The organism is Sphingomonas sanxanigenens DSM 19645 = NX02 (assembly GCF_000512205.2).
Classification (GTDB): Bacteria; Pseudomonadota; Alphaproteobacteria; order Sphingomonadales; family Sphingomonadaceae; genus Sphingomonas_D; species Sphingomonas_D sanxanigenens.
Genome location: NZ_CP006644.1, coordinates 5,647,724 through 5,704,458 on the forward strand (window position 1 = coordinate 5,647,724; position 56,735 = coordinate 5,704,458).

Annotated in this window: 54 protein-coding genes and 1 other RNA gene (2 of these 55 running past the window's edge); 26 read left to right on the forward strand and 29 right to left on the reverse strand. The window is 67.5% G+C overall.

Translation table 11 applies throughout. The features are described from left to right. Positions 1–1,520: the 5' portion of a galactose oxidase early set domain-containing protein gene (locus NX02_RS33390; RefSeq protein WP_025295072.1), read on the reverse strand. The gene continues 2,698 nt to the left of window position 1, outside the view; 1,520 of the gene's 4,218 nt are visible here — the first part of the coding sequence; it begins with the start codon at positions 1,518–1,520; its stop codon lies beyond the left edge, outside the window. Between the two features lie 207 nt (positions 1,521–1,727). On the opposite strand from NX02_RS33390, the gene NX02_RS25930 reads away from it, so the two are divergent. The 16 genes from NX02_RS25930 (at position 1,728) to NX02_RS26005 (ending at position 16,437) form a co-directional block, all read left to right on the forward strand. Then, the gene (locus NX02_RS25930; RefSeq protein ID WP_025295073.1) at positions 1,728–2,882 is read left to right on the forward strand and encodes a PepSY-associated TM helix domain-containing protein; all 1,155 of its coding nucleotides are present in this window, start codon (positions 1,728–1,730) and stop codon (positions 2,880–2,882) included. Further along, the gene (locus NX02_RS25935) at positions 2,879–3,073 is read left to right on the forward strand and encodes a hypothetical protein (RefSeq protein ID WP_025295074.1); all 195 of its coding nucleotides are present in this window, start codon (positions 2,879–2,881) and stop codon (positions 3,071–3,073) included. The genes NX02_RS25930 and NX02_RS25935 overlap by 4 nt, the downstream gene beginning before the upstream one ends. Positions 3,074–3,266: 193 nt before the next feature. After that, positions 3,267–3,791 (forward strand): ribosome maturation protein RimP, encoded by a 525-nt coding sequence (gene rimP, locus NX02_RS25940; protein ID WP_025295075.1) that lies wholly within the window; start codon positions 3,267–3,269, stop codon positions 3,789–3,791. Between the two features lie 9 nt (positions 3,792–3,800). Then, positions 3,801–5,420 carry a transcription termination factor NusA gene (gene nusA, locus NX02_RS25945; RefSeq protein ID WP_025295076.1) on the forward strand — a complete coding sequence of 540 codons (1,620 nt, stop codon included), beginning with the start codon at positions 3,801–3,803 and terminating at the stop codon, positions 5,418–5,420. Beyond that, complete coding sequence (locus tag NX02_RS25950; RefSeq protein WP_025295077.1) at positions 5,407–6,222, forward strand: DUF448 domain-containing protein; 816 nt, start codon at positions 5,407–5,409, stop codon at positions 6,220–6,222. The genes nusA and NX02_RS25950 overlap by 14 nt, the downstream gene beginning before the upstream one ends. After that, positions 6,223–8,835, forward strand: a complete 2,613-nt coding sequence (infB, locus tag NX02_RS25955; RefSeq protein ID WP_025295078.1) for a translation initiation factor IF-2 — start codon at positions 6,223–6,225, stop codon at positions 8,833–8,835. Between the two features lie 133 nt (positions 8,836–8,968). Next, the gene (rbfA, locus tag NX02_RS25960; protein ID WP_025295079.1) at positions 8,969–9,361 is read left to right on the forward strand and encodes a 30S ribosome-binding factor RbfA; all 393 of its coding nucleotides are present in this window, start codon (positions 8,969–8,971) and stop codon (positions 9,359–9,361) included. 31 nt (positions 9,362–9,392) lie between these two features. Then, complete coding sequence (locus tag NX02_RS25965) at positions 9,393–9,653, forward strand: AbrB/MazE/SpoVT family DNA-binding domain-containing protein (RefSeq protein ID WP_025295080.1); 261 nt, start codon at positions 9,393–9,395, stop codon at positions 9,651–9,653. A gap of 5 nt (positions 9,654–9,658) precedes the next feature. Beyond that, entirely contained in the window at positions 9,659–10,048 is a 390-nt protein-coding gene (locus NX02_RS25970; protein WP_025295081.1) for a type II toxin-antitoxin system VapC family toxin, read from the forward strand. After that, positions 10,048–10,623, forward strand: coding sequence for a thymidine kinase (locus NX02_RS25975; protein ID WP_025295082.1), 576 nt, complete (start codon positions 10,048–10,050; stop codon positions 10,621–10,623). The genes NX02_RS25970 and NX02_RS25975 overlap by 1 nt, the downstream gene beginning before the upstream one ends. Next, positions 10,620–11,216 carry a GNAT family N-acetyltransferase gene (locus tag NX02_RS25980; protein WP_025295083.1) on the forward strand — a complete coding sequence of 199 codons (597 nt, stop codon included), beginning with the start codon at positions 10,620–10,622 and terminating at the stop codon, positions 11,214–11,216. The genes NX02_RS25975 and NX02_RS25980 overlap by 4 nt, the downstream gene beginning before the upstream one ends. Continuing rightward, a complete protein-coding gene (locus NX02_RS25985) occupies positions 11,213–11,569 on the forward strand; it encodes a hypothetical protein (protein ID WP_025295084.1) in 357 nt (118 codons plus the stop codon). The genes NX02_RS25980 and NX02_RS25985 overlap by 4 nt, the downstream gene beginning before the upstream one ends. A gap of 31 nt (positions 11,570–11,600) precedes the next feature. Next, entirely contained in the window at positions 11,601–12,485 is an 885-nt protein-coding gene (gene truB / locus NX02_RS25990) for a tRNA pseudouridine(55) synthase TruB (protein ID WP_025295085.1), read from the forward strand. A 24-nt stretch (positions 12,486–12,509) separates the two neighbouring features. After that, positions 12,510–12,779 (forward strand): 30S ribosomal protein S15, encoded by a 270-nt coding sequence (rpsO, locus tag NX02_RS25995; protein WP_025295086.1) that lies wholly within the window; start codon positions 12,510–12,512, stop codon positions 12,777–12,779. Between the two features lie 205 nt (positions 12,780–12,984). Next, positions 12,985–15,324, forward strand: coding sequence for a polyribonucleotide nucleotidyltransferase (gene pnp, locus NX02_RS26000; protein WP_025295087.1), 2,340 nt, complete (start codon positions 12,985–12,987; stop codon positions 15,322–15,324). A 171-nt stretch (positions 15,325–15,495) separates the two neighbouring features. Beyond that, complete coding sequence (locus tag NX02_RS26005; RefSeq protein WP_342671283.1) at positions 15,496–16,437, forward strand: sensor histidine kinase; 942 nt, start codon at positions 15,496–15,498, stop codon at positions 16,435–16,437. Between the two features lie 327 nt (positions 16,438–16,764). On the opposite strand, the gene ssrA is transcribed toward NX02_RS26005, so the two are convergent. Together ssrA and NX02_RS26010 are read right to left on the reverse strand one after the other, a co-directional pair. Further along, positions 16,765–17,105: a transfer-messenger RNA gene (gene ssrA / locus NX02_RS31835) on the reverse strand. Further along, on the reverse strand, positions 17,073–17,870 hold the full coding sequence (locus tag NX02_RS26010) for an N-formylglutamate amidohydrolase (protein ID WP_245648707.1): 798 nt from the start codon (positions 17,868–17,870) through the stop codon (positions 17,073–17,075). The genes ssrA and NX02_RS26010 overlap by 33 nt, the downstream gene beginning before the upstream one ends. A gap of 7 nt (positions 17,871–17,877) precedes the next feature. On the opposite strand from NX02_RS26010, the gene NX02_RS26015 reads away from it, so the two are divergent. The 4 genes from NX02_RS26015 to NX02_RS26030 are packed head-to-tail and all read left to right on the forward strand — an operon-like array spanning position 17,878 to position 20,553. Continuing rightward, positions 17,878–18,798, forward strand: a complete 921-nt coding sequence (locus NX02_RS26015; RefSeq protein WP_025295090.1) for a transglutaminase family protein — start codon at positions 17,878–17,880, stop codon at positions 18,796–18,798. A gap of 3 nt (positions 18,799–18,801) precedes the next feature. Beyond that, a complete protein-coding gene (locus NX02_RS26020) occupies positions 18,802–19,611 on the forward strand; it encodes a transglutaminase-like domain-containing protein (protein ID WP_025295091.1) in 810 nt (269 codons plus the stop codon). A 23-nt stretch (positions 19,612–19,634) separates the two neighbouring features. Then, positions 19,635–20,066, forward strand: coding sequence for an RrF2 family transcriptional regulator (locus tag NX02_RS26025; RefSeq protein ID WP_025295092.1), 432 nt, complete (start codon positions 19,635–19,637; stop codon positions 20,064–20,066). After that, complete coding sequence (locus NX02_RS26030) at positions 20,035–20,553, forward strand: response regulator (protein ID WP_084718099.1); 519 nt, start codon at positions 20,035–20,037, stop codon at positions 20,551–20,553. The genes NX02_RS26025 and NX02_RS26030 overlap by 32 nt, the downstream gene beginning before the upstream one ends. 31 nt (positions 20,554–20,584) lie before the next feature. Here the strand turns inward: NX02_RS26030 and NX02_RS26035 are convergent, their stop codons facing one another. The 11 genes from NX02_RS26035 to NX02_RS26085 all read right to left on the reverse strand — a co-directional run bounded on the left by NX02_RS26035 (position 20,585) and on the right by NX02_RS26085 (position 32,642). After that, entirely contained in the window at positions 20,585–22,099 is a 1,515-nt protein-coding gene (locus NX02_RS26035; RefSeq protein WP_025295094.1) for a PAS domain-containing protein, read from the reverse strand. 98 nt (positions 22,100–22,197) lie between these two features. Continuing rightward, positions 22,198–22,881 carry a Fe2+-dependent dioxygenase gene (locus tag NX02_RS26040; protein WP_025295095.1) on the reverse strand — a complete coding sequence of 228 codons (684 nt, stop codon included), beginning with the start codon at positions 22,879–22,881 and terminating at the stop codon, positions 22,198–22,200. Between the two features lie 75 nt (positions 22,882–22,956). Continuing rightward, entirely contained in the window at positions 22,957–25,074 is a 2,118-nt protein-coding gene (ligA, locus tag NX02_RS26045) for an NAD-dependent DNA ligase LigA (protein WP_025295096.1), read from the reverse strand. Between the two features lie 48 nt (positions 25,075–25,122). Continuing rightward, positions 25,123–25,749, reverse strand: coding sequence for a maleylacetoacetate isomerase (gene maiA, locus NX02_RS26050; protein ID WP_025295097.1), 627 nt, complete (start codon positions 25,747–25,749; stop codon positions 25,123–25,125). Positions 25,750–25,874: 125 nt separating this feature from the next. After that, on the reverse strand, positions 25,875–26,561 hold the full coding sequence (gene lexA / locus NX02_RS26055) for a transcriptional repressor LexA (protein WP_025295098.1): 687 nt from the start codon (positions 26,559–26,561) through the stop codon (positions 25,875–25,877). A 57-nt stretch (positions 26,562–26,618) separates the two neighbouring features. After that, on the reverse strand, positions 26,619–27,800 hold the full coding sequence (locus NX02_RS26060; protein WP_025295099.1) for a molybdopterin molybdotransferase MoeA: 1,182 nt from the start codon (positions 27,798–27,800) through the stop codon (positions 26,619–26,621). After that, the gene (gene moaC / locus NX02_RS26065; protein ID WP_025295100.1) at positions 27,797–28,270 is read right to left on the reverse strand and encodes a cyclic pyranopterin monophosphate synthase MoaC; all 474 of its coding nucleotides are present in this window, start codon (positions 28,268–28,270) and stop codon (positions 27,797–27,799) included. The genes NX02_RS26060 and moaC overlap by 4 nt, the downstream gene beginning before the upstream one ends. Beyond that, entirely contained in the window at positions 28,267–29,055 is a 789-nt protein-coding gene (gene trpC, locus NX02_RS26070) for an indole-3-glycerol phosphate synthase TrpC (RefSeq protein ID WP_025295101.1), read from the reverse strand. Before trpC ends, moaC begins: the two co-directional genes overlap by 4 nt. Further along, complete coding sequence (gene trpD / locus NX02_RS26075; protein WP_025295102.1) at positions 29,055–30,047, reverse strand: anthranilate phosphoribosyltransferase; 993 nt, start codon at positions 30,045–30,047, stop codon at positions 29,055–29,057. The genes trpC and trpD overlap by 1 nt, the downstream gene beginning before the upstream one ends. Continuing rightward, complete coding sequence (locus tag NX02_RS26080; RefSeq protein WP_025295103.1) at positions 30,044–30,631, reverse strand: anthranilate synthase component II; 588 nt, start codon at positions 30,629–30,631, stop codon at positions 30,044–30,046. Before NX02_RS26080 ends, trpD begins: the two co-directional genes overlap by 4 nt. A gap of 70 nt (positions 30,632–30,701) precedes the next feature. Continuing rightward, entirely contained in the window at positions 30,702–32,642 is a 1,941-nt protein-coding gene (locus tag NX02_RS26085) for an alpha/beta hydrolase family protein (RefSeq protein ID WP_025295104.1), read from the reverse strand. A 135-nt stretch (positions 32,643–32,777) separates the two neighbouring features. Here NX02_RS26085 and NX02_RS26090 point away from each other — a divergent pair, with 135 nt between their 5' ends. Continuing rightward, a complete protein-coding gene (locus tag NX02_RS26090; RefSeq protein WP_025295105.1) occupies positions 32,778–33,899 on the forward strand; it encodes a PQQ-dependent sugar dehydrogenase in 1,122 nt (373 codons plus the stop codon). Between the two features lie 4 nt (positions 33,900–33,903). Here NX02_RS26090 and NX02_RS26095 read toward each other — a convergent pair whose 3' ends face one another. Genes NX02_RS26095 through pdxH form a run of 3 tightly spaced genes read right to left on the reverse strand, consistent with a single transcriptional unit; the run spans position 33,904 to position 36,184 of the window. Beyond that, entirely contained in the window at positions 33,904–34,701 is a 798-nt protein-coding gene (locus NX02_RS26095; RefSeq protein WP_025295106.1) for a PhzF family phenazine biosynthesis protein, read from the reverse strand. Next, positions 34,698–35,633, reverse strand: a complete 936-nt coding sequence (locus tag NX02_RS26100; RefSeq protein ID WP_025295107.1) for a cation diffusion facilitator family transporter — start codon at positions 35,631–35,633, stop codon at positions 34,698–34,700. Before NX02_RS26100 ends, NX02_RS26095 begins: the two co-directional genes overlap by 4 nt. Next, the gene (gene pdxH / locus NX02_RS26105; protein ID WP_025295108.1) at positions 35,606–36,184 is read right to left on the reverse strand and encodes a pyridoxamine 5'-phosphate oxidase; all 579 of its coding nucleotides are present in this window, start codon (positions 36,182–36,184) and stop codon (positions 35,606–35,608) included. Before pdxH ends, NX02_RS26100 begins: the two co-directional genes overlap by 28 nt. A gap of 91 nt (positions 36,185–36,275) precedes the next feature. Here pdxH and ku point away from each other — a divergent pair, with 91 nt between their 5' ends. Further along, the gene (gene ku, locus NX02_RS26110) at positions 36,276–37,193 is read left to right on the forward strand and encodes a non-homologous end joining protein Ku (protein ID WP_025295109.1); all 918 of its coding nucleotides are present in this window, start codon (positions 36,276–36,278) and stop codon (positions 37,191–37,193) included. A gap of 4 nt (positions 37,194–37,197) precedes the next feature. Continuing rightward, on the forward strand, positions 37,198–39,693 hold the full coding sequence (gene ligD, locus NX02_RS26115) for a DNA ligase D (RefSeq protein ID WP_025295110.1): 2,496 nt from the start codon (positions 37,198–37,200) through the stop codon (positions 39,691–39,693). Between the two features lie 37 nt (positions 39,694–39,730). Here ligD and NX02_RS31015 read toward each other — a convergent pair whose 3' ends face one another. The 3 genes from NX02_RS31015 to NX02_RS26130 all read right to left on the reverse strand — a co-directional run bounded on the left by NX02_RS31015 (position 39,731) and on the right by NX02_RS26130 (position 43,427). Further along, positions 39,731–41,725 carry a serine/threonine-protein kinase gene (locus tag NX02_RS31015; RefSeq protein WP_025295111.1) on the reverse strand — a complete coding sequence of 665 codons (1,995 nt, stop codon included), beginning with the start codon at positions 41,723–41,725 and terminating at the stop codon, positions 39,731–39,733. Beyond that, on the reverse strand, positions 41,722–42,486 hold the full coding sequence (locus NX02_RS26125) for a PP2C family protein-serine/threonine phosphatase (protein ID WP_025295112.1): 765 nt from the start codon (positions 42,484–42,486) through the stop codon (positions 41,722–41,724). The genes NX02_RS31015 and NX02_RS26125 overlap by 4 nt, the downstream gene beginning before the upstream one ends. Positions 42,487–42,557: 71 nt before the next feature. Then, a complete protein-coding gene (locus NX02_RS26130; RefSeq protein WP_025295113.1) occupies positions 42,558–43,427 on the reverse strand; it encodes a CPBP family intramembrane glutamic endopeptidase in 870 nt (289 codons plus the stop codon). Positions 43,428–43,583: 156 nt separating this feature from the next. Here NX02_RS26130 and NX02_RS26135 point away from each other — a divergent pair, with 156 nt between their 5' ends. After that, a complete protein-coding gene (locus tag NX02_RS26135) occupies positions 43,584–43,859 on the forward strand; it encodes an acylphosphatase (protein ID WP_025295114.1) in 276 nt (91 codons plus the stop codon). A gap of 16 nt (positions 43,860–43,875) precedes the next feature. Here the strand turns inward: NX02_RS26135 and NX02_RS26140 are convergent, their stop codons facing one another. Next, complete coding sequence (locus NX02_RS26140; protein ID WP_025295115.1) at positions 43,876–45,006, reverse strand: CaiB/BaiF CoA transferase family protein; 1,131 nt, start codon at positions 45,004–45,006, stop codon at positions 43,876–43,878. Positions 45,007–45,165: 159 nt separating this feature from the next. On the opposite strand from NX02_RS26140, the gene NX02_RS26145 reads away from it, so the two are divergent. Continuing rightward, entirely contained in the window at positions 45,166–47,328 is a 2,163-nt protein-coding gene (locus NX02_RS26145) for a TonB-dependent receptor (protein ID WP_025295116.1), read from the forward strand. Between the two features lie 147 nt (positions 47,329–47,475). Here the strand turns inward: NX02_RS26145 and NX02_RS26155 are convergent, their stop codons facing one another. The 5 genes from NX02_RS26155 to NX02_RS26175 form a co-directional block, all read right to left on the reverse strand. Continuing rightward, on the reverse strand, positions 47,476–48,039 hold the full coding sequence (locus tag NX02_RS26155; RefSeq protein WP_025295117.1) for a DNA-3-methyladenine glycosylase I: 564 nt from the start codon (positions 48,037–48,039) through the stop codon (positions 47,476–47,478). A 45-nt stretch (positions 48,040–48,084) separates the two neighbouring features. Next, positions 48,085–49,524 carry an efflux transporter outer membrane subunit gene (locus tag NX02_RS26160; protein WP_025295118.1) on the reverse strand — a complete coding sequence of 480 codons (1,440 nt, stop codon included), beginning with the start codon at positions 49,522–49,524 and terminating at the stop codon, positions 48,085–48,087. 60 nt (positions 49,525–49,584) lie between these two features. Next, on the reverse strand, positions 49,585–52,749 hold the full coding sequence (locus tag NX02_RS26165; protein WP_025295119.1) for an efflux RND transporter permease subunit: 3,165 nt from the start codon (positions 52,747–52,749) through the stop codon (positions 49,585–49,587). 130 nt (positions 52,750–52,879) lie between these two features. Continuing rightward, positions 52,880–54,175: an efflux RND transporter periplasmic adaptor subunit gene (locus NX02_RS26170; RefSeq protein WP_025295120.1), complete on the reverse strand. Its 1,296-nt coding sequence runs from the start codon at positions 54,173–54,175 to the stop codon at positions 52,880–52,882. Positions 54,176–54,187: 12 nt separating this feature from the next. Next, positions 54,188–54,559 (reverse strand): hypothetical protein, encoded by a 372-nt coding sequence (locus NX02_RS26175; protein WP_025295121.1) that lies wholly within the window; start codon positions 54,557–54,559, stop codon positions 54,188–54,190. Between the two features lie 320 nt (positions 54,560–54,879). On the opposite strand from NX02_RS26175, the gene NX02_RS26180 reads away from it, so the two are divergent. Continuing rightward, a complete protein-coding gene (locus NX02_RS26180) occupies positions 54,880–55,503 on the forward strand; it encodes a TetR/AcrR family transcriptional regulator (RefSeq protein ID WP_025295122.1) in 624 nt (207 codons plus the stop codon). 25 nt (positions 55,504–55,528) lie between these two features. On the opposite strand, the gene NX02_RS26185 is transcribed toward NX02_RS26180, so the two are convergent. The 3 genes in view from NX02_RS26185 to NX02_RS26195 are tightly spaced (each overlapping or abutting the next) and all read right to left on the reverse strand, a layout consistent with a single transcriptional unit that may run on beyond the window. Beyond that, on the reverse strand, positions 55,529–56,047 hold the full coding sequence (locus tag NX02_RS26185; protein WP_025295123.1) for an SRPBCC family protein: 519 nt from the start codon (positions 56,045–56,047) through the stop codon (positions 55,529–55,531). Continuing rightward, positions 56,044–56,442: a VOC family protein gene (locus NX02_RS26190; RefSeq protein ID WP_025295124.1), complete on the reverse strand. Its 399-nt coding sequence runs from the start codon at positions 56,440–56,442 to the stop codon at positions 56,044–56,046. The genes NX02_RS26185 and NX02_RS26190 overlap by 4 nt, the downstream gene beginning before the upstream one ends. After that, positions 56,439–56,735, reverse strand: the 3' portion of a protein-coding gene (locus tag NX02_RS26195; RefSeq protein ID WP_025295125.1) for an ArsR/SmtB family transcription factor. The gene runs 39 nt beyond the window's last position; the window shows 297 of its 336 coding nt (coding positions 40–336); its start codon lies beyond the right edge, outside the window — the gene reads right to left on this strand; the stop codon is at positions 56,439–56,441. Before NX02_RS26195 ends, NX02_RS26190 begins: the two co-directional genes overlap by 4 nt.

Sequence of the window (56,735 nt, forward strand, 5' to 3'; positions counted from 1 at the left end):
AGCATATAATAGCCCGGCGGGGCGATTTCGGCCGAGGGTGGCGCGTAGATCTCCAACGCGCCGGCATTGAGCGCGTTGAACTGCAGCCCGACATAGCGCTGGTCCGAATTGAACCCGTGGGTGATCGATCCGCAGCGCATCAGCGCGACCCTGGCGATCTGCTGCGCATCGGGGGTCGTGACGTAGAACGGCGCGAGATAGCCGATATTGCCGGGGCATTCGGTGATCGTTGGCCGTCCCGCGGCGCCGATATAGGCGGGCGCGAACAGCTCGAAATCGCGGTTGGCACCGTCTGCGGACGTGGTCGAACCGCCGTGCCACACCCGCCCGTCGGGCAGCAGCAGTGCGCCCGAATGATAGCCGCGCCGGGTGGGGGCGGGTTCATCGATCGTTTCCCAGCGTTCTTCGTCGCTGTTGGAGAAATTGCCCGCGCCCCAGTCGATGCCGGGTGTGTAGAGTTCGGGCTCGCGCGTGGCCTCGGTCGGATCGTCTGCGCCCGCGGCGCCTTGCCAGCCGCCGGTTACGAGCACCTGGCCCGTCGGAAGCAATGTGGCGCAGCCATGTTCGCGATTGCGCGCCGCCGCGGCCCCCTGCCGCGGCACCGTCGCGACCCAGGTAGGCGATGCGTCGACGTCAATCCGGAACGCGGTGGCATCGGGGCTGTTGGTGGCGAGCACGCGCGCGGGATAATTGGGTGGCAGCAGCGGCAGCAGCACCGACGAGGCCGCGCTGCCGCGGTCATAATAGCTGGGCAGCGTAGCGAGCCCGCCGATATCGGCCCCGGTCCACACACCGGCATAGGGGTCGAAGATGCGCTTGGGTCCCTCGTCGCCCGCCGTATCCGAGAACAGCAGGCCATCGGGCAGCGCATGGAAGCGCGGATAGCCATCGGTGGAATAGGCGAAACCATTGGGCGCGGTCAGTGCCGAGGTCATCAAGGTCCACGCGTTGGTGCCCGGCGAATAGCGTTCCGGCGTGTTGTTGTTGTGCCGCTGCTCGCCATCGGCGGGATAGAAATCGTCGCCGGCGGGATGGCCTCCCGCCGCGAACACCTCGCCATTGGCCAGGGTGACCAGCGTGGGATACCAGCGCCCGCCACCCTGTGAGACGCTGCCGGGCTGGAAGTTGAGATCGTCAGCGCGGACCCAGCGTCTGGCGCGAGGCAGATAGATCCAGCACGCCCGCTCGCCGTCATAATGGGGAAGGTGGATGCCTTCATGCGTCTCCGCCCAGCCGAAGGTCCCGCCGGCCGAGAGGAGCCGTCCGTCGGCAAGAAGGGATTGGCCGCCGCAGAAACAGTCGGTGTCGGGCAGGGCATCGTCGGAGAAAGTCTCGATCGGGTTGGCGAGACCGGGCGCCAGCCGGTAGAGGCGGCTGAACGTCAGGTTCTGGACCTGCGCGCCGCCGCCGCTCGCGGCCCAATCGCCGTAATAGAAGATGACACCGTCCGGTTCGGTCGGGAGCAGCGCGGCGTGGATCGCGGTGAGCTGCGAATCGTTGCTGATGGTCGTCCAGGGCATGGCGACTGGCCTCGCGCACTTGCAACTGCACATCGACGGCGCCAGTCGCCCGATCGGCGCCAGCGTCCGGAACAGTCATCGCGACCCTTGGATATCGTCAATTCTGCGACTCCGCCCGTGGATGGTACAACCGAACGCCGCTGCAAACCAGATGCGAATGCGAACGACTCTCTGGTCAGCCGCGATCCAATTGGGCAAGGACGGACGATGAGCAATCGCGCCATCAAGGCCTGGTATCTTGTCCACAAATGGACGAGCCTCGTCTGCACCCTCTTCCTGCTGATGCTGTGCCTCACCGGCCTGCCGCTGATCTTCCATGACGAGATCGACGCGCTGACCGAAGATCGGGCGCCGTTGCGCGCGATGCCTGCCGGCGCGCGGGCGTTGCCGCTCGACGATATCGTCGCTGCCGCCGTACGCCTCTACCCGGGCGAGCGGCCCTTGTTCATGAGCTTCGACGACGACCGCCCGGTCGCCAACGTCACCACCGGCCCCACCGCGGACGCCGGGCGTGACGAGATGCACATCACCGCTTTCGACATGCGCACCGCCGAACCGGTCGGCCCGCTGCTGGAGGAAGGCGTGATGGCGGTGATATTGCGGCTGCATGTCGACATGTTCGCCGGGCTCCCAGGGGAGCTGTTCCTCGGCTTCATGGGCTTCCTGTTCTTCGTCGCCACCGTCTCCGGCGTCGTGCTCTACGCGCCGTTCATGCGGAAACTGGACTTCGGTGCGCTGCGCTGGTCCCGCAGCCGGCGGGTCCGCTGGCTGGACATGCATAACATGCTGGGCATCGTCACGCTCGCATGGGTCAGCGTGGTGGGGCTGACGGGCGTGATCAACACGCTCTCCGATCCGCTGGTCGATTTCTGGCGCGTGGACCAGCTCGGCAAGCTGGTCGCCCCCTATGAGGGGCTGCCGCCGGTGCCGGTGGCCGAATTCGGGTCGCTGGAAGCCGCGGTGGCTCGCGCCAGGGCTGAAGCACCGGGGACACGGCCGCAATTCGTCGCCTTTCCCGGCGTGCGCTTCAGCAGCAATCATCATTATGCGGTCTGGTTGAAGGGCGCGACACCGGCGACCGACCGGTTGCTGACCCCGGCGCTGATCGACGCGCGCTCCGGCGATCTCACCGCGATGCGCACCATGCCCTGGTACATGCTGGCCCTGCGCCTCTCGCAGCCGCTGCATTTCGGCGACTATGCCGGCATGCCGATGAAGATCCTGTGGGCGCTGCTCGACATCGCAGCGATCGCCATCCTCGGCAGCGGCCTCTATCTGTGGCTCGGCCGGCGCGCCGGATCGATCGAAACGCGTGTGCGCGAGCTGCGGACCGGCGCCGCGATGCCGGTGCCCGCCGAATGAGCACGCCGCGCGCGAAACGCCGCGATGGGCGGCTGGGCAAGGTCTTCGCGATGCCGCTGCTGCTCTGCCTGACCAGCCTTGCCGCGCTGGTGGTGGGGTTGCTCGACGACGGGCCGTTCGACGTGCTGTGCTGGCTGGGGCTGGCCGCGCCGGTAGCGGCGGCGCTGTGGGCATGGCGCGCGCGAAGCTGATGCGATGGCGCCCTTTCCGGCGCCGATATCGGCGCGCCAGCGGCACCGCCGGCGTCCGGCGCGCAGACTCCGCTTGCCGCCCGCCGCGACCCGGACTATATAGGCGCTGCTTTTCTCGACATCGTTAAACATGCCGAGGCCGGCCCCGAAAGGGCCCGGTGCCCAAAGCGCTTGTTCTGATTCCCGGAGGCCCATGGCGGATATCGCCGAACTGACATCGCTGATCGAGCCCGAAGCCAAGGCGCTCGGGCTGTCGCTGGTGCGCGTCGCTATGTTCGGCGGCAAGAGCGATCCGACATTGCAGGTGATGGCGGAACGGCCCGACACGCGGCAGCTCAACCTCGACGATTGCGCCGAGCTGTCGCGCCGCCTGTCGGACGTGCTCGATGCTGCCGATCCGATCGAATATGCCTATCGGCTCGAGGTCAGCTCGCCGGGGATCGACCGCCCGCTCACCCGCCTTCAGGACTATGCCGACTGGGCTGGGTTCGAGGGGCGCGTGCGCATGGCCGAGGCTATCGGCGGGCGCAAGGTCTTCGAAGGCAAGCTCGGCGGCATCGCGGGCGACTGCATCAAGATCGACGTGCCGAAGCTGGGCGAGACCGAATTGCCCTTCGCCGGCATTCTCAACGCGAAGCTGTTGCTGACCGACGCGCTGATCGACGCAACAATGCCGCTCTCTTCCGAGGGCGCCGACAAGTTCAAGGTAGAAGGATAGGACTGGGCCATGGCTACCGCCATTTCCGCCAACAAGGCTGAACTGCTCGCGATCGCCGATTCGGTCGCCAAGGAAAAGCTGATCGATCGCGAGATCGTGATCGAGGCGATGGAAGACGCGATCCAGCGCGCCGCCCGCGCGCGCTACGGCGCCGAGAACGACATTCGCGCCAAGATCGATCCGCGCAGCGGCGACATGCGCCTGTGGCGCGTCGTCGAGGTGGTCGAGGCGGTAGACGACTATTTCAAGCAGGTCAGCCTGGCCGATGCGCAGAAGCTGCAGAAGGGCGCAGCCGTCGGCGATTTCATCGTCGATCCGCTGCCGCCGATCGAGTTCGGCCGCATCGCGGCGCAGGCCGCCAAGCAGGTGATCTTCCAGAAGGTCCGCGATGCCGAGCGCGAGCGCCAGTATGACGAGTTCAAGGATCGCGCGAGCGAGATCATCACCGGCGTCGTCAAGCGCGTCGAGTTCGGCCATGTCGTCGTCGATCTGGGCCGCGCCGAAGGCGTCATCCGCCGCGACGCGCAGATCCCGCGCGAAGTCGTCCGCGTCGGCGATCGCGTCCGCAGCCTGATCCTCAAGGTGGTGCGCGAGACGCGCGGACCGCAGATCTTCCTCAGCCGCGCGCACCCTGACTTCATGAAGAAGCTGTTCGCGCAGGAAGTGCCCGAGATCTACGACGGCATCATCGAGATCAAGGCGGCCGCCCGCGATCCGGGCAGCCGCGCCAAGATCGGCGTGATCAGCCACGACAGCTCGATCGATCCGGTCGGCGCCTGCGTCGGCATGAAGGGCAGCCGCGTTCAGGCGGTCGTCCAGGAGATGCAGGGCGAGAAGATCGACATCATCCCCTGGTCGCCCGACACCGCGACCTTCGTCGTCAACGCGTTGCAGCCGGCGAATGTCAGCCGCGTCGTGATCGACGAGGAAGAGGATCGCATCGAGGTGGTCGTCCCCGACGATCAGCTCAGCCTCGCGATCGGCCGCCGCGGCCAGAATGTCCGCCTCGCCAGCCAGCTGACCGGCAAGGCGATCGACATCCTGACCGAGGCCGATGCCAGCGAGAAGCGTCAGCGCGAGTTCGTCGAGCGTTCGGAGATGTTCCAGAACGAGCTCGATGTCGACGAGACGCTCGCGCAGCTGCTGGTCGCCGAGGGCTTCGGCGCGCTCGAAGAGGTCGCCTATGTCGAGGTCGACGAGTTGGCGGCGATCGAGGGCTTCGACGAGGAACTGGCGCAGGAACTGCAGAGCCGTGCGCAGGAAGCGCTCGACCGCCGCGAGCAGGCCGCCCGCGACGAGCGCCGTGCGCTTGGTGTCGAGGATGCGCTGGCCGAGCTGCCGTATTTGACCGAAGCGATGCTGGTCACGCTTGGCAAGGCCGGGATCAGGACGCTCGACGATCTGGCGGATCTCGCCACCGACGAGCTGATCCAGAAGAAGCGCGCCGAACCTCGCCGCCGTGGCGAGAACAGCCAGCGTGAGAGCCGGCCCGAGGACAAGGGCGGCGTGCTGGCGCAGTATGGCCTGAGCGAAGAACAGGGCAACGAGATTATCATGGCAGCGCGGGCCCACTGGTTCGACGACGAGCCCGAATCCGAGGAGGTCGCTCCTGCGGATGGCGAACGATGAGCAGCCTGACGGCCTGAAGGCGGCGTCTGCCCTCCCCGGGCGCGGGGGGGGATCGAGGGGAGGGCGTGTCCGCCAGCCCCGCGATGGCGAAGACGCGCCCGCTTCCCCGGCGGAAAGGGATGGCCCCGAGCGCCGGTGCATCATCACCGGCGAGCGGGCGCAGCGTGATTCGCTGATTCGACTTGCATTGGCGCCCGATGGCACCGTCGCGCCCGATGTGCGCGCCAAGGCGCCGGGGCGGGGTGCGTGGATCGCCGTGGACCAGGCGGCGCTGACGACGGCGATCGCGAAGGGCAAGCTCAAGGGCGCGCTGCTGCGTGCTTTCAAGGGCGCGCAGATCCTGATTCCCGATGATCTGCCCCAGCAGATCGAACGCGCGCTCGAACGCGCCGCGCTCGATCGCATGGGGCTGGAAGCCAAGGCGGGCACGCTCGTCACGGGGGCCGAGAAAATCGCCGAAGCCGCGCGCCGCGGCACCGTGACGTTGCTGATCCATGCCCGCGATGCCGCCGAAGACGGCAAGCGCAAGCTCGACCAGGCCCTTCGTGTCGGACTCGATATGGAGGGCAGCGATGCGCGCGGGGTGGTAATCCCCGCAAGTCGGGCCATATTGTCGGTGGCGCTTGGCCGCGAAAATGTTGTACACGCCGCGCTGATCGCGCCGGCGGCAGCTGCGCGCGTCGCCCAAGCACTTGGCCGGTGGCGCGGCTTTATTGGACGGAAAGAAGGCGTCGAGCCTTGCGATGGCGAATCGCAGGGGCAATCGGCGCAGCATGATGCGAGTGAAGGATCCGGGTTCTAGATGAGCGACGACAACAAGCCGAAACTGGGAATGCGCGCGCCGCTGGGCCTCAAGCGCACCGTTGAAACGGGCAAGGTGAAGCAGAGCTTCAGCCATGGCCGTTCGAACACGGTGGTCGTCGAGGTGAAGCGCCGCCGTGTGCTCGGCAAGCCCGGCGAGGGCGAGACGCCCGAAACGACGTCTGCGTCGGCGCCCGCTCCGGCCCCGGCGCCCGCTCCCCGCGCGCCCGTCGCGCCGCCGCGCGCCACGACTCCGCCGCCGCCGCCGCGTCCTCCCGGCAGCGATCTGCTGTCGCGGCAGGAGCTTCAGGCGAAGCTGCTGCGCGAGGCCGAGGAAGCGCGGATGAACTCGCTCGAGGAAGCGCGCCGCCGCGAAGAGCAGCAGCGCCTTGCCGCCTCGGAAGAGGAAAAGCGTCGCGTCGAGGAAAAGCGCCGCGCCGAGGAAGAGGCGCAGCGCGCCGCCGAGGAAGAGGCCGTCCGCACGGTCACCGAGGAGGCTGCGCCCGCGGCTGAACCCGCCGCGCAGGCGGCGTCCGCTGCCGCACCGAGCGCGGCTGAACCTGCGCCCGCCGCGGCTCAGGCCCCGGCGGCTGTCGCTGCTGCGCGCCCTGCCACGTCGGGCGATGCGGACCGCGTCCGCCGCCCCGGCCCGGCGGCGCCGGCGCCCGTCCGTCGTCCCGAACCGCCCCGGCCTGGGGCGAACCGTGGACGCGACGATCGTCGCCAGTCGGGCAAGCTCACCGTCACGCGTGCGCTGGATGATGATGGCGGCGCGCGTGCGCGCAGCCTTGCGGCGCTCAAGCGTGCCCGCGAGAAGGAACGGCGTGGCCATGGCGGTTTCGCCGGTCCGTCGGCGAAGCAGGTGCGCGACGTCGTCGTGCCCGACAACATCACGGTCGGCGAACTCGCAAACCGCATGGCGGAGCGCGGCGCCGATCTCGTGAAGGCGTTGTTCAAGATGGGCATGCCCGTCACGGTCAATCAGCCGATCGACCAGGACACCGCGGAATTGCTCGTCACCGAGTTCGGCCACAACATCAAGCGCGTGTCCGACAGCGATGTCGATATCGACGCCAGCGAGGATGTGGACGCGACCGAAACGCTGCTGCCGCGTCCGCCGGTGGTCACGATCATGGGCCATGTCGATCACGGCAAGACCTCGCTGCTCGACGCGCTGCGCGGGACCGACGTGGTTGCGGGCGAAGCCGGCGGCATCACCCAGCACATCGGCGCCTATCAGGTGACGGTGAAGTCGGGCGAGAAGATCACCTTCCTCGACACGCCTGGCCACGAAGCCTTCACCGAGATGCGCCAGCGCGGCGCCAACGTGACGGATATCGTGGTGCTGGTGGTTGCCGCCGACGATGGCCTGCGTCCGCAGACGATCGAGGCGATCAACCATACCAAGGCGGCCGGCGTGCCGATGATCGTCGCCATCAACAAGATGGACAAGCCCGAGGCCAATCCGAAGAAGGTTCGCGAGGACCTGCTTCAGTATGAGGTCATCGTCGAAGAGATGTCGGGTGACGTGCAGGACGTCGAAGTCTCCGCGATGAAGCGGACCGGTCTCGACGATCTGATCGAGAAGATCCTGCTGCAGGCCGAACTGCTCGACCTCAAGGCGAACCCCGATCGCGCCGCAGAAGGCAATGTGATCGAGGCGAAGCTCGACAAGGGCCGCGGCCCGGTGGCGACCGTGCTGGTTCGCCGCGGCACGCTGCGCGTCGGCGACATCTTCGTCATCGGCGCCGAAAGTGGCAAGGTTCGCGCGCTGATCGACGACAAGGGCCGCAGCGTGAAGGAGGCACAGCCCTCCACGCCGGTCGAGGTGCTCGGCATGTCGGGTACGCCGGGCGCGGGCGATCAGCTCTCGGTCGTCGAGAACGAGTCGCGTGCCCGTGAGGTCGCTGCCTATCGCGCCGGCGTCATCCAGCAGAAGCGGACCACCGCAACCCCGGCAAACCTCGAATCGATGTTCTCCGCGCTGCGCGAGAGGCAGGCGATGGAGTATCCGGTGGTGGTCAAGGCCGACACGCAAGGGTCGGTCGAGGCGATCGTCGGCGCGCTCAACAAGATCTCGACCGACGACATCAAGGTCCGGATCCTGCATTCGGGCGTGGGTGGCATTACCGAGAGCGACGTCGTCCTGGCCTCGGCCAGCCGCGCGCCGATCATCGGCTTCAACGTGCGCCCCAACGCCAAGGCCCGCGAGATCGCCCATCAGGATAAGGTCGCGCTCAAATATTATGACGTGATCTATCACCTGACGGACGAGATCCGTGCCGGCATGGCCGGCCAGCTCGGCCCGGAAGCGATCGAGACGATCGTCGGCCGCGCCGAGGTCCGCGAGGTCTTCTCCGCGGGCAAGCATGGCAAGGCCGCCGGTCTGCTTGTGCTCGAGGGCTATATCCGCAAGGCGCTGCGTGCGCGCATCACCCGCGACGACGTGATCGTCTACAACGGGTCGATCGCCTCGCTGCGGCGCTTCAAGGATGACGTCGCCGAAGTGCGTGCCGGCCTTGAATGTGGTGTGACCTTCGAAAGCCACACCGACATCAAGCCGGGCGACTATCTCGAGACCTACGAAGTGGAGATGCGCGAGCGTACGCTTTGAGCTCGAGCCGAGGCAATCGTGACCGTTGGTACCACAGGGTGGGAGACGGTCTTGGTTGCCTCGGCGAGGCAGGCGAAGCTGGCTGCGGCTGCCTGTCGCTGGCTTCCTGCATAATCTTCGCGATCTGGTTGTTCTGATGCGTAACGAAACTCCCGAAACCCGCTCCGTGCGTCTGCTTCGCGTTGGCGAACAGGTTCGCCATGTGCTGAGCGAGATCCTGATGCGCGGCGACGTGCACGACGACACGCTGGCCAAGCACAGCGTCAGCGTGACCGAAGTGCGCATGTCGCCCGATCTGCGTCATGCCACCGTCTTCGTGAAGCCGCTGTTGGGCGGTGATGAGGAGGCGGTGCTGAAGGCGCTGCGCACCAACACCGCCTACCTCCAACGCGAAGTCGCGCACCGCGTGAACACCAAATATGCGGCCAAGCTGAAATTCCTCGCTGATGAGAGCTTCGACGAGGCGAGCCACATCGACCAGCTTCTGCGCGCGCCCAATGTGAAGCGAGATCTGGACGAAGATTGACCGGCCTTCCGGTAAGACGTATCTTACCTGTATGAATGCCTTCACCAAGCTGTCGTCCAAGGGGCAGGTCGTCATTCCCAAGGAAATCCGCGACGCGCTGCGCCTGTCGCCGGGAGAGACCCTGTCCGTTTCGCGGCAGGGGCGCCGCATTGTCCTCGAAGTAGCGGACGAGCAGGCGCCGCGCATCAGCTATGACGAATTCAAGCGGCTTGTACCGGCCTATGCCGGCGTGCCAGTGAGCATCGAGGCGATGCGTGATCTTGGCGCCGCGTTCGACGATTGGAAGAACTGAGCATTTTGCGCAGCATCGATACCAACATCGTCGTGCGATTGCTGCTGCGCGATGACCCGGCACAGGTCGCGCTCGTCGATGCGCTCGTGGCGGAGGGCGGTCTCATCGTTTCACCTACGGTGCTGATCGAGACCGAATGGGTGCTGCGCGCGGTCTATCGTCTCGATCGGCCGACGGTATCCCGCTTGTTGACGCTGCTGGTGGATATCGAGGGCGTCGATGTTCCCGATCCGCCGGGGGTGCGCTGGGCGCTTGGCCGCCACGCAGCCGGCGCCGATCTGGCCGACATGATCCATCTGATCGTTACCGAAAGCGATGCTTTCGTCACCCTCGACCAGCGGCTCGCCAGCGATGCCGGTTCATCCCCCCGCCAACCCGTGACGGTCCTGCGCTGATGGCCAAGATATATTTCTACTATGCTTCGATGAACGCGGGCAAATCGACCACGTTGCTGCAGGCCGATTTCAACTATCGCGAACGCGGCATGCAGACGATGCTGTTCACCGCCGCGATCGACGACCGCTTCCACCGCGGCCACATCGCGTCGCGCATTGGGCTGGAGGCGTCGGCGCACGCGTTCGACCCGACCACCGACCTGCGCGCCGCCGTCGCGCACGAGTTGGCGAACCGGCCGCTGCACTGCGTCCTGGTGGACGAGGCCCAGTTTCTCACCCGCACGCAGGTGCTGCAGCTCGCCTCGGTGTGCGACCAGCTCGACATACCGGTGCTCGCCTATGGGTTGCGCACCGATTTCCGCGGCGAATTGTTCGAGGGCAGCGCGGCGCTGCTCGGGCTCGCGGATTCGCTGGTCGAGCTCAAGGCGATTTGCGAATGCGGGCGCAAGGCGACGATGAACCTGCGGGTCGATGCCGCCGGCCAGTCCGTCACCCAGGGCGCGCAGACCGAGATCGGCGGCAATGACCGCTATGTCGCGCTATGCCGCCGCCACTTCATGGAACGCACGCAATGACCGCCCTGCATCGACCGCTGACCGATGGTGATCTGACGCTCGAACCGCTCAGCCCCGCGCACCGCGAGGGGCTGCGCGCTGCCTGCGCTGCCGACAGCGCGATCTGGGAAATCTATCCCAAATCCTGGGCGCCCGAGCATTTCGACACCCAGTTCGATGCGCTGCTCGCCAGCAACCGTCTGCCATTCGCAATCGTGCATGGCGGCGAGGTGGTGGGGATGACCGCTTATATCGGCGTCGATGCCGAGCGCGCCGTACTCGAAATCGGCAACAGCTTCATCCGCCCCGACCGGCGCGGCACCGGGCTCAACGGCCGCATCAAGCGGCTGATGCTCGACCATGCGTTTGCCCAGGGCGTGCGCCGCGCCGAATTCCGCGTCGACGCGCGCAACGGCCGCAGCCAGGCCGCAGTCCTCAAGCTGGGCGCGGTGCGCGAGGGCGTGATGCGCGCGGAACGGGTCACCTGGAACGGCCATGTCCGCGATACGGTGCTGTTTTCGATCCTGAGCCATGAATGGAACGGGGAACGATCAGCCGCGGTTCAGCCACGATCGGGCACAAGCCCAGTGCCGATTCGGAAGGACGATCGATGATCAGGACCATCCTCGCTGTCACCGCCCTCAGCCTCGCCGCCCCCGCGCTTGCCGAAGAGGCGGCTGCGCCGCCGGCCGGCGATCAGGTCGCGATTCCCTTTGCCTCCCGCGAGATCATCGAATGGAAGGTCGACGGCAATCGCGGCCTGTTCATCCGCGCCAACGGCAAATGGTACTATGCCCGGACGCAGGCGGACTGCCGCCGGATGATCCCCTCCATCGGGCTCGGTTTCGAAACCAGCCCCGGCGACCAGCTCGATCGCTACAGCGCGATCCATGCGCAGGGCTGGCGCTGCCAGCTCGACAGCGTCACCCGCTCCGAAGGGCCGCCGAAGAAGCATCGCAAAGGCTGACAAACCCTTTCGGTGCCGGTAGGGCGCCGCGATGCATGGCTGGATCATTATCGACAAGCCGGTCGGGCCAGGCTCGACCGACATCGTTTCCCGCGTAAAGCGCGCATTGCGCCAGGGCGGTTACCCCAAATTCAAGATCGGCCATGGCGGCACGCTCGATCCGCTGGCGAGCGGCGTGCTGCCGGTGGCGATCGGCGAGGCGACCAAGCTCGCCGGCCGGATGCTCGACAGCGACAAGGTCTATCGGTTCGCGATCGGCTTCGGCGTCGAGACCGACACGCTCGATGCCGAGGGCAAGCCGGTCGCGACCAGCGACGTACGGCCCGATCTCGCCGCGCTGCAGGCGGTGCTTCCCCGCTTCACCGGCCCGATCGAACAGATGCCGCCGGCCTATTCCGCGCTCAAGGTGGACGGCAAGCGCGCTTATGACCTTGCCCGCGCCGGTGTCGCGGTGACGCTGGCGGCACGCGCGGTGACGATCCACCACCTGTCGATCGTCGATGCGGCGCTGCCCGATGCGGTGACTCTGGAGGCGCGCGTCTCCAAGGGCACCTATATCCGCAGCCTCGCGCGGGACATCGCGCAGGCGCTCGGCACGGTCGGCCATGTCACCCTGTTGAGGCGCACCAAGGCCGGCCCGTTCGGGCTGGAATCCGCAATTTCGCTGGACATGCTGGACGAATCCGCTATGGCCCGCCGACTTGAAGAGATCACCTTGCCATTGACGGCGGGGCTGGACGGTATCCCGGCTCTAGACGTCACCCCCGACCAGGCGAGGCTGCTCCGCCAGGGGCAGAAGCTGGTCGGGATCGCTGCAATGCCGGGCCTGTCGCTGGCGACCGAGCGCAACGCGCCGGTTGCGCTGGTGGAGGCGGAAGGACGCGAAGTCCGGGTGGTGCGCGGCTTCAACCTGTAGCCCGATACCGAGGGAAAGAGACATATGACGATTACCGCCGAGCGCAAGGACGTGCTGATCAAGGACAACGCCCGTTTCGAGGGCGACACGGGCAGCCCCGAGGTCCAGGTCGCGATCCTCACCGAGCGGATCACCAACCTGACCGAGCACTTCAAGACCCACGCCAAGGACAATCATTCGCGTCGTGGTCTGCTGATGCTGGTCAACAAGCGCCGTTCGCTTCTCGATTATCTGAAGAAGAAGGACGGGACCCGCTACACGGACCTCATCGCGAAGCTCGGCCTTCGCAAGTAACGCTAAGAGCCCCGCTCGCGGGGCTCTTTTCGCATTCCGGCCCTGCCGGATGCATGCGGCGCCGAAACAGGCGCCGCGACGACGGGACGAACGGCAATCCGGCCGCTCGCTCACTCAGGGACGAGTATTCGTCCCGAACCGCGCGGGCCGGCACGCCCGCACATAGGCCCCGGCGGCATAGGGCTGCCGGTATGAAGGAAATCAGATGTTCGATACCAAGAAGGTAAGCATCGAGTGGGGCGGACAGACCCTCACACTCGAAACGGGCCGCGTTGCCCGCCAAGCCGACGGCGCGGTGATCGCGACGCTCGGCGAGACCGTGGTCCTCTGCGCAGTGACCGCCGCCAAGTCGGTGAAGGAAGGGCAGGACTTCTTCCCGCTCACCGTCCACTACCAGGAAAAATATTCGGCCGCCGGCCGTATCCCGGGCGGCTTCTTCAAGCGTGAGCGCGGCGCGACCGAGAAGGAGACCCTCGTCTCCCGCCTGATCGATCGCCCGATCCGCCCGCTCTTCCCGGAAGGCTTCTACAACGAGATCAACTGCATCGCGCAGGTGCTCTCGTACGACGGCGAGAATGAGCCGGACGTGCTGGCGATGGTCGCCGCGTCCGCGGCGCTCACGCTTTCGGGCGTGCCGTTCATGGGCCCCATCGCGGCTGCCCGCGTCGGCTACAAGGATGGCGAGTATCAGCTCAACCCGACCGACACGCAGATCGAGGAAGGCGAACTCGACCTCGTCGTCGCCGGTACGCATGACGCGGTGATGATGGTCGAATCCGAAGCCAAGGAGCTTTCGGAGGAGATCATGCTGGGCGCGGTGATGTTCGCCCACCGCGGCATCCAGCCGGTGATCGACGCGATCATCGATCTCGCCGAACAGGCCGCCAAGGATCCGTGGGAAATGGCGGCGCAGGCCGATGTTTCCGCTGCCAAGACCAAGCTCAAGAAGCTGATCGGCACCGACATCGCCGCCGCCTACAAGCTGACCAACAAGTCGGCCCGCTCGGAGGCGCTCAATGCCGCCCGCGCCAAGGCGAAGGACGCGTTCAGCGACGCGACGCCGCAGGACCAGATGGCCGCGATGAAGCTGGTCAAGAAGCTGGAAGCCGAGATCGTCCGCGGCGCCATCCTGAAGACCGGCATCCGCATCGACGGCCGCGACACCAAGACGGTCCGCCCGATCCTCGCCGAGGCGCATTTCCTGCCCCGCGCGCATGGTTCGGCGCTGTTCACCCGTGGCGAGACCCAGACCATCGCCACCTGCACCCTTGGCACCAAGGATGCGGAGCAGATGATCGACGGCCTCACCGGGCTGCACTACGAGCATTTCATGCTGCACTATAACTTCCCGCCCTATTCGGTCGGCGAAGTTGGCCGCTTCGGCGCGCCGAGCCGTCGTGACGTCGGCCATGGCAAGCTGGCGTGGCGTGCGCTACAGGCGGTGCTGCCGACCAAGGACGAGTTCCCCTACACGATCCGCGTCACCAGCGACATCACCGAGTCCAACGGCTCCTCGTCGATGGCGACGGTGTGCGGCGGCAGCCTCGCGATGATGGATGCCGGCGTGCCGATCAAGCGCCCGGTTTCGGGCATCGCGATGGGCCTGATCCTCGAAGGCAAGGATTTCGCCGTCCTGTCGGATATCCTCGGCGACGAGGATCATCTCGGCGACATGGACTTCAAGGTCGCGGGCACCAGCGAGGGCATCACCAGCCTTCAGATGGACATCAAGATCGCCGGCATCACCGAGGAGATCATGAAGGTCGCGCTCGAGCAGGCGAATGCCGGCCGCGCGCACATCCTGGGCGAGATGGCCAAGGCGCTCGATCACACCCGTGAAGAGCTCTCGGCGCATGCGCCGCGCATCGAGACGATGCAGATCGACAAGGCGAAGATTCGCGAAGTCATCGGCACCGGCGGCAAGGTGATCCGTGAGATCGTCGCCACCACCGGCGCCAAGGTCGACATCGACGACGAGGGCCTGATCAAGATCAGCTCGTCCGACGTCGCCCAGATCGAGGCCGCCCGCGCCTGGATCCTCGGCATCGTCGAGGAGCCCGAGGTCGGCAAGGTCTACAACGGCAAGGTCGTCAACCTCGTCGATTTCGGCGCGTTCGTGAACTTCATGGGCGGCCGCGACGGTCTCGTCCACGTCTCGGAGATCAAGAACGAGCGTGTCGAGAAGGTCGCCGACGCCCTGACCGAAGGCCAGGAGGTCAAGGTCAAGGTGCTGGAGATCGACAGCCGCGGCAAGGTTCGTCTGTCGATGCGCGTCGTCGACCAGGAGACCGGCGCCGAGCTGGAAGATACCCGCCCGCAGCGCGAAGAGCGTGCGCCGCGCGGTGACCGTGGTGATCGCGGCGATCGCGGTGATCGTGGCCCGCGTCGCGATGGCGACCGTGGCCCGCGTCGTGACGGCGGTGGGCGTCGTGATGGCGGCGGTGGCCGTGGTGGCGATCGCGGCCCGCGCCGCGAGCGTTCGGAGAAGGATGACGGCCCCGAGCCCGAATTCGCACCGGCCTTCCTGAAGCGCGACGACGACTGATCGTCCGCGCATCAGCGGGAAATGAAAGAGGGGCACCGTTCGCGGTGCCCCTTTTTTCTTTGCAAGACCGGAGAATGGCGCCGCTGGCGCCGATCGCCGACTGTGCTAAACGGTCGGCAGGGGTGTGGCGGGGCGATGCGCAGGACGGGCTTCTTTCAACGATTGCCGTTGTTGGCGGATCGTCCGCTGATGGCGCTGGCGGCGACCCTGGCGCTCCTCGCCCTTGCCTATCTGATCCGCCGCGCGGCCGATCCGTTGCTCCCCGTGGGCTTTCCCTACGCGACATTCTTCCCCGCGGTGGTCGCAGCGGCCGTCTTGTTCGGGCTGCGCGCGGGGGTGATCGCCGCCGTCGTTGGCGGGCTGCTGGCGTGGTATTATTTCATTCCACCCTATCACAGCTTCGCGATCACGGCTGTCACGGTCGCAGCAATGACGCTTTATACCTTCGTGGTCGTCACGCAGATCGCGCTGGTGGAACTGATGATGGCCGCCAATCGTAGACTGGCGAAGGAACGCGAGACCAGCGCGCTGCTGTTTCGCGAACTCCAGCACCGCGTGTCCAACAACATCCAGATGGTGGCGGCGCTGCTGAGCCTGCAGAAACGCGGCATCACCGATCCGACGGCGCTCAATGCGTTGGACGAGGCATCGCGTCGCCTCGGCGTGATCGGCCGCATCAGCCGCCAATTGCACGATCCGGATGGCGGCGGCCTGGGGCTGCGCACGTTCCTCGAGCAGCTTTGCGCTGATATCGTCGAGGCCAATGGGCATGGCGGGGTAAGCCTGGAGATCGATGCCCCGGCCGATCTTCGGCTGGAGCCCGACGCGGCAATCCCGGTCGCGCTGATCGTGGCCGAGGCCGTCGCCAACGCGATCGAGCACGGCTTTTCCGGGCGCGCCAGTGGCCGGATCACGGTGCGGGTGGTCGACGATGCGCGCGGCGTGGTCGTCAGCATCCGCGACGATGGCCATGGTCTTCCTGCAGGCTTCTCGCTCGCTTCGTCGCCCAGCCTCGGGCTGGGTATCGCGTCGATGCTGGCGAAGCAGCTCAGGGGGCGGTTCGAACTGATTGCCGAAGGCGGCACCGAGGCGCGGCTCTCGATCCCGCACTGACGTCGCTCAGGCCGTCTCTCCTGCGCTGGACAGCGAAAGACCGGCGCGATGCTATGCACCACGCCGGCCCATGTGCGACCCGATTGGCTCGGTTTCTGACCTTGCTTACCATCCGGTACGAAGGAACAAAGCAGATTGTTCCTTAACCTCAGGCAACGAAGGCCGTCGGCGAGACGGATAGAACTGTTTTAACGATGAACCAAATGACATTTCGGTAACATCGGCAAACGGCGCGCGTCGTTACCGTCTCATCCCTGAAGGGGCCGGCCGCGGGCATGCGATGAAGAAGGTCGGGGGGTTCTGTTGCCCGGCCCCCCCGGAGCCGCTGGAATCCGCTTCTGTTGCCCGGTGCGGCCCGAACCGCGTTCAAGCCTTGTAATCTAAGCCGTTAGGCCGTGATTACGCGGCAATCGCGAGCGCCTCGTTGTCGTTGGCACTTGTGGTTTCGAGCCTTTAACGGGTTACTCAGCCCGGGCAAAAACACCGTGTCCGTCCGCACGTCGATCCTGGTTCGGCCCCGTCAGGAGCCCCCGTTTCCGGAGGTTTCTGGTGGAGCCGCCGGGTACTGCCCCCGGGTCCGCTGCGCCGAAGCGCGGTATCATTTATCGCCATAGCCGGCCGTAGCCGGCAACGCCCTATATAGGCGAAGTTGCAGCGAAGGGAAGGGCGGCGCGAAACAGCCGCGCGAGCCGCGCGGCCCAGCCCGCAACACCCGCGCCCGACACCAGCAAATCCTGCCGAATCTCGAGCTCCAGATAAGGCAGACCGGTCGGATAGGCGTGGCGTGGCACACTGTGGTCGGTCGCGTCCATCCGGTAGGGCTCGTTGTCGCCAACAAGCAGGTCGGGCTCGGTTCGGAGCGCCGCGAGCATCGCGCGTGCAAAGCGCGTATCGCCGCCATCATGCAACACGCCGGCATGCCAGGGGCGGCCGATGCCGCCCATGACGGGGGTGAAGCTGTGCAATGAAATCAGCACGATCCGCCTCTCGCTGGCCAGACGATGCGCGATCAGCGCGGCGATCGCCGCATGATAAGGGGCGTGGATCGCGCAGGTCCGCGCCGCGCGGTCGGCGGGCGAGAGCGCCGCGTTGGCGGGAATCACGGTGCCGTCGCTCACCGCCGGCATCGCATCCGTCGAAGCGGGATCGCGATTGCAGTCGATCACCAGCCGCGAATAGGTCTGCGCGACGAAGGGCGCGTCAAGCGCCGCCGCAAGCAGCATGCCCAGTCGCGCGGTGCCGATGTCGCGGCCGATATGCCGCGCCCGTTCGGCCGCACTGACCCCCAGTCCGTCGAGGCTGGCGGGCACGGCATCGCCGGCATGATCGCCGATCAGCAGGAACGATGCCTGGCCTTCGGGGTTGATGATGGTGAAAGGCGGCGGGTCATCGGGTCCGATCAGCGCCGTCCGTCGCATATCCTCTTGATCCACGGTGGCGATGCCCCTTCTCAATCTCTCGCACCTCACCACCTACAACTACAAAAAGCCGGTTTCGTTCGGCGAGCATCGCATCATGGTGCGCCCGCGCGAGAGCTATGACCAGCATGTGCTGGAAGCCACGCTCGACATCGATCCGCCGCCGTCCGAGTTGCGCTGGCTGCACGACGTGTTCGGCAATTCGGTGGCGGTGGCGACCTTCGATCGCCGCGCCGACCGGCTGGTCTTCGACAGCCGGGTGCGCATGCACCATCGCCCCGCCGATCTGCACGACGTGCATATCGAGGATTATGCGCGGACCTATCCCTTCACCTATTCGTCGGAGGACATGCCGGACCTGCTGCGCTCGATCGAGCGCCAGCATCTCGATCCCCAGCGCCGGATCGATCGATGGGCGCGCCGCTTCGTCAACGGCAGCGGCCCGACCGAGACGCTGACGATGCTCAAGACGATGACCACGGCGATTCGCGAGGAATTCACCTACGTCGCGCGGCATGAGAAGGGCACCCAGAGCCCGATCGAGACGATGACGAGCCGCAAGGGCACCTGCCGCGATTATGCGATGTTCATGATCGAGGCGGTCCGCGCGCTCGGTTTCGCCGCGCGCTTCTGCTCGGGCTATGTCTACAGCCTTAAACCGCGGACGCAGCGGCGGCTTGGTGGGGGCAACACGCATGCCTGGGTACGCGTCTATCTGCCGGGATCGGGCTGGGTCGAATTCGATCCCACCAACGGCATCATCGGCAATCATGACCTGATCCGCGTCGCGATCGCGCGGGATATCTACACCGCCGTGCCGATCTCGGGCACCTGGATGGGGTTTCCGGGAAGCTTCATCGACATGAATGTTTCGGTCGACATCGAGGTCGAGGCGGATACGCCCGAACCGATCCCCGAAGGCGTCGCGGCGGTGGAGGAATAGGCGATGGCGATCCGCGCAGGCTATGAAATTCGCTACGAGACAGATGTCGCGACGCCGATGATGGCGATGCTCAGCGTGCACCCGTCGCGCCATCAGGATCTGCTGACGCCGCACCGCATCGTAACCGCACCCGACGTGCCGATGTATGACTATATCGACGGTTTCGGCAATGTCTGCACCCGCCTGACCATGCCGCCCGGGGCGCTGACGCTGTCATGCGATTTTCTGATCGAACGCGAGGCGCCGGTGGAGCCGCTCGGCGCCGACGCGCGCTGCCACGAGGTTGCCGACCTCCCCGATGACGTCCTCGTCTATCTGCTCGGCAGCCGTTATTGCGAGACCGACCGGTTGGCGGATGTCGCCTGGTCGCTGTTCGGCGGGTTGCCGCGCGATGCCGTGCTGGTCCGATCCATCATTGACCATGTGCGTGGGCATCTCGACGTCGGCTACCAGCATGCACGGCCGACGCGCACGGCGTTCGAGGCCTATCGCGAGCAGGTCGGCGTCGCGCGCGACGTCGCCCATCTCGCCATCGCGCTGTGCCGTTGCATGAATGTTCCCGCGCGCTATTGCACAGGCTATCTGGCGGAGGGCAGCGATGCACCGACCGATTTCGCGGTCTGGCTCGAAGTCTATATCGGGCAGCGCTGGCATGCGCTCGATGCCGGATCCGGGGACGCCGCGCGGGAACGCATCCTGATGGCCCAGGGGCGGGATGCAACGGATACCGCCTTCACCACCAGCTTCGGCCGCGCGACGCTCACCGATTTCGAGGTCAGGACTGCGATATCGATCGATCCGCTTGTGCCATGACCGGCAGGCTCTATCTTTAGGTCATGCTCACCCAGCGCTCACGCTATGCCTTGCGTGCGATGATGGTGCTGGCGGCCCTGCCGTCGGCCGGCCGGCCGATGGCGATGGCGCGCATCGCGGTAGAGGCACAGGTGCCGCGCAAGTTTCTCGAATTCATCCTTGCCGATCTGCGCGACGCGGGGCTGGTCGATAGCCAGCGCGGCAAGTTGGGCGGCTATCGGCTTTCCCGGCCGCCGCATCTGGTGAGTTTCGGCGATATCATCCGGGTGATTGAAGGGCCGCTGGCGCTGGTGCCCTGTGTCAGCCGCACCAGCTATCGTCGCTGCCCGGATTGCCGGGACGAGACGGCCTGCGCCATTCGCCACGCGATGGCGCGCGTGCGGGACGAGACCGCGCGTATCCTGGATGGCACCAGTCTTGCGGATGCGGCGGGCAGGACGCTCGAAGCCGCGTAATGCGGCGTGCGTGCCACAGTCTCGGAAAATTCACACGGCAACGGATAATAAAGGCTGCTCGCGCATTCTTAGGCAGCACAAACGGCCAGATTGCGGGAATATGAGCAAACGTTTCCTGATCGTCGAAGACGAAATTTTCGTGGCGCTCGACATGGAGCATATCCTCACCTCGCTGGGCTGCGAGGTCGTGGGCATTGCTGCCGACCAGGAAACCGCGCTGTCGCTCGGCCCCACCGCCGATGCCGCGCTGGTGGATGTCAATTTGCGCGACGGACATACGGGTCCGGAGATCGGCCGCCGCCTCGCCAACGAATTCGGCGTGCGGGTGGTTTTCGTCACCGCCAACCCGGCGCAACTGGGTGACGGGATCAAAGGCGCCCTGGGCGTGGTCAGCAAGCCGATCTCGGACAATTCGCTGATCGCGACAGTCAACTATCTTGCTGCCGCCGACGGTCCGCCCCCCACCGAGCTTCGGCTTTTCGCTTGACGGCTGTCGGCGACTGGCCCGAAGCCAGCCGTCAGTGGCGAACCAGCGATGCAGCCGGGATCGTCACGTCCACTTCCAGCCCCGATGGCTGCCACCGCCGTTCGAGCCTTCCCTTGAGCTGGGCCTCGACGCTGAGCGCGATCAGGCGGCCACCGAAGCCGGTTCCGCCGTTGCCGTCCGTAGCGACCGGCGGGCCGTCATGCTCGATCCAGCGAAAGCGATAGGCGGCGCCTTCTTCTTCTTCGGCGATCGAAAGATCGACATGGCCCACCATGTTGGAAAGCGCGCCATATTTCGCCGCGTTGGTCGCCAGTTCGTGGAACAGCAGCGCGAGCGGCGTTGCCGAACGATCGTCGATATCGGGGTTCACGCCACCCACCAGCACGCGCGGCTGCTCCTCGGCGCGATACGGGCTGAAAAGCGCCTCGAGCAGCCCGTGCAGCGCTGAGCCGACCAGCGTCGGCCGCGATACCTCGCTGTGCGGACGCACGAAATCATGCGCGCGTCCCAATGCCATGATCCGTTCGCGCAGATCGTCGGCGAGCGGCCTGATCTCGGGATGGGTCCGCGCGGAAAAACCGACAAGTCCGGCGATCACCGCGAAGATATTCTTGATGCGATGGCTGAGTTCGTGGGCGACGATGTCGCGCTGCTCGCGCGCCTGCTTCGACTCGTCGATGTCGGTGCATGTGCCGAACCAGCGCGTGATCCGGCCATCCTCTCCCCGCATCGGCAGCGCGCGGCCCAGCGCCCAGCGATAGACGCCGCTGTGGTGGCGCAGGCGATATTCGACCTCATAGGGCTCGCCCGTATCGAGCGCATGCCGCCAGGCAGCCCAGGCGTGGGCTTGATCATCGGGATGAACCATGCCGTTCCAGCCCTCGCCATCGGTCGACCCCGGTGGCACGCCGGTGAAGTCGTACCAGCGCGCATTGTAATAGTCGTGATAGCCGTCCGGCAGCGTCGACCACACCATTTGCGGCATCGCATCCGCAAGCAGGCGGAACTTCTCCTCGCTTTCGGCGCGCGCGCGCGCATTCTGCAGGCCCTGCGCTTCGTGCTCGATATCCTGCCGGCGCTGCGACAGCCGCGCCATGATCTGCGCGGCGAGCACCGTCAATCCATGGCCCTGCAGCGGCGTCAGCCCGTCACGGGGCTGCGTGTCGATCACGCAGAGCGCGCCCAGAGCCGTGCCGTCAGGCGTGCGCAGCGGCGCGCCGGCGTAGAAGCGGATGCCGATTCCGCCGGTGACGAGCGCATTGTCCGCAAAGCGGGGATCGCGCGTGGCATCGGGCACCACCATCAGGTCGTCGGCGCGCATCGCACGGTCGCAGAACGACAGCGATCGCGCGGTTTCCGTGGCGTCGAGACCGATGCGCGCCTTGAACCATTGCCGGTCGCGGTCGACGAAGCTGATGAGCGCGGTCGGCGTCTCGCACAGCGCGGCGGCGAAGCCGACAATCTCGTCGAAGCCCTGTTCCGGCGGCGTATCCAGGATGCGATAGGCTGCGAGCGTGTCGAGCCGATGATGTTCGTCGAGTGTCACGCGGTCTGGTCTTCCCTAACTGTCCACCCAAACGCGTTGCCCCACAAAAGGAGCCATTGCGGCATGGGCGATCGAATGTCGACAGCAGGGGGCCGTGCTCAGCAGTCGGCCCAGCGTCGCAGCAGATTGTGATAGCATCCCGTCAGCGTGACGAGCGACGGGTGGTCGTCGCCGACATCGGCGCGCAATCGCTGGATCGCCATGTCCATGTCGAACAGGATGCCGCGCTGCGCATCTTCGCGGATCAGGCTCTGGATCCAGAAGAAGCTGGCGACGCGCGCGCCGCGCGTCACCGGCGCCACGCGGTGCAGGCTGGTCGCGGGATAGAGGATCATGTCGCCGGCCGGCAGCTTGACCGACTGGGCGCCATAGACATCCTCGATCAACAGTTCGCCACCGTCATAGTCGGCGGGATCGGCGAGGAACACCGTGGCGGACAGATCGGTGCGGATCCGCTCTCCCGTGCGCGGCACGATGCGGATCGCATTGTCGACATGCGTGCCGAAATCATGCCCGCCTTCATAGCGGTTGAACAATGGCGGGAAGATGCGCGCCGGCAGCGCCGCCGCCTGGAACAGCAGGCTGCGCGCCAGCGCCGCCTCGATCGCTCCGCCCAGTTCGCGTGCCGCCGCGCAATCCTCCGGCAGTTGCAGGTTGCGCTTGGCGATCGCCGACTGATAGCCGGCGGTTACCCTGCCGTCGGCCCACGGCGCATCGGCCAGCATATGCCGAAACCGCGCCAGCGCCGCGCCATCCAGCACCTTCTCGATATGGAGGATCATGCGGTGCTGATAACGGCTCGCAATAGGCGAGGCAATGGGCGGTTCCGCCCCATTGCATACCCCCGCGGCCCCGTTTCACCCCGCCGCGGCGACGATCTTTGCCCACTCCGCCTCGTCGATCACCTTGATACCGAGATCGCTCGCCTTCTTGAGCTTGGAGCCGGCGCCCGGCCCCGCGACGACGAGATCGGTCTTGGCGGAGACCGATCCCGAGACCTTCGCGCCCAGTGCCTCGGCTTGCGCCTTGGCCTCGTCGCGGCTCATCGTCTCCAGCGAGCCGGTGAACACCACGGTCTTGCCGCTGACTTCGGAGGCGCGCGTCTCGTGAATCACGTCCGCGGGGGTGAGGCCGGCGTCGCGCAGCGCGTCGATCACCTCGCGGTTGTGCGCCTCGTCGAAGAAATCGAGCAGCGCGTTGGCGACTTCGGGGCCGACGCCGGGGGTGTCGATCGCGGCGACGGTGGCCTTGTCGCGGCGGATCACGAACTTTCGCTCGGGTTCGGCCGGCGTCGGCTCCAGCCCGCTGCGTGCGGCGCGGGCGGCCTCGACCACGCCGAGGAACGCTTCGAACGAGCGGTAACGGCGCGCGAGGTCGCGTGCGGTGACGCCGCCGACGTGGCGGATGCCGAGCGCGAACAGCACGCGGTCGAGCGGTGCGTTGCGGCGGTCGTCGATCGCCTTCAGCAGATTATCGACCGAGGTTTCCGCCCATCGCTCCCGCTGCAGCAGTTCGTCACGCTTTTCGTGCAGGCGGAAGATGTCCGCCGGCGATTCGATCAGCCCGTCGCGGAAGAAGCTTTCGATCGTCGTTCCGCCGAGTCCCTCGATGTCGAGCGCGGCGCGCGACACGAAGTGGCGGAGCCGCTCGACGCGCTGCGCGGGGCAGATCAGCCCGCCGGTGCAGCGAATGTCGACCTCGCCCTCCTCGCGCACCGCATCCGAGCCACATTCGGGACACTGGGCGGGGAAGAGGAAGGCGAGACGCTCCTCGTCGCGGGTCAGCACCTCGACGACCTGGGGGATGACGTCGCCCGCGCGCTGGACGACGACGCGGTCGCCCGGCCGTGCGCCGAGCCGCTCGATCTCGTCGGCATTGTGCAGGGTCGCGTTGGTGACGACGACGCCGCCCACCGTCACCGGCTCCAGCCGCGCGACCGGGGTGAGCTTGCCGGTGCGGCCGACCTGGATGTCGATCGCACGCAGCGTCGTCTGCGCGCGCTCGGCGGGAAATTTGTGCGCGATCGCCCAGCGTGGTGCCTTGGCGACGAAGCCCAGCCGCTGCTGCCAGTCGAGCCGATCGACCTTGTAGACGACGCCGTCGATGTCGAACGGCAGGTCGGCGCGGCGCGCCTCGATGCGCCGGTAATGCGCGAGCGCCGCTTCCACCTGGACGCATTCGACGAGCAGGTCGCTCACCGGCAGCCCCCAGTTCTCGATCGCGCGCATCACGCCATGCTGGGTCTCGGCGGGCAGTGCGGACACTTCACCCCAGCCATGCGCCAGGAAGCGCAGCGGGCGGGCCGCGGTGATCGCCGCATCCTTCTGGCGCAGCGATCCGGCGGCGGCGTTGCGCGGATTGGCGAATTGCCGTGCCTTCGCGGGGTCGCCGGCCTCGGCCAGCAGGCGCGCGTTGAGCGCGGCGAAATCGGCCTTGGCCATGTAGACCTCGCCGCGGATCTCGAAGACGTCGGGCACACCGGCCGGCAACTGCTCCGGAATGTCGGATATGGTGCGGACGTTGGGGGTCACATCCTCGCCCACCTGGCCGTCGCCGCGCGTCGCCGCCAGCACCAGCCTGCCCTTCTCGTAGCGCAGCGAACAGGAGAGGCCGTCGATCTTGGGTTCGGCGGTCAGCGCGACGCGATCGCCCTCGCCGAGCGCGAGGAAGCGGCGGACGCGCAGCACGAATTCGATGACGTCGGCATCGTCGAACGCGTTCTCCAGGCTCAGCATCGCGCGCGCGTGCGTCACCTTGGCGAGCACGCCGGTCGCTTGGGCGCCGACCAGCCGCGAGGGCGAATCGCTGCGGACGAGGTGCGGAAATTCCGCCTCCAGCGCGGCGTTGCGCCGGATCAGGCCGTCATAATCGGCGTCGCTGATCTCTGGCGCGTCCTGATCATGGTACAGGCGGTTGTGGCGGGCGATCTCGCTGGCGAGATGGGCGAGTTCGGCGGCGGCTTCCTCGTCGGTCATGCCGACCCTCTCCCACCGGCGGCGCGGCGGATCAAGTATCTCGGAACGCTACTTGGCCTGATCCGGATGCGCCGCGGCGAATGCGTCGATCTCCTGCGCGGCGGCATCGATCCTGACGAGCGTGGGAAAATCGTCGAGCGGCAGTTCGAAGCGGCGGGCATTGTACATCTGCGGCACCAGGCAGACATCGGCCATATCGGGCGCGTCGCCGCCGAGGTAGCGGCCGGAACCGGTGGCCATGGCTTCCAGCGCGAGCAGACCCTCACGCAGCCAATGGCGATACCAGTCGTCGCGCGCGGCGTCGTCGACGCCGAATTCGCGCTTGAGATGCTTGAGCACGCGAAGATTGTTGAGCGGATGGATGTCGGCGACGATCGTCAGCGCCTGCGCCAGCGTCTTGGCGCGCCGGGCGGGATCCTTCGAGACCATCGGCGGGTCGGGATAGTTGGCGTCGAGATAGTCGATGATCGCAAGGCTCTGCGTCAGTTCGATCCCGTCGATCTCCAGGGTCGGCACGAAGCCCTGCGGGTTGCGCGCGAGATGCCCAGGCGCGCGCTGTTCGCTGGCCAGCAGATCGACCGCGACCCGCTCATAGGCGACGCCCTTGAGGTTCAGTGCGATGCGAACGCGATAGCTGGCAGATGAGCGCCAATAATCGAACAGGCGAATGGGCATCTTCTCTCCCCTTCTTTTCCTCCCTTTCAGGGGAGCGGTTGGGGTGAGGGTCTGTCGCCAGGTTCGGAGCAGCCGGTCATTCCCCACCCCAACCCCTCCCCTGAAGGGGAGGGGCTTAGTTGGCATCAATGATAGCGGCGCAGCAACCCGGCCAGCTTGCCCTGGATGCGCACCTGGTCCGGCGCGTAGCGTTGCGGATCATAGGCGCGGTTGGCCGGGTCGAGGCGGACCATCGAGCCTTCGCGGCGGAAATATTTGAGCGTCGCCTCGGCATCGTCGACCAGCGCCACGACGATCTCGCCATCGCGGGCGATGTCGGTGCGGCGGATCAGCGCATAGTCGCCGTCGAGAATGCCGGCCTCGACCATCGAATCCCCGGAGACTTCCAGCGCATAATGATCGCCGGTGCCGAGCAGGGCGGCGGGCACCGAGAGCATGCGGTCGCTCTCCATCGCCTCGATCGGCACGCCAGCGGCGATACGGCCGTGCAGCGGGATTTCGACCACGTCGTTCGCGGCAATCGGCACCGCGCGGGCCGGCGCCCTGGCGGGCGCGGCCACCGGGGCGGATGCCGCCGCAGCCGGCTTGCGCTCGGCGCGCTCGGGCATCTTGACGACTTCGAGCGCGCGGGCGCGGTTGGCCAGACGGCGGAGGAAGCCGCGCTCCTCGAGCGCGCTGATCAGGCGGTGGACACCCGATTTCGACTTCAGGTCCAGCGCTTCCTTCATCTCCTCGAACGAAGGCGACACGCCGGTTTCGGCGAGCCGGTCGTGGATGAAGCAGATCAGCTCATGCTGCTTGCGGGTCAACATCGCCAGCACCTTCCAAAGGAACGAATGGCGAACACGTAAAGCGCGGAACAAAAGGTGTCAAGCGAGCGGCAGAAAGAAGCACGACTCGCCGGTTTTTGCGGGTTCGGCGTGGGCTTCGCGAAAGATCAGCGCATCGGCGCGGGCGAGCGCGCGCATCGCCGCGCTGTCCTGGGTGGCGCTGGGAACCAGGCGGCCGTCGACGATGCGCGCGCGCACATATTCGGCGCGGTTGGCGGTTGCCGCCAGGTCGCCGCCGAGCACGCCGGGCAACGGCGTGGGCGCAGGCTGCGCGGCCCCGGACAGCGCCGCCACCAGGGGCACGAGGAAGAGGCGGGCGGTGACGAAGGCGGAGACCGGATTGCCAGGCAGCCCGAGCGCGACGGTGTTGCCGAGGCGTCCCGCCATCAGCGGCTTGCCCGGTTTCATCGCGATCCGCCAGAAGTCGATTTCGGCGCCGGCCGCGGCCAGCGCGGGGCGGACGAGGTCGTGATCGCCGACGGACGCGCCGCCGGTGGTGACGAGGATGTCGGCCTCGACGGCGCGAAAGGCGTCGGCCAGGACGTCGAGCCGGTCGGGAAGGATGCCGAGGTCGACGATCTCGACCGGCAATCCGGCGAGCAGCCCGCGCAGCATGGGGCCGTTGGAGGCGGGCAGGACGCCTTCGACCAGCGGCGCCCCGGGCAGCGCCAGTTCATCACCGGTCGCGACCATCGCCACGCGCACGCGGCGCCGGACGGGCAGGCGGCCATGCCCGCCCATCGCCGCGAGGCCGAGCTGCGCCGGGCCGAGGCGGATGCCGGCTTCGATCAGCATGTCGCCGGTAAGAAAGTCCGAACCGGCGCGGCGGATGTGGGCGCCCCGGCGCAACGGGCCTTCGCCGTCGAGCCACAGCGCGTCGCCCTCGCGCCGTGCCTCTTCCTGCAGCAACACGGTATCCGCGCCCGGCGGCAGCGCCGCACCGGTGAAGATGCGGGCCGCCTGGCCGGCGCCGACATCGCCGTCGAACGGGCGTCCCGCGGCGCTTTCGCCGATCACCGTCAGCTTGTCTTCGAGGTCGGCGAAGCGCAGTGCATAGCCGTCCATCGCGGAAAGGTCGCGCCACGGCTGGGTGCGCAGCGCGACGATCGGCTCGGCGGTCCAGCGGCCGGCGGCGTCATCGATGGCGACGCTTTCGATCGCAACCGGCGGTGCCAGCGCGAACAGCCGGGCCTGCGCCTCGCTGACCGGCAGCAGGCTCATGCGTCGGCGTGCCAGTCTCCGGACTTGCCGCCGCGCTTGGCGAGCAGCCGGATGCCCTCGATCCGCATCGCCTTGTCGAGCGCCTTGGCCATGTCGTAGACGGTCAGCAGCGCGACCGAGACCGCGGTCAGCGCTTCCATCTCGACGCCGGTCTGCGCGGCGATGCGCGCGGTGGCGGTGGCGGCGACGCCTTCTTCGGTGACGTTCAGGTCGATCTCCACCGATGACAGCGGCAGCGGATGGCACAGCGGGATGAGATTGCTGGTCTGCTTGGCGGCCATGATCCCGGCGACGCGTGCGACCGCGAGCACATCGCCCTTCTTGACCAGCCCGTCGCGGATCGCGTCGCGCGCCATCGCGCTCATCAGGATGCGGCCCTCGGCGACCGCCTCGCGCGTGGTGACCGCCTTCGCCGAGACATCGACCATCCGCGCCGCGCCATCGGCGTCGAGATGGGTGAGGCCGCTCATCCGACGATCAGCGCGCGCGTCGCCGCCTCGACATCGTCCTGCCGCATCAGCGCCTCGCCGACGAGGAAGCAGCGGACGCCGCGCGCCGCCATCGCATCGAGATCGGCCTTGTCGCGCAGCCCGCTCTCGGCGACGAAAGTGCAGCCGGCGGGGGCGCGATCGACCAGTTCGTAGGTCCGCTCGAACGAGATCGAGAAATCGCGCAGGTCGCGATTGTTGACGCCGATCAGCCGCGACCGCAGCTTCAGCGCCCGTTCGAGCTCGTCGGCGTCATGCACCTCGACCAACGCGTCCATGCCCCAGCGGATCGCCTCCGCCTCGATATCGGCCATCTGCGCATCGTCGAGCGCGGCGGCGATGATCAGGATGCAGTCCGCCCCCAGCGCGCGCGCCTCGGTCACCTGCCACGGATCGACCAAGAAATCCTTGCGCAGGCAGGGCAGCGACACCGCCGCGCGCGCCGCGACGAGATAATCGTCATGCCCCATGAAATAGGGCTCGTCGGTCAGCACCGAGAGGCACGCGGCGCCGCCGGACTGGTAGGCGAGCGCGTGCGCGTGCGGATCGAAATGCTCGCGGATCAGCCCCTTGGAGGGGCTGGCCTTCTTCACCTCGGCGATCAGCGCATGGCCGGTCGCAGCCTTGGCGTCCAGCGCGGCGCGGAAGCCGCGCGGCGGCGTCGCCGCGCGCGCGCGGGCTTCGAGATCGGCGAACGGCGTGTGCGCCTTGCGGCGATCCACCTCGAGGCGCTTGGTCGCGCAGATTTCGGCGAGCATGTCGGTCATCAGAACGCAATCCAGCAGTCGAGCAGCGCGTTGGCGAGGCCGTTGTCGAGCACCTCGCCGGCCTCCTCGATGCCCTCCGGCCAGCCATCGACGCGGCCGGCGACGATCAGCGCGGCCGCGGCGTTGAGCAGCACCGCGTCGCGATAGGGGCCGGGTTCGCCCAGCAGCAGCCGGCGCAGCGCGGCGGCGTTATACGCCGGGTCGCCGCCATGGATGCTGCTGGTCGGGTGCGCGCGCAGGCCGGCCTCGGTGGGCGAGATGCTGGTGCCGACGGGCAGGCGGCCGATCGCGGCGATGCGGCTTGGGCCGGCGCCCGAAAGCTCGTCCAACCCTTCCTCGCCGGAGACGACCATCGCCGCCTCGGTGCCGAGCAGCGCCAGTGCCTCGGCATAGACCGGCACATAGTCCGGCCGGGCGATGCCGATGAGCTGGCGGGTGACGCGGGCCGGGTTGGCGAGCGGGCCCATCAGGTTGAAGATCGTCCGCTTGCCGATCTTGCGGCGGATCGGCGTGATCCGCTTCATCGCCGGGTGATGGTTCGCCGCGAACAGGAAGGCGATGCCGATCTCGTTCAGGCTTTCCTCGGCGAGGCGACCGGCACGGTCGAGGTCCAGGCCGAGCGCTTCCAGCGTGTCGGCGGCGCCCGCCTTGGACGATGCGGCGCGATTGCCATGCTTGGCGACGGGCACGCCGCACGCGGCAACGATGATCGAGACGGCGGTGGAAACGTTGAGGCTGTGGTGGCCGTCGCCACCGGTGCCGCACACGTCGACCGCACCCACGGGCGCCGAGACCGCGATCATCCGTTCGCGCATCGCCTTGGCGGCGGCGGCGATCTCGACGCTGGTCTCGCCGCGCTCCGTGAGGCCGACGAGGAAGGCGATGATCGCCTCCTCGCTCGCCTTGCCGTCGAGGATGTCGGCGAAGGCGGCATAGGCGCTCTCGGTCGAAAGCGGCGAATTGGTATCGGGCAGCAGCGCGACCGTGGTCATGCGCGCTCCTTCACCGCGATGCCGGCGATCGCGAGGAAATTGGCGAGCATCGCATGACCGTGCTCGGTGGCGATGCTTTCCGGGTGGAACTGCACGCCGTGGATCGGCAGGCTTTCGTGGCGGAAGCCCATCACCGTCCCGTCCGCGGTGCGCGCGTTGACGACGAGCGAGGCGGGGATGTCCTCGACCACCAGCGAATGATAACGGGTGGCGGTGAAGGGGGAGGGCAGGCCGGCATAGAGGCCTGTGCCGTCATGCCCGACCGCGCTGGTCTTGCCGTGCATGAGCTGCGGGGCACGCACCACCTTGCCGCCGAAATGCTGGCCGATCGACTGGTGGCCAAGGCAAACGCCGAGCAGCGGCCGTCCGGCATCCGCAACGGCGGCGACGAGATCGAGCGAGACCCCCGCCTCGTTGGGCGTGCACGGCCCCGGCGAGATCAGGAACGCCTCCGCGCCGGACGACAGCGCCTGGCCCGCGGAGATCGCGTCGTTGCGCACGACCTCAACCTCGGCGCCCAGCTCCATCAGATAATGGACGAGGTTCCAGGTGAAGCTGTCATAATTGTCGATGACGAGGATCATGAAGAGGCCTTAGAACGTGGTGCGGCGCAACGGAAGGGGCGTGAACCGCTGCCGCCGCGCACCCCGCGCGTCAGGCCGGATTGTGCTTGTCGAGAAAGCGCCCCACGCGTTCGAGGAAATCCACCGAATTCTCCGGCTTGTCGAAGCCGTGGCCCTCGCCCTCATAGATGACATAGTCATGCGCCCTGCCCGCCTTGGTCAGCGCTTCGTGCAGCCGGCGCGATTGCGACATCGGCACATTGCTGTCCTTCGATCCGTGCGCGATCAGGATCGGCACGGTCATGCGGTCGACCGCGGACAGCGGCGAGATCTGGTCGAGCTGGAAATTCCTGTCGCCCGCCACGCGTTCGCGCCAATCGCTGAAATAGCGCGGTGCCGAGAATTGCCTGCGATCGTAGCGCAGCATCGAGCCGACATCCGAAATGCCCGCGAAGCTGATCGCGCAGCGATAGATATCGGGGTTGCGCGCCGCCGCCCACATCGCCGCGTAGCCGCCGAACGACGCGCCCATGATGCAGACGCGCTTCGCATCGGCGACGCCGCTGCTCGCAAGCCATTTGGCGCCATCGTCGATATCGTCCTGCATGCCGCGCCCCCAGGCGCCGGTGCCGCGTTCGACGAACGCCTTGCCGAACCCGGTGGAGCCGCGGAAATTGGGCTGCAGCACGGCATAGCCCTTGCTCGCGAGATACTGCACCCATGGGTCATAGCCCAACGCGTCGCGCGCGAAGGGGCCGCCATGCGGCATCACGATCAGGGGCAGGTTCTTGGCATCCCGGCCCGGCGGCAACGTCAGATAGCCACGGATCTCCAAGCCGTCGCGCGCCTTGTAGCGAACGGGTTTCATCGGCGCGAGCTGCTTGTCCGCCAGTCGGTCGAACGGCGTGAAGGCATGGGCCAGCACGTTGGTGGTCTTGTCGAACAGGAAATAGCTTCCCGGATCGTCGGATCCGCCCGCCCAGACCAGATACCGCGTACGATCGCGGTTCGTGGAAACGATACGGACGATGCTGCCCGGCAGCGCCTTGTTCAGCCGGGCCTGGAACGATTTCAGCGCGGGATCGAACCATTCGACCATGCCATGCTCGTCGGTATAATAGACCGCGCGCAGCTTGCCGCTTGCGTCGATATCATAATCGTCGATGTCGACTGCGGGGTTCTCATAGACCAGCGCGCCGAGCGCGTCGGTCCTGAAATCATAGCGATAGAGCGAGAAGCGCCCGGCGGGGCTGGTGGCCACCGCATAGCCGCTGTCCTGTCCCGTGGTCGGTTCAAAACGATCGACCTCGGTGCCACCGCCGCCGGCCTTGCGCTGGATCGTGCGCTTGAACGGCGCGTCGGCGGCGCTGCGATAGACCACCCACCAGTTGCCGCCGGTCTGTCCGATCCCGCCCCGCACGACGCCGCTCGCATCCGCGAACCAGCGCCATACATATTGCGCCTGGGCAACGATCTGGCGCGATTTCCCGGTCGCCAGTTCGATGCGATGGACCGATGGATAATCGTAGATCGTCGCCTGCGTGCTGAGCAGGATATAGGCGCCGGCGGGATCGACATAGATCACGTCGTCGCCATCCATGCCCTGCGTCTTGGGGCCGGCGACGATGGTGCTGCTGGTGGCGATGTCGATCACCACCACGCGGGTGAGGCGCACTTCCTCGCCCTCGAACCGGCTCAGCCGGCTGATGCTTACCAGCAGCTTGCCATCGCCCGCCCAGCGATACCACTCGACCTGATGGTCGGCAGGCAGTGGCAGCGTGACGCTCGTGGTGTCGGTCGCCGAAAACGTGCTCACGACCATCACCGTACGGCCCTCGATATGGCCGCGCGCCGCCATCCTGGTGCCGTCGGGTGACAGCGCGGGCAGGTTCATGAAGGGCAATGCGCCGAGATCGGCCGCGGTCGGCTTCGCCAGCGCGACGGGTGCCGCAGCCGGCGGCGCGGCCTCTGCCGACGCGATTGCCGGCTGCGCCGTCCAAAGCGTGGACGCCAGAAAAACGATCGATCGCATGTACCTGCCCCCGCAAGACCCCTTGCGGACGCTATGCGGCGCCACGCGATCCATGCAAGAAGGGAAACGGTCCGTGATGGATGGATCCGCGCTGCGCCGCGGGCGTTCGCAGGCCAAGGATAGAGGAAGGCTGAAATCATGGCTTCACTGCGCGTGCTGATTCCCGCCGCGGCGCTGCTCGCCGCCTGCACCCAGACCGGCGTCTCCGCGCAGTCGGATGGCGCGCGGCCGTTCAAGGCGGAGGTGGTCGCCGATCTCGATTCGCCCTGGGCGATGACCTTCCTGCCCGACGGGCGCATGCTGGTGACCGAGAAGCAGGGGCAGATGCTGCTGCTGTCCGCTGACGGCAAGAGCCGCGCGGTCGTCTCAGGCACGCTGCCGGTCGACAGCGCGGGGCAGGGCGCGTTGATGGACGTGGTGCTGCACCCCAAATTCGCCGAGAACAAGCTGGTCTATTTCAGCTTTTCGGAGACCGGGCAGGGCGGCAAGGGCGTCGCGCTCGCCCGCGGCGTGCTGCAGGATGGCGCGGCGCCCGCGCTCGGCAATGTCCAGGTGATCTTCCGCGCGACGCCGTATCTGGAGGGCAATGGCCATTATTCGGGCCGCATCGCCTTCGCGCCCGACGGCCATCTCTTCTTCACCAACGGCGAGCGGCAGAAATTCGATCCGGCGCAGGATCCCAAGGCGACCCTGGGCAAAGTGCTGCGCCTCAACGACGATGGCACCCCGGCCGCGAACAATCCGCTCGCCGCCAAGGGCTTCCACCCCGCAATCTGGTCCTATGGCCATCGCAACCTGCTCGGCCTCGCCTTCGACAGCGCCGGCAACCTCTGGGAACAGGAAATGGGGCCGAAGGGCGGGGACGAGGTCAACCTCATCCGCCCGGGCCTCAACTATGGCTGGCCCAAGGCGTCGAACGGCGACCATTATGACGGCCGCGACATCCCCGATCATCGCGCCGGCGACGGGTTTGAGCCGCCCAAGGTCTGGTGGAACCCGGCGATCTCGCCCGGCGGGCTGATGATCTATTCGGGCAAGCTGTTCCCGCAGTGGAAGGGCGATGCCTTTATCGGCGGCCTCTCCAGCAAGGCGCTGCTGCGCGTCGATCTCGACGGCACCAACGCGAAGAAGGGCGACCAGTGGGATATGGACGCGCGTATCCGTGAGGTGGAGGAGGGGCCCGATGGCGCGATCTGGCTGCTCGAGGATGGCGGCGACTCGCAAGGCCGGCTGCTCAAGCTGACGCCGGCGGGCTGAGCGGTCAGCGGCGCAGGACGCCCTCGATCGTGGTGATGCAGCGACCGCGCAGGATGACGCGGTCGCCCTCCACCCGGCAATCGAGCCGCCCGCCCCGCCGCGAGGCCTGAAAGGCGCTGAAGTGGCTGCGGCCGAGCCGCGCGGCCCACCAGGGCGCCATCGCCGCATGCGCCGATCCGGTCACCGGATCCTCGTCCACCCCGGCGCCGGGCGCGAAGGCGCGGCTGATGACGTCGGTGTCGTCGCCGGGGGCGGTGATGATGGTCAGGATATTGCCCTCGGCCGCCAGGCGGCGAAAGTCGGGGGCGGCGCGCCGTACGACGTCGGCATCGGCCAGCACGATCAGCGCATAGCCCTGCGCGTGCCACAGCGTGGCGACGGGTTCGTCGGCCAGGCCGAGCGCGGCGACGAACGCCGGCAAGGGGTGCGGGCAAAGCGCCAGCGTTGGCAGTGCCAGTTCATAGCCGTCCCCGTCGCGCGTCACCGTCAGCACGCCGGAGTGCCGTGTCCGGAAATCGACCCGCGTCCGTAGCGGATCGACGGAGAGGATGATGTGCCCGGTGGCAAGGGTCGCATGGCCGCACAGCGCCACTTCGGTTGCCGGCGAGAACCAGCGCAAGTCGATCGTGCCATTCTCGGCGACGCGGTGAAAGGCGGTCTCCGGCTGGTTGGTCTCCGCCGCGATCGCCTGCAGCAGCGCGTCCTCGGGCCACGCGCCGTCGATCCGCACCACGGCTGCCGGATTGCCGGTGAAGGGCCGGTCCGCAAAGGCGTCGACCAGCGCGTAATGCAGCCCCGTCACCCCAGCCGCGCCGTCTCGTCGGTTTCGGCGAGCGGGTTGCCGGGCTCGTCGACCTGACCCTCGGGATCGGGGTGGATGATGATCCCGGTCTCCGGGAAGGCCGCCTTCAGCCGCGCTTCCGCCGCCTCCATCAGGTCATGCGCTTCGGCGATCGTCATCTTCGGATCCACCCAGATGTGGAACTGGACGAAGTCGGTGTTGCCGCTGGTGCGGGTGCGCAGATCATGGATGCCGATCAGGCCGGGGTCGGCGGCGGCGATTTCAAGAAAGCGCCGGCGCTTCTCCTCGGGCCATTCATGGTCCATCAACTGGTCGATCGCGTGCGACGAGGCGCGCCAGGCGCCGAAGAGCAGCCACAGCGCGATCAGCACGCCGAACACCGGATCGGCCCCGGGCACGCCCACATACTGGTCCAGCACCAGCGCCACGATCACCGCGCCGTTGAGCAGCAGGTCTGACTGGTAATGGACATTGTCGGCGCCGATCGCGACCGATCCGGTCGCGGCGATCACGCGCCGCTGATAGGTGAGCAAGGCCGTGGTGATGACGAGTGCTGCGATCGAGACGGTGATGCCATATTCGGCGTTGGCGGTGGTCGAGCCTTCGACGAGCCGGTCGATCGCCTGCCAGGCGATACCGCAGGCGGAGGCGGTGATCACGATCACCTGGAACAGTGCCGCGAGCGCCTCCGCCTTGCCATGGCCGAAGCGGTGGGTGCGATCGGCGGGGCGTGCCGCGACATGGACGCCGAGCAACGTGACCAGCGAGGCGATCAGATCGAGCGCGCTGTCCGCCAGCGAGCCCAGCATCGCGACCGAACCGGTGCTCAGCACCGCCCAGCCCTTGAGCGCCATCAGCGCCAGCGCGGTGGCGACGCTGGCGAGCGCGGCGCCCCGCGCGCTGATCACGGGTAGAGCAGCCCGTCCTGCCATCCACCGTCGACGCGGGTGAACAGCCGGCGTTCGTGCAGGCGGAACTCGCGATCCTGCCAGAATTCGATGCGCGTCGGGCTCAGCCGATAGCCGGACCAATGCGGCGGGCGCGGAATGTCGCCACCGGCGAAGCGCGCCTGGGCCTCTGCGAAGCGCGCCTCGAACGTCTCGCGGTCGGGCAGCGGCGCCGACTGGTCCGATGCCCAGGCGCCGAGCTGCGAAAAGGGATGGCGGCTGGCGAAATAGGCATCGGCCAGATCGTCAGACACGGTTTCCACCGCCCCTTCGATGCGCACCTGCCGGCGCAGCGACTTCCAGTGGAGCAGCAGCGCGACATTGGGATTGCCGGCGATGTCGGTCGCCTTGCGGCTGCGCTGGTTGGTGTAGAACACGAAGCCCTCGGGCCCATGCCCCTTCAGCAGTACCATCCGCACCGACGGGCGCGCTTCGGCATCCACCGTGGCGAGCGCCATCGCGTTGGCATCATTGGGCTCGCTGACCTGCGCTTCGGCATACCAGCGGTCGAACAGCTTGATCGGATCGTCGGTCATGGCGCTGATCTAGGCGTGCGTCCTGCCCAAGTCGAGGGAACGACTCCGCGCGCCGGGGATTGAATCGCCGCCGCAACGAAGGAGAGCCGCAATGCCCGCGCGCGCCTATTGGCAGGGACAAATCCGCCTGGCCCTGGTGTCGATACCGGTTGAGATCTATCCGGCGACCCGGTCGACCGCCGCGGTCACCTTCCGCCAGATCCACGAGCCGTCCGGCAAGCCGATCAAATATGAGAAGGTCGTCCCCGGCATCGGCCCCGTCGATACCGACGAGATCATGAAGGGGTTCGAGGTCGGCAAGGGCGATTATGTGCTGCTGAGCCCGGAAGAAATCGACGCGGTCAAGCTGGAGAGCAAGAAGACGCTCGAACTCACCCAGTTCGTCGATGCCGGCGACATCGACGTGCTCTATTATGAGAAGCCCTATTTCGTCGTGCCGGCGGACGACCTTGCCGAGGAAGCCTATATCGTCCTGCGCGAGGCGCTGAAGCGGAGCCGCAAGGTGGGGCTCGGCCAATTGGCCATGCGGGGTCGCGAATATGTCGTCAGCCTCAAGCCCTGCGGCAAGGGCATGGTGCTCGAGACGCTGCGCTATGCCGATGAGGTCAACCGCGCGCAGACCTATTTCCGCGAGATCGGCAGCACCGCGCCCGACGCCGAACTCCTCGAACTCGCCGAGACCTTGATCGAGAAAAAGGCCAAGCCTTTCGATCCGACCAGGTTCGCCGACCATTATACCGATGCGGTCAAGCAACTCGTCGCGCGCAAGCAGAAGGCCAAGGGCCGCAAGATCACCGCGGAGCCGGACGAGCCGCGGCCGAGCGGGGCCAATGTCGTCGATCTGATGGCGGCTCTCAAGAAATCGCTTGAGAAGCCGGGCGCCGCCGGTTCGCGATCGCGCGCGAAGACCAGTGCTGCGGCGAAACCGGCTGCCGCAAAATCCGCCCCCTCGAAATCCACCCCTTCGAAGCCGACGGCGAAGAAGCCGGCGGCGCGTAAGCGGGCCTGATCCGATGGCGGCGGCCGATCCCCTTGGCACCTACAACGCCAAGCGCGACTTCGCGAAAACGGCCGAGCCCGCCGGCAAGCGCGGTCGCGCGAAGGGCAACGGTTTCATCGTCCAGAAGCATGATGCGACCCGGCTGCACTACGACTTCCGGCTGGAACTGGATGGCGTGCTCAAGAGCTGGGCGGTGACGCGCGGCCCCAGCCCCAATCCCGAGGACAAGCGCCTCGCGGTGCGGACCGAGGATCATCCGCTCAGCTATGGCAGCTTCGAGGGCACGATCCCCAAGGGTGAATATGGCGGTGGTACGGTGATGCTGTGGGACCGCGGCACATGGACGCCGGTGCCGGGCAAGGATCCGCTGAAGACCATCGAGGAAGGCCATCTCCACTTCACCCTCGATGGCGAACGAATGAAGGGTGAATGGCTGCTGATCCGGCTGAAGCCGCGTCCGGGCGAGAAGCGCGAGAACTGGCTGCTGCGCAAGATCGACGATGCTTTTGCCGACGCGTCCGACGCGCTGGTCGGCCGCGCGCTGACCAGCGTGAAGACGGGCCGGACGATGGCGGAGATCGAAGCCGGCGCGCCCGAGACCTCGCTGAAGGGCAAGCGCGGCAGGGCGTTCGACAAGGCGATGCAGACGGCGGATGCGGCGACGCCCGCGCCGAAGGCCAGGGCCGCGCCTACCCGCCGAAAGGGGCGGTTGCCCGGCTTTCGCGCCGTGCAGCTCGCGACGCTCGTCGACCATGTCCCATCGGGGAATGGCTGGCTGCACGAGATGAAATATGATGGCTATCGCTGCCTGCTCGCGATCGGCGGCGGCAAGGCGCGGGTCTTCACGCGCAGCGGCCTCGACTGGACGGACAAATTCTCCGACCTCGCCGAGGCCGCGCTGGCGCTGGAGACGCCGGCGGCGCTGATCGACGGGGAAATCGTCCGGCTGGATGCGAAGGGCAAGCCCGATTTCTCCGCGCTGCAGGCGGCGCTGTCCGAGGGCGAGCAAGGCTTCCTGATGTTCGCTTTCGACCTGCTGGCGCTCGACGGCAAGGATCTGACGGGTCTGCCCAACATCGCCCGCAAGGAAAAGCTCGCCGCCCTGCTCAAGGGCGTCGAAGCGCCGCTGGTCTATGCCGAGCATGTGCTCGGCGCCGGCGAGAAGCTGTTCGAGGCGATGTGCGCGGCGGGGCAGGAGGGCATCGTCTCCAAGAAGGCCGATGCCCCCTATCGCGGCGATCGCACCAAGTCCTGGCTCAAGGTCAAGTGCACGCGCCGGCAGGAATTCCTGATCCTCGGCTGGCAGCCGAGCAGTGCCCGCGGTCGCGCGTTGAAATCCTTGTTCCTCGCCACGCATGCGGATGGCGTGTTGCGCTATGCCGGCAAGGTCGGCACCGGCTTCGACGCGCGCACGATGGACATGCTGATGACGCGGCTCGGGCGGATCGAGCGCATGTCGCCGGCGGCCGAGATTCCCCGCGCGGTCGCGCGCGGCGGTCGCTGGGTGACGCCGAAGCTGGTCGCCGAAATCGCCTTCGCCGAATTCACCGCGGAGGGGGTGGTGCGCCACGCGAGCTTCCTGGGGCTGCGCGACGACAAGGAGGGCAAGGACGTGACCGTCGAAACCGCCACCGCCGCACCTGAGGCGCCGGCTGTCCGGATCAGCAATCCGGACCGGCTGATCTTTCCCGAAGCCAAAGTCACCAAGGGGGATCTCGCCGCTTATTATGAGGAAATCGGCCCGGCCATGGCGCCCTGGGCGCTCCACCGCCCGCTCAGCCTCGTGCGTTGTCCACAGGGTCGGGCGCGCAAATGCTTCTTCCAGAAGCATGATGCCGGCAGCTTCGGCGATGCGGTGAAGCATGTCGACATCCGCGAGAAGGATGGCGGCACCGAGCCCTATCTTTACGCCGAGAGCGTCGAGGGGCTGATCGCCTGCGTGCAGATGGGAACGATCGAGTTCCACGGCTGGGGATCGTCGGTACCTGCGATCGAGAAGCCCGACAGGATGGTGTTCGACCTCGACCCGGACGAGGCGGTCGGCTTCGGCGAGGTCAAAAAGGCCGCGCGCGACATCCACGACTATCTCGAGGATATGGGGCTGGCGAGCTTCCCGATGCTCTCGGGCGGCAAGGGCGTGCACGTCGTGGTGCCGCTGACGGCCGATGCCGAATGGCCCGCGGTCAAGGATTTCGCGCAGCGCTTCGCGCTGTCGCTCTCGCAGGCGGAGCCGGAACGCTTCATCGGCACCATGTCCAAGGCGAAGCGCAAGGGCCGCATCTTCATCGACTGGCTGCGCAATCAGCGCGGTGCGACCGCGATCCTTCCCTACGCAGCCCGCGCCCGCCCCGGCGCACCGGTGGCGGCACCGGTGAGCTGGAACGAACTGCGCAAGATCGAGAGTCCGGCGACCTTCAGCGTGAAGGATGCGAAGAAACTGCTGCGACGGGCATCATCGGCCGCGCTGCAGGGATGGGGAGAGGCCGCGCAGCGACTGCCGGAGGTGTAAGGGGTAAGGTTCCATCCAATGACCGCCAGCGTACGCCTTACTGGACGGACTTGAACCAGATCATCTCCGACCGCCAGTTCTGGTCCGCCGCGGCGCTGGCGAGCCGGGTCTGCCATTCGGTGCCGCGCGCGCCAAGCGCGGGCTCGGTCAGTTCCTTGTCGAACGGCCCCCTGCCGGTGACGAGGATCAGGCCGGACCAGCCGGCATGGTCGAGGTCGATGCTGACATCATAGCGATCATTGCCCAATGCCCTGATCGGATAGCCGGTGTGCGGAATCCCGGCGAAGGCGGCGCGGTTGGGAAAGATTTCGGAGATCACGCCCGAGGGTTCGATGCCGACCAGCGTGAAATCCAGCGCGGGATCGCCGATGTCCATCGTCACGATCGAATTCGCCGCCATCTTGCCTTCATAGGCCTTGCCGGGGCCCTGCCGCGTCATCGGGAATTCGCGCTGCGGCACCGTCAGCTTGTGCGGGCCGGTCGAGCGGAACAGCTTGTAGCCGTTGAGCACCGAGCAGCCGGCCTGGGTGATCGTCGCGACCTCGCCGACATTGACGTCGGCACCGCCGCCGAGCGTCCGCACGATCTCGCCGCGGGCATCGTCGACATTGCCGGCGACGCCGGTGAGGCGCACCTTGAGCTGGTCGCCGGACTGGCTGAGATCGACCACGTCGAGCCAGGCGCAGTTGATGTTGGGCATCGCCGAATCGATCCGCCCGCGCGCGAGCGCCACGGGATCGCCCGGATCGACAGCGCCGATCTCCGTGTCGCGCTGCGTCAACCACCACACGCCGACCGCGACCAGCGCGAGCAGCAGCGCCGCGACGATGCCGATGATGAGACCCGTCGAGCTGCCACCGCCGCCGCGCGACCCGCCCGCGCGCCCGCCCAGCGATGATGCCGGGCCGTTGTCCAGCGCGTCGATCACCGCTTCCATCGAGCGCAGCCGCTCGGCGGGGTTGGCCTTCAGCATCTGCGACAGCACCGGGCGCAGCGGCGCGGGTGCCGCCGAGACGTCGATGCCGGCGCGCCGCTTATCGACCGCATCGACCAGCGACCCGCCGAGCGCGACGTTGCGGCCCATCGCGGTGGCGAGGATGACGAGGCCCAGGCTGTAGACGTCGGTCCACGGCCCGATGTCCCGCCCGAAATCGCCGAGTTGCTCGGGCGCGACATAGTTGAGCTTGCCCGCAAAGCCCGAGCCGATGATCGTCGCGGTGTTGTTCGCGACATCCTTGGCGATGCCGAAGTCGATCACCTTCGGCTGGTCGATCCGGCCATCCTTGAGCAGCACATTGTCCGGCGAGAGATCGCGGTGGATCGCACCCAGCGAATGCGCGGTGGCAAGGCCGGAGGCGAGGCGGCGGAGCAATGTCGCCAGATCCTGCGGCGTCGGGTTCTGCGTCGCGAGCACATCGGACAGGTTGGTGCCGTCGATATATTCGGTGACGATGTAGAGCACGCCGAGCTGCGGCTCCTGCGCGATCGTGCGGTACTGCACCAGCGATTCATGCTGCAGCCGGGTGAGCGTGCGCGCTTCCTTCCGGAACATCGCCTGCACATTCTCGTCGGCCGCGAGCGAGGGCAGCATCACCTTGATGGCGACGCGTTCCTCGCTGTTGACGTTGATGCCCTCGAACACCTCCCCCATGCCGCCGCGCGCGATGAAGCGCTTCACCTCGAACATGTGGTTCAGCACGTCGCCGACCTGGATCGAGCGGCCGTCCGAGCGCACCTGGAAATCGCTCTGGAAATCCACCGGTGGCACGGGCGCCGCAGGAGGAGGTGGTGGTGGTGGTGGTGGCGACGGCGGGGGCGGCGCCGCCGCTTCGGGCGGCGCGGCCTTGCGCAGCGAGGACGCCATCACGGTCGGCGGCTCGGCTTCCCCGTCATCGTCGCCCCGGCCGGCTGGCGGTGGCGCCGCTACGGGGCTGGTCGCGCCGCCGGGGCGGGGATGCATCGCAACCGTCTTGGGCTCGTCCTCATCCTCGTTCGGTGTTGGCGGCTGCTTGTCGTTTTCGTCGATCATCATTCCACCGTTTCAATCGGATTGGCCATTGCCGGCGACACCCGCGCGCGGGCGACAACCGTCACCACCGTCACATTGTCCGGCGCACCCAGTTCGAGCGTCCGGGCAACCATCTCGTCCACCACCGTCCGATCGGCGGATGCGGTCAGGAAGTCATGTATCTCATTTTCTTCCATCGTACCGTGCAACCCGTCACTGCATAGGAGGAACACGTCATCGGGGCGCATCATATCGACGATCACGTCGATCTCGACATGCGGCTCGATGCCCACGGCGCGTGCCAGAACGTGCGACATCGGATGGCCGGCCGCGTCGGCCTCGCTCAATATGCCGCGCTCGATCAGCGCTTGGACCTGCGTGTGATCGCGCGTCAGCCGGCGCAAGACGCCGTCGCGCAGCAGATAGGCGCGGCTGTCACCCGCCCAGAGCACGGCGAAGTGGCCGTCGCGTGCGAGCAGCGCCACGACAGTGGAGCCCATCTGCGCCTTGCCTTCGGCGGCGCCGTCATGAATCCGGGCGTTGGCCGCCTGGATCCCCTCCGCAACCGCGCGGCATGCCGCCTCGAACGGCGCGGCGACCCCGATGCCGTCCAGCGCCTCGACGATCGCCGAAGAGGCGAATTCGCCGCCTTCATGCCCGCCCATGCCGTCTGCGACCGCCCACAGGCCGATATCGGGGCGCGCGCAATACGCATCCTCATTGTTGCGGCGGACGCGCCCGGGGTGCGTCGTGGCCGACGCGACGAGTTCGAACGCATCACTCATCCGCGCGCCATCTGCTCATCGACGTCCTCCCCGCTGACGGTCCACTGCTTTGCATGAGCCGTGCAGCGCGCTCATCTAAGCACAGTGCGGCGGCGCCATAAAGCCGGTGCGTCGTCCGATCCGCCGGCCAGCATGCGCCGCGCGGCGATCGCCTGCGGCACGATCAGCGCGATCAGCGCCAAGCTCATCGCCAGCGACGCGTTGAGCCCCTCGGCCGACCCGCCCAGCCACCCCGGCCCGGCCAGATCGAGGTCGAGCAGCGCGCCGAAGCCGCCGGTGCCGGGGTTGGGCTGCAACCCGAACAGCAATTGCTCCGTGGCATTCCAGCCGAAATGCAGGCCGAATGCGCCCGCGATGCCCCGGCCATGCGCGGCGGCGAGCCCGAACATCACGCCACCCAGCAGCAGGTTGAGCAGCGACAGCGGGCTGCGCACGCCGCCGGCAAGGTGGAGCCCGGCGAAGAGCAGGGCGGTGACGAGCACCGCCAGCGCGGTTCCGAACCGCTCCGCGAGCACCGGCTGCACCCAGCCGCGGAAGAAAAGTTCCTCGCTGCCGGCCTGCACCGCAACCAGCGACAGGCCCCACAGCAACGGCACCAACGAGATTCCCGGTGAACCGCCCGGCACCAGCGTGCCCGCCGCGGCACTCACCGCGACAGCGGCGATCAGCCCGGTGACGCCGGCGAACAGCCCGAGCGCGATGCAGCACAGCGGCTTGTCGCCAACCTGCCAGGCACTGCGGCCGAACAGCCGGGCGCCGACCAGCGCACAGGCGGCCAATGCGCCATAGACGAGCAGCATGAACAGCGTCTCGACGACGCGATGGTCGCCGGCCAGCGCAGCGGGCAACAGCGCGGATACCGCCGAGGCGCAGCGCGGCCCAAGCAGCAGCACGGCCAGGCCGGACAGCAGCGCCGACGCGAGCGCCAGTGATGGTCGCACCCCGAAATTCCCCTGACCACGCGATGCCGCCGAGCCCCCCCGCGACACCGCTTTTTCCTCTCCCGATGCCCGGCTTATCCGCCATCCCTGCCCGGCGCGCGATGATCTGCGTCACAGTTTCGGGATCGCAAACGGGATTGCCGCGTTGGCGCTGGCGTGATCGATCGTCGCCTGAGCATCACCGGCCGCGTTCAGAACGTCTCCTACCGGGACTGGTTCGTGCGCGAAGCGTCCGGCCTCGGCCTTACCGGCTGGGTGCGCAACCGGGGCGACGGCAGCGTCGAGGCCTATGTCCGCGGCTCGGAGGAGGCGGTGGCGGCGATCGTCGCCGCCGCCCGGGAGGGCTCGGCCGCGGCGCGCGTGGAGAGCGTGGTCGTGGAACCGACCCCGCCCGAGGCGGTCGAAGGGTTCGAGCGGCGCGCGACGCTCTGATACGCTGCGATCGGCGTCAGCCGCTGCCCAGCCGAGGGCTCCGGTGCTCCGCCACCATGCGTTCGCCGTCGATCATGATCGGGCAGGCGAGACCCGGGCGTCCGTCCGCGTCGGCATCCAGCATCATCCCCCGCGCCACCACCTGGGGATCGGCGAACACCTGGTCGATCCGATTGATCGGCCCCGCCGGGATCCCGGCCGCCTCCAGCGCCTCCGAAAGCTCCGCCATGCCGCGCCCGGCGATCAGTCCGCTCAGGATCGGCAGCAGTGCGGCGCGGTTGACGACGCGGCCGGGGTTGGTGGCGAAGCGTTCGTCGCGCGCGAGCCCCTCGCAGCCGAGAATCGCGCAGAGCCGCTCGAACTGGCGATCATTGCCGACCGCGATGATGACGTCGCCGTCGCGCGTCGCGAAGCTCTGATAGGGAACGAGGTTGGCGTGGCCGTTGCCCATGCGGTGCGGCACCGTGCCCGACGCCATCCAGTTGAGCGCCTGGTTGGCGAGCACGCCCACCTGCGTATCGAGCAGCGCCATGTCGATATGGCCGCCCGTGCCGGTGCGCTCGCGCCGCCGCAGCGCCGCGAGGATCGCGACCGTCGCATAGACCCCGGTGAAGATGTCGGCATAGGCGATCCCCGCTTTCTGCGGTGCGCCGTCCGGCTCGCCGGTCAGCGACATCGCGCCGCCCATGCCCTGGATGATGAAGTCATAGCCCGCGCGCGGGGCATAAGGGCCGGTCTGGCCGAAGCCGGTGATCGAGCAATAGACGAGCCGCGGGTTGAGCGCCGTGAGCGACGGCTGGTCGAGCCCGTAGCGCGCGAGCCCGCCGACCTTGAAATTCTCGATCAGCACGTCGCTTTCAGCGGCGAGCCGACGGATCGCGGCCTGCCCCTCGGGCGTCGCCATGTCGATCGCCACCGATCTCTTCCCGCGGTTGCAGGCGTGGAAATAGGCGGCGCCGAGATCGGCGCCATCGCTGCCGGTCACGAAGGGCGGGCCCCAGTGGCGCGTATCGTCGCCCGCGCCGGGACGCTCGATCTTGACCACCTCCGCCCCCAGGTCCGCCAGCAATTGCCCCGCCCACGGCCCGGCGAGGATCCGCGCCAGTTCCAGCACCTTCACACCGGCGAGCGGCTTCTCCGTCTCCATAGCTTCTCCTCGTTCAGGTGGTGAGGACTATCGCAGGTGCCTGCGCCGATCCATGTTGCAGCGCGGCCACAGTCAGGAGACAAAGTATCAGACACATATTGATACAATGTAACATCTCCCATAGGCACGGCCGATCACAGCCAAAGGGTCGCACCTGTAATGATTCGTTCGCTTCTGCTCGCCGGTTCGGCCTTTTTCTTCGTCCAGCCCGCCTTCGCCCAGCAGGCAGAGATCCCCGTTCCCTCCACAGCCGACGAACAGCCGCAGTCGGGTACTGCCGGCAGCGATGCCCGGCCCGCGCGCGGCGGCGACTTCCACGCCGCCCCGTCCAACGACCTGATCGTCACCGCGCCGTTCCAGCGCCGGCGCGAGGATGTGCTTTCGGGCACCTCGGTGCTGAGCGGCGAGGCGCTCACCCTGGCGCTGCGCCCGAGCATCGGCGACACGCTGACCCACGTTGCGGGCGTTTCCGCCACCTCTTTCGGCCCGAATGCCTCGCGGCCGATCCTGCGCGGCTTCCAGGGGGATCGCGTCCGCATCCTGACGGACGGCATCGGCAGCTTCGACGTCTCCAACACCTCGGTCGACCATGCCGTCGCGATCAACCCGCTGACCGCTGACCGCATCGAGGTGCTGCGCGGTCCTTCGGCGCTGCTTTACGGCTCCTCGGCGATCGGCGGCGTCGTCAACGTCGTCGACAGCCGCATCCCGCGCAGCGTTCCCGACGAGCCGATCCATGTCGAGGCGGTCGCCGGCTATGGCTCGGCCGCGAACGAGCGCTCGATCTCGAGCGCGGTGGTCGCGCCGATCGGCAGCAAGTTCGTCGTCCATGTCGACGGCAGCTATTCGAAGACCGACGATCTTGAGACCGGCGGTTACATCCTCTCCCGCGAACGCCGCGCCGAAGCGCTGGCGAGCGGCGACGCCGAGATCGCCGCGCTCGCCGACCTGAAGGGCAAGCTGCCCAACAGCGCCGGCCGCACCTGGGAGGTCGCCGGCGGCGCCGCGATCATCACCGACGGCGGCAATCTCGGCATCTCGGTCAACCATCTCGACAGCCTTTATGGCGTGCCGGTGCGCTATGCGCTCACCCCCGGCGGGGAGGCCGAGCAGGTCCAGCTCGACATGAAGCAGACCCGTGCCGATCTGCGCGCCGAGGTCAACACCGGCGGCGGCTTCCTCGACAAGGTGCGGCTGCGCGCGGGCTATGCCGATTATCAGCACAGCGAACTGGAAGACACCGGCGAAGTCGGAACCACCTTCTATGCCGAGGGCATCGAGGCGCGCCTGGAACTGGTGCAGGCCAAGCGCGGCGGCTGGGAAGGCGCGTTCGGCGGCCAGTTGCTGATCCGCGACTTCAACGTGGTCGGCGAGGAGAAATTCCTGCCGAAGAACGAAACCCAGCAATATGGCGTGTTCACGCTGCAATCCTTCGATTTCGGTGCGCTGCGTGCCGAAGCGGGCGCGCGCTACGAATATTCGAGGCTCTCTGCGATCGCAGACGGCGATCTCGGCAACCCGGCCTATGCGCGCAGTTTCGATGCGTTCTCCGGCTCGCTCGGCGCCAGCTATGAGCTGGCCCCGGCGTGGCGGATCGGCTTGAACCTGTCCCGCAGCGAGCGCGCGCCTTCGGCGGAGGAGCTGTTCTCGCGCGGCAATCATGCCGGCACGCAGGCGTTCGAGCTCGGCGATCCCACCCTCACCAAGGAAAAAAGCTGGGGTATCGAGGGCACGCTGCGCGGCAAGGGGGAGGGCTACAGCTTCTCCGCCTCGGTGTTCCACAACTGGTTCGACGACTATATCTATGAAACGCAGGTCGATCCGTCGGTGTGCGAGGCGGTCTCCGGCGGCGAGCTGGAATTCCCCTGCTTCAACATCCGCCAGGCCGATGCCCGCTATTATGGTTTCGAGGTCGAGGGATCGGCGCGGGTCTTCACGCTCGGCAACTATACGCTGAACGTGGACGGTCTCGCCGACTATGTCCGCGCCAAGGTCACGCATGTGGGCGATGCACCGCGCATCCCGCCGCTGCGCATGCTCGGCGGCCTCGAACTGCAGGCGGGTTCGGCGACCGGCCGGGTCGAGGTCGAGCATGTCTTCGATCAGAAGAAGCTCTCGGCGTTCGAGACCGAGACCGATGGCTATACGATGGTCAACGCCGCGGTGTCGGTGAAGCCGTTCGGCTATGACAGCGCGACGAGCATCAGCCTGTCGGCGAACAACATCTTCGACGTCGTCGCCCGCCGCCACGCCAGCTTCCTCAAGGATTTCGCCCCGCTCGCCGGACGCGACATCCGCGTGACCGCCCGCGTCGCGTTCTGATCAACGCCCGTCCTCCGCGGGGCCGGGGCTTGTATATGTGCTCGGGGGCTCGACGCCCCCGTTGACGCTTTCTTCCGGCGTTGCCGGAAGCTCGCTGCGCTCGCCTCCACCCCGACCCCTCCTCTGAAGAGGAGGGGCAGAAGGGCGTCACGCCTGTTCGCGGCGGAAGCAGGTGAGGCTGTGGTCGTTGACGATGCCGACGGCCTGCATCCATGCATAGACGATCGTCGGCCCGACGAACTTGAAGCCGCGGCGCTTCATGTCCTTCGAGATCCGTTCGGAGAGCGGTGAGGTCGCGACCCAGCTCTTGCCGTCACTGACGATCGGCTCCCCGTCGGTGAACGACCAGCAGTAGTCTGCGAAGCGTTCGCCGGCGTCTTCCATTTCGCAATAGATCTGCGCACCGCGGATCGTCGCCTCGATCTTGGCGCGTGCGCGAACGATGCCGGGGTCGGCCATCAGCCGATCGATATCGTCCGGGCCGAACGCGGCGACCTTGCGCGGGTCGAAGCCGGCGAAGGCCTTGCGGAAGGCTTCGCGCTTGCGGAGGATGATGATCCAGGCGAGCCCCGCCTGGAATCCCTCCAGCATCAGCATCTCCCACAACATGCGCGAATCGCGCTGGGGCACGCCCCATTCGGTGTCGTGATAGGCCCGGTAGAGCGGCTCCTCGCTTACCCAGGAACAACGCTGGAGATGGTCGGCCGTCATGCAATCTCCTGAATTCTGGCCGACCATCCATAGCCGATCAATGCGTCAGCGCGATGCCGCGGGCGCGCCGCCGGCCGCGTCGGCCTGCCAGCCGCCGCCGAGCGCGCGGAACAGGTCGACCTGCGCCGTCGCCACGCGCGCATCGGACAGGGCGAGATCGCCCTCGGTCTGCGCCAGCGAGCGTTCGGCGTCGAGCACCGCGAGCGAGTCGGTCTTGCCCTCGCGAAGCTGCGCGCGGGCGAGGCGGGCGGCGGTGTCCGCTGCGGTGCGCGCGTCGTTGAGTGCGACGCGGCGGTCGAGCTCATTGGCGTAGACCGACAGCGCCGTCTCGGTCTCGCGCAGCGCGGTCAGCACCGTGCCGTCGAACGCGGCGAGCGCCGCGGCCGTTCCGGCCTCCGCCTGCTCGATCCGCGCGCGGTTGGCCTCCTGGTTGGGGAAGGACCAGTTGAGCAACGGCCCGAGCAGCCAGCGGAACGGACCGCCGGTGAACAGGTCTCCCAGCGACGTCCCGGTCGCGCCGACCGACCCGCCGAAATTGATCCGCGGATAGAGATCCGCGGTGGCGATGCCGATGCGGGCGGTCGAGGCGGCGAGGCGGCGTTCGGCGGCGCGGACGTCCGGCCGGCGCGCGAGCAGCGCGCGGCCGTCGCCGATCGGGATCGGCTGGTCCAGTTTCAGCACGGTTTGGCGCGCACCCGCCGAGGGGGGCAGATCGGCGGGTGCGCGGCCGGTGAGCGTGGCGAGGCGGAACAAGGCCCCGTCACGCTCGGCTCGAAGCGGCGGCAACACGGCACGTTGCTGGTCGCGTAGGGCGGCGACCCGGGCAACGTCGAGCCGGGTACCGCGACCCGCTTCGAAACGCTTGGTGGTGATGGTGAGCGTCTGGTCGATCAGCGACACGGTACGCTCGGCGACGGTCAGCCGCTGCGACGCGGCGCTGGCATCGGCATAGGCACGCGCGGTTTCCGCGGCGACGGCGACGCGAACCGCATCGCGCGTGCCTTCGGCAGCCGCGGCATCGCCGCGCGCCGCCTCGATCGAGCGGCTGACGCGGCCGAACAGGTCGACCTCATAGGAGATGTTCAGCCCGACATCGAATTGCGAATTGGTGCGGTCGAACCCCTGCACCGACTGGATTTCGGGCACGCGGCCATATTGGCCGCTGGCACCGATACTGGTCTGCGGCAAGCGGCCGTTGCGGGTCTCGCGCAGCACCGCGCGGGCCCGATCGAGATTGGCGACCGCCTGGCGCAGATCGGTGTTGTGGGCCAGCGCGTCGGAGACGAGGCCGTCGAGCACCGGATCCTTGTAGAGCCGCCACCACTCGCCGCTCACCTCTTCCTGGGTGAAAGCGGGGCTGGCGCTCTTGACGAAGGCGCCCGCTTCGGCCGGCTTCGGCGTCGGGGCGACATGGTTCGGGCCGACCGCGCAGGCGGCCAGCGTCAGCAGGCTTGAAACTGCCAGCAGGCGCAAAGTGCGGGTCATGATCGAAAACTCCCTTCAAGGTCCCCCCTCCCGCGTGGGCGGGAGGGAGGTTCAATGCTGTCATTCGGCGGGCTGCAGATGGCCCTGCGGTTCCGGGGCCTGGCCGCGCTTCCAGCGGAGGCTGCGCAGCGCGACGTAGAACACCGGGGTGAAGACCAGGCCGAACAGCGTCACCCCGATCATCCCGAAGAACACCGCGGTGCCGAGCGCCTGGCGCAGCTCCCAGCCGGGGCCCGAGGCGGTGACCAGCGGCAGCACGCCCAGGATGAAGGCGAAGCTGGTCATCAGGATCGGCCGCAACCGGGCGCGGGCCGCTTCCACCGCCGCGGCGAGCGGCGTCGCGCCGCGCTCCTCGGCCTGTTTGGCGAACTCCACGATCAGGATCGCGTTCTTGGCGGCGAGCGCGATCAGCACGATCAGGCCGATCTGGGTCAGGATGTTGTTGTCCAGACCCCGCAGGTTCACGCCCGCCATCGCCGCCAGCAAGGTCATCGGCACGATCAGGATGATCGCCAGCGGCAGGATCAGGCTTTCGAACTGCGCTGCGAGCACGAGGAAGACGAACACCACGGCCAGCCCGAAGACGATCGCCGCGACATTGCCCGCCGACTTCTGCTCATAGGCGATCCCGGTCCATTCGGCCTGGAAGCCCTGCGGCAGCTGCTTGGCGATCACCTCCATCGTGCCCATCGCCTGGCCGGTGGAATAGCCGGGCGCCGGCTCACCATCGATCTCGACCGCGGGGAACAGGTTGTAGCGCGTCACGCGATACGGACCCGTCTTGTCCTCGAAGGTCGCGACCGCGCCGATCGGCACCATGCCGCCGCCGTTGGAGCGCGTCTTGAGCTGGGCGATGTCCGACGGGTCGTCACGGAACGGCGCGTCGGCCTGCGCGGTCACCCGGAAGGTGCGGCCCAGCAGGTTGAAGTCGTTGACGTAGGTCGAGCCCAGATAGGTCTGCAGCGCCTCGAACACGCGCGCCGGCGGCACGCCGAGCATGTCGGCCTTGGCGCGGTCGATGTCCGCGTAGATGCTGGGCGTTGCGGTGTTGTAGAGCGTGAAGACGTTGGCGAGGCCCTTGTCCTGATGCGCCGCGCCGATCACGCCGCCCGCCGCCTGCTCGAGCGCCTGCGGGCCTGCCGCGTTGCGGTCCTGCACGATCATGCGCCAGCCGCCGCCATTGCCGATGCCCTGGATGACGGGCGGGGCGACGACGAACACCATCGCATCGTCCATGTCGGCCAGCGCCTTGCGCATGTCGTTCTCGATGTTGAGCTCGGTGCGGTCGGTGCCGGTGCGCTCCTCGAACGGCTTGAAGGTGATGAAGGCCGCCGCCGCGTTGGGCGCCTGGGTGTTGGAGGCGCCGTCGAATCCGGCGAACATCACCGCCGCTTCGGTGCCCGGCACCTGCAGCAGCTTCTTCACCGCCTTCTTGAGCACGCGGTCGGTCTGCTCCAGCGAACTGCCCGGGGGCAGCTGGATCGCGGCCAGCGCATAGCCCTGGTCCTGCGAGGGCACGAAGCCGACGGGGGTGGACCAGAACAGGGCGATCGTCGCCGCGATCAGGCCGCCATAGGTGAGCAGCATCTTCCTGGGCGCATTGGCGACGCGGTGGGTGAAGCCGCCATACCAGTTGCTCAGCTTGTCGAAGCCCTGGTTGAAGCGGGTGCCCGCCAGCCAGACCCAGCGGCGCGGGCCGCGGGCCGGTTCCACGGTCGACTTGGGCTGCAGCAGCCGCGCGGCGACCGCCGGAGACAAGGTGAGCGACAGGACCAGCGAGATGATCGTGGCGACCGCGATGGTCACCGCGAACTGGCGATAGAACTCGCCCGAGATGCCGGTCAGGAAGGTGGTCGGCACGAACACCGCGCACATCACGAGCACGATCGCGACGAGCGCCCCCGCCACCTCGTCCATCGACTGATGCGCCGCCTCCCTTGGGCTGAGGCCATGTTCGATGTTGCGTTCGACATTCTCGACGACGACGATCGCGTCGTCGACGACGATGCCGATCGCCAGCACCAGGCCGAACAGCGAGAGGGTGTTGAGCGAATAGCCGAGCCCTGCCAGCACCGCGAAGGTGCCGATCAGCGAAACCGGGATGGCGAGGATCGGCACCACCGCCGCACGCCAGCTCTGCAGGAAGATGATGACGACGATGGCGACGAGGATCACCGCTTCGAGCAATGTGTGCTGCACGGCGGTGACCGATTCGCTGATGAACTCGGTCGGGTTCCAGACGATCTTGTATTCGAGGCCGGCGGGGAAGCTCTTCGCCGCGTCCGCAAGCTCAGCCTTGATCGCTTCCGAGGTGGCGAGCGCGTTGGTGCCGGGGCGCTGGGTGACCGCCATGATCAGCGAGTCCTGGCCCGACAGATAGGCGTTCACGCCATAATCCTCGGCGCCCAGTTCGACGCGTGCGACGTCCCGCAGGCGGGTGATCGCACCGCTCTCGTCGGTGCGGACGATGATGTTGGCGAATTCCTCGGCGGTCTTGAAGCGGCCCTGCGTCTCGACGTTGAACTGGTGCGCGGCACCCGTGTCGTAGGGCGGCTGGCCGATCGTGCCGGCAGCGACCTGCACGTTCTGCGCGCGCAGCGCCGAAACGATCTCGCCCGCGGTGAGGCCGAGGGTGGCGGCGCGGCCGGGATCGATCCACACGCGCATCGCGAAGTCACGCGCGCCGAACACCTGCACGTCGCCGACGCCGTCGACGCGGGTCAGCCGGTCCCTGAGCTGGGTGAGCGCATAGTTGGAGACGTAGCTGCGATCGAGCGAGTTGTCGGGCGACTGCAGGTTGACCGCCATCAGGAAGGATGGCGATGTCTTGCGGACGACGACGCCCTGGCGCCGCACCTCTTCCGGCAGGTTCGGCTCGGCGAGCGCGACGCGGTTCTGGACCAGCACCTGCGAGGTATCGAGGTCGGTCCCGACCTTGAACGTTACGGTCACGGTCAGCCTGCCGTCGCCGGTCGACTGCGACGACATGTAGATCATGTTGTCGACGCCGTTGATCTGCTGTTCGAGCGGCGCCGCCACCGTATCCGCCACCGTCTCGGCGTTGGCGCCGGGATAGGTGGCGGACACCGTGACCGTGGGCGGCACGACGTTGGGATATTGCGAGATCGGCAGGCCGAAATAGGCGGCCGCGCCGATGATCGTGATGATGATCGCGATCACGCCCGCGAAGATCGGGCGCCGGATGAAGAAGTGACTGATGCCCATCGCTTTCGCTTTCCTGAAGGCGGGCGCACGAAGCCGCTGGCGGCCCGATGGAGGGATCGGGCCGCCGCTTCGGCGTCATCATGAATGGTCCGCCCCCGCCCGCCCTATTCGGCGGGCGGGGGTCGGTCGGTCAGTGCGTGGCCAGCGTGGCCTGCGACGCGGCGGGCGCCCTGACCGGGCTCGATGCCGTCTTGAACTCGGCCGGCGGATCGATCTTGACCAGCCGCGGGGTGACCTTGCCGCCGGGGGCCGCGAACTGCAGCCCCTGGATGACGACGCGGTCGTTGCGGTTGAGGCCCGAACGGATCACGCGCAGCCCGCCGATCTGCGGGCCGGCTTCCACCGGCCGCGCCGAGACCGTGCCCGACTTGTCGACGACGAACACCACCTTGCGCGCCTGATCGGTGCGCACGGCGGCATCGGGGATCAGCAGCGCATCGCGCACGCCGCCGCCGGTCAGCCGCATGTTGCCGAACATGCCGGGGGTGAGGAAATAATCGGGGTTGGCGATCGTCGCACGGCCGCGCATCGTGCCCGAACGCGGGTCGATCGCATTGTCGGTGAAGTCGACCTTGCCCTTCCAGCTATAGCCGGCCTCGTCCTGCAGGCGGATTTCCACCTGCTGGGCGGCGGCGGCGCCATTTTGCCGGTCGCGCTTCCCCTTGAGGAACAGGGCTTCCGAGCCATCGAAGGTGAAGTAGATCGGATCGAGCGCCAGCACCGTCGTCAGCAGGCTGTCATTGGCGCCGACGAGGTTGCCGACATCGACGCGACGATCGGACACGCGGCCGGTGACCGGTGAACGGACGCGGGTGAATTCGAGGTCGAGCGCGCGCTGGCGGACCATCGCCTGCGCGGCCGCCACGCCTGCCTCGCCCTGGCGGACGGCGGCGCGCAGCGAGTCGACTTCTTCCTGGCTCACCGCCTCGTCGGCGATGAGGCGGCCGGCACGGGCATATTCGCTGCGCGCGAGCGCAAGCTGGCTCGCCGCGGTGGCGGCACGCGCCTGCGCTTCGGCCAGCGCCGCCTGGAACGGCCGCGGATCGACGGTGAACAGCAACTGGCCCTTGCGGACGATATCACCGTCCTTGAAATGCAGCGCGACGAGCTGGCCCGTCACGCGCGGGCGGATTTCGACCGACTGGCTGGCTTCGAAGCGGCCGGTATAATCATCCCATTCGGTCACCGCGCGCACCAGCGGCTGGCCGACGGTGACGGTGGGCGGCGCCGGCGCATCGGCCTGCGCCTCGTTGCCGAAGCCCTGGATGCCGGCGTAGGTGGCGCCGGCGACGAGGACCGCGGCGATCGCCGCCTGGCCGGCACGGGGAACGCGCCAGCGGCGGGTGGACGCAGCCGCGCCCGGCCCCTGCTGGTCGGCGCCGCCGGTATCGGCGACGCTGCCATCGGGATTGAAGGACTTGTACATAAGCGACATCTTTCAGCTCGACGGATTGGACAGCGCGCGCGCTGCGCGTGCCGGGAAGCCGGCGGAGAGGAAGGAAGCGACCTCATCCTCCGGCGGGCGGCCGCGGCTGGTGCGCGCGATCACCGCGAAGCGGCGCAGCGCCTCCAGCCGGGGATCGGCCAGCGGATTGGCTGGTGCGAAGCCGAACAACCGTTCGACCAGCCGTCCGAAGAAGCCGCGCTCGCGCACGCTCCAGCGTGTGTCGAAAGCGGCAAGCGCAATCACGCGCTCTTCCAGCGCATCGAAGACGGGCTGATCGTCGGCCGCGGGTGCGGCTACCGGCGCGGTCGCCACCGCACGGGCGGCAGACGCGTACGACCAGTCGTCGAAGGCAACATATGCCACCGGACTACTCCCTGTTTGAAACTGTCTCTAAGCCGAATCAGATGTGACTGACCGGTACGTCCGCCTTAATATGTACCGATCGGTAACATGACAAGCCTTTTCGTGCTGCGGGTGCGAACGAAACCCCGATAGAAAAGCTTCATCGGTAGCAAGCTGCGGCGCATTTGCGCGGCTAAGCCACGGATTGATCCGGGAAAAGCTCGGCTTGTCGCTCGCGTGCGGAACCGGCCGTCATCCTTGCGGTTCACCAAGTGTCAACTATTTGCAACGTAAGTACCGATCTGTTACATCGGATTCGAAATTAGGATGCCATTTGTGAAATGAAGACGGGGACCAAGGCGGGCGCGCCGAAGGACGGATGCTGCGAAGCGCCGCGCAAGGCGGCGGGCGAGCGCATCTTCGATGTCGCCCGAGACCTTTTCTATAAACGCGGGATCCGCGCCGTCGGGGTCGATGAGATCGTCGGCCAGGCCGGGGTGACCAAGCCCAGCCTCTATCGAAGCTACGAATCGAAGGATGCTCTCGTCGCCGCCTGCCTCGAAAGCTTTCGCGACGACAAGGACCTTAAGGTCGATGCGGTGATCGCGGCAGCCGGAGACGATCCGCGCAGCCAGCTCCGCGCGGTGATCCAGCTTTACGCCGCCGACATGATGGCGCCCGATTTTCGGGGCTGCCCCATGTCCAACACCGCGGTCGAGTTCCCCGAGGCTCACCCGGCGCGCGCGGTGCTCGAAGACTGCAAGATCGGGTTCCGCGACCGGCTGGTCGGCATCACCCGCCAGATGAGCGTGCGCGAGCCGGAGGCGCTGGCCGACGGCATATTGATGCTCATCGAGGGCGCCTACAGCACGCACCACATCTTCGGATCGCAGGGCCCCTGCCAGGCGCTGGTCCGTGCCGCCGACGCGCTCATCGAGGCGTATACGCCGATCCGTACGGCGTAAACCGCCGCTCCGCGGCACGGGCGGTTCAGCCGAGCAGCGTGCGCACCTTCGCCTCGCTTTCTTCGTGCGTCACCCAGAAATTGCGCGGGGTACGCCCCGCGACGACATCCTCCATGATCGCCAGATGGCTGGTCCAGCCGCCCGAAACGTCGCGCATCGCGTCGAGATTCGGCAGCCGACTGTGGGTCAGGGTGAGCCGGGTGCCGCCGGCATGCGGTGCGAGCTCGAAGGTGACGATCGATCCGTCGCCCCAATCGTGCCGGAGCAGGTGCGGCGGCTCGATGTCGATGATGGTCATCTCGCCGCGATGGCCGATCGCACCCTTGTGGCGCTCGGGCACCGCGCCGGGTTCGGGCGAGAGCGTGTTGTGATCGAACACGCAGATGATCCGCCCGCCCGGCCGCGGATCGACCGCGCCGGCGGCAAACCATTTCGCGCGCTTCCCGGGATCGACCAGCCAGGTCCACACCTGCTCGACCGGTGCCGCGAGGACGCGGACGATGCGGACGGTGTCGTCGGACAGTTTCTCGGCGAAAGCGCTCATCCTTTGGGCTCCTCGTACAGCATGATCCAGTTGCCGCAGCCATCGTCGAAGGTGGCGACGGTGGGCATCGCCGCATCGCCCTGCGACGGCGGCGCCTTGAAGGTCACGCCGGCGGCGGTCAGCCGGGCGTGGTCGGCGTGGATGTCCGCGGTTGCGAAGGCGGTCAGCGGCACGCCATTGGCCTTGAGCGCGCGCTGATAGTCCCTGGCGAAGTCGAAGCCCGCCGGTTCGAGCGTGATCTGCGCGCCATCCTCATCCTCGGGCGAGGCGAGCGTGATCCAGCGCGCGCTGCCGGCGGGACTGTCGGTCTTGACGACGAAACCCAGCACGTCGCGATAGAAGGCGATCGCCTTTTCCTGATCCTCGACGATGATCGACGACAATGTGATCCTCATGCTTCGTCTCCTGTCGCGTGTTCGGCCTTGATGAGCGCTTCGAGCAGATCGAGCCGGTTGTTCCAGAAATGCTCCCACTGGCGCAGCCATGCCTCCGCCTCGGCGAGCGGCGCCGGGGCGAGCGCGAGGCGGTGGACGCGGCCCTCGACGCGGCGCGTCACCAGCCCGGCGCGCTCCAGCATGCGGACATGCTTGGAGGCGCCTTCGAAGCTGATGGCGAAGGGCTGGGCGAGTTGGCCGATCGAGCGTTCGCCGAGCGCGAGGTTCGCCAGCATCGCGCGGCGGGTGGGGTC

Bases quoted from the DNA above. Each gene is read 5' to 3' on its own strand.
- NX02_RS31015 (WP_025295111.1), bottom strand. From the start codon at position 41,725: ATGATGATCGACGAAAACGACAAGCAGCCGCCAACACCGAACGAGGAT.
- NX02_RS26030 (WP_084718099.1), top strand. From the start codon at position 20,035: ATGCGGCGGGCAGGACGCTCGAAGCCGCGTAATGCGGCGTGCGTGCCA.
- moaC (WP_025295100.1), bottom strand. From the start codon at position 28,270: ATGAGCGGCCTCACCCATCTCGACGCCGATGGCGCGGCGCGGATGGTC.
- NX02_RS25985 (WP_025295084.1), top strand. From the start codon at position 11,213: ATGATCAGGACCATCCTCGCTGTCACCGCCCTCAGCCTCGCCGCCCCC.
- ku (WP_025295109.1), top strand. From the start codon at position 36,276: ATGCCCGCGCGCGCCTATTGGCAGGGACAAATCCGCCTGGCCCTGGTG.
- ligA (WP_025295096.1), bottom strand. From the start codon at position 25,074: ATGACCGACGAGGAAGCCGCCGCCGAACTCGCCCATCTCGCCAGCGAG.
- ligD (WP_025295110.1), top strand. From the start codon at position 37,198: ATGGCGGCGGCCGATCCCCTTGGCACCTACAACGCCAAGCGCGACTTC.
- NX02_RS26145 (WP_025295116.1), top strand. From the start codon at position 45,166: ATGATTCGTTCGCTTCTGCTCGCCGGTTCGGCCTTTTTCTTCGTCCAG.
- NX02_RS26170 (WP_025295120.1), bottom strand. From the start codon at position 54,175: ATGTACAAGTCCTTCAATCCCGATGGCAGCGTCGCCGATACCGGCGGC.
- NX02_RS26185 (WP_025295123.1), bottom strand. From the start codon at position 56,047: ATGAGCGCTTTCGCCGAGAAACTGTCCGACGACACCGTCCGCATCGTC.
- NX02_RS26020 (WP_025295091.1), top strand. From the start codon at position 18,802: ATGGCGATCCGCGCAGGCTATGAAATTCGCTACGAGACAGATGTCGCG.
- trpC (WP_025295101.1), bottom strand. From the start codon at position 29,055: ATGACCGACATGCTCGCCGAAATCTGCGCGACCAAGCGCCTCGAGGTG.
- maiA (WP_025295097.1), bottom strand. From the start codon at position 25,749: ATGCCCATTCGCCTGTTCGATTATTGGCGCTCATCTGCCAGCTATCGC.
- NX02_RS26190 (WP_025295124.1), bottom strand. From the start codon at position 56,442: ATGAGGATCACATTGTCGTCGATCATCGTCGAGGATCAGGAAAAGGCG.
- lexA (WP_025295098.1), bottom strand. From the start codon at position 26,561: ATGTTGACCCGCAAGCAGCATGAGCTGATCTGCTTCATCCACGACCGG.
- NX02_RS26160 (WP_025295118.1), bottom strand. From the start codon at position 49,524: ATGACCCGCACTTTGCGCCTGCTGGCAGTTTCAAGCCTGCTGACGCTG.
- rpsO (WP_025295086.1), top strand. From the start codon at position 12,510: ATGACGATTACCGCCGAGCGCAAGGACGTGCTGATCAAGGACAACGCC.
- NX02_RS25950 (WP_025295077.1), top strand. From the start codon at position 5,407: ATGGCGAACGATGAGCAGCCTGACGGCCTGAAGGCGGCGTCTGCCCTC.
- NX02_RS26085 (WP_025295104.1), bottom strand. From the start codon at position 32,642: ATGCGATCGATCGTTTTTCTGGCGTCCACGCTTTGGACGGCGCAGCCG.
- NX02_RS26155 (WP_025295117.1), bottom strand. From the start codon at position 48,039: ATGACGGCCGACCATCTCCAGCGTTGTTCCTGGGTAAGCGAGGAGCCG.
- NX02_RS25980 (WP_025295083.1), top strand. From the start codon at position 10,620: ATGACCGCCCTGCATCGACCGCTGACCGATGGTGATCTGACGCTCGAA.
- rimP (WP_025295075.1), top strand. From the start codon at position 3,267: ATGGCGGATATCGCCGAACTGACATCGCTGATCGAGCCCGAAGCCAAG.
- nusA (WP_025295076.1), top strand. From the start codon at position 3,801: ATGGCTACCGCCATTTCCGCCAACAAGGCTGAACTGCTCGCGATCGCC.
- NX02_RS26100 (WP_025295107.1), bottom strand. From the start codon at position 35,633: ATGGCAGGACGGGCTGCTCTACCCGTGATCAGCGCGCGGGGCGCCGCG.
- NX02_RS26025 (WP_025295092.1), top strand. From the start codon at position 19,635: ATGCTCACCCAGCGCTCACGCTATGCCTTGCGTGCGATGATGGTGCTG.
- NX02_RS25930 (WP_025295073.1), top strand. From the start codon at position 1,728: ATGAGCAATCGCGCCATCAAGGCCTGGTATCTTGTCCACAAATGGACG.
- truB (WP_025295085.1), top strand. From the start codon at position 11,601: ATGCATGGCTGGATCATTATCGACAAGCCGGTCGGGCCAGGCTCGACC.
- NX02_RS25965 (WP_025295080.1), top strand. From the start codon at position 9,393: ATGAATGCCTTCACCAAGCTGTCGTCCAAGGGGCAGGTCGTCATTCCC.
- NX02_RS26060 (WP_025295099.1), bottom strand. From the start codon at position 27,800: ATGAGCCTGCTGCCGGTCAGCGAGGCGCAGGCCCGGCTGTTCGCGCTG.
- NX02_RS25935 (WP_025295074.1), top strand. From the start codon at position 2,879: ATGAGCACGCCGCGCGCGAAACGCCGCGATGGGCGGCTGGGCAAGGTC.
- NX02_RS26040 (WP_025295095.1), bottom strand. From the start codon at position 22,881: ATGATCCTCCATATCGAGAAGGTGCTGGATGGCGCGGCGCTGGCGCGG.
- NX02_RS26165 (WP_025295119.1), bottom strand. From the start codon at position 52,749: ATGGGCATCAGTCACTTCTTCATCCGGCGCCCGATCTTCGCGGGCGTG.
- NX02_RS25975 (WP_025295082.1), top strand. From the start codon at position 10,048: ATGGCCAAGATATATTTCTACTATGCTTCGATGAACGCGGGCAAATCG.
- NX02_RS26125 (WP_025295112.1), bottom strand. From the start codon at position 42,486: ATGAGTGATGCGTTCGAACTCGTCGCGTCGGCCACGACGCACCCCGGG.
- infB (WP_025295078.1), top strand. From the start codon at position 6,223: ATGAGCGACGACAACAAGCCGAAACTGGGAATGCGCGCGCCGCTGGGC.
- NX02_RS26180 (WP_025295122.1), top strand. From the start codon at position 54,880: ATGAAGACGGGGACCAAGGCGGGCGCGCCGAAGGACGGATGCTGCGAA.
- pdxH (WP_025295108.1), bottom strand. From the start codon at position 36,184: ATGACCGACGATCCGATCAAGCTGTTCGACCGCTGGTATGCCGAAGCG.
- NX02_RS26080 (WP_025295103.1), bottom strand. From the start codon at position 30,631: ATGATCCTCGTCATCGACAATTATGACAGCTTCACCTGGAACCTCGTC.
- NX02_RS26015 (WP_025295090.1), top strand. From the start codon at position 17,878: ATGCCCCTTCTCAATCTCTCGCACCTCACCACCTACAACTACAAAAAG.
- pnp (WP_025295087.1), top strand. From the start codon at position 12,985: ATGTTCGATACCAAGAAGGTAAGCATCGAGTGGGGCGGACAGACCCTC.
- NX02_RS26140 (WP_025295115.1), bottom strand. From the start codon at position 45,006: ATGGAGACGGAGAAGCCGCTCGCCGGTGTGAAGGTGCTGGAACTGGCG.
- trpD (WP_025295102.1), bottom strand. From the start codon at position 30,047: ATGACCACGGTCGCGCTGCTGCCCGATACCAATTCGCCGCTTTCGACC.